Origin of the sequence: Donghicola eburneus (assembly GCF_900115865.1) — a bacterium.
GTDB classification, from domain to species: Bacteria; Pseudomonadota; Alphaproteobacteria; order Rhodobacterales; family Rhodobacteraceae; genus Donghicola; species Donghicola eburneus.
Map to the genome: position 1 here is coordinate 109,362 of NZ_FOXY01000008.1, position 56,580 is coordinate 165,941.

Annotated in this window: 55 protein-coding genes, 1 tRNA gene and 1 other RNA gene (1 of these 57 cut by a window edge); 39 read left to right on the forward strand and 18 right to left on the reverse strand. The window is 58.7% G+C overall.

Annotated features, from left to right (window positions below):
* Positions 1–276: 276 nt before the first annotated feature.
* The 7 genes from BM225_RS14770 (at position 277) to BM225_RS14800 (ending at position 5,674) form a co-directional block, all read left to right on the forward strand.
* On the forward strand, positions 277–978 hold the full coding sequence (locus BM225_RS14770) for a response regulator transcription factor (protein WP_072709750.1): 702 nt from the start codon (positions 277–279) through the stop codon (positions 976–978).
* Positions 978–2,696, forward strand: a complete 1,719-nt coding sequence (locus BM225_RS14775; RefSeq protein WP_072709761.1) for a sensor histidine kinase — start codon at positions 978–980, stop codon at positions 2,694–2,696. The genes BM225_RS14770 and BM225_RS14775 overlap by 1 nt, the downstream gene beginning before the upstream one ends.
* Before the next feature lie 3 nt (positions 2,697–2,699).
* Entirely contained in the window at positions 2,700–3,158 is a 459-nt protein-coding gene (locus tag BM225_RS14780; protein ID WP_245780505.1) for an HPr kinase/phosphorylase, read from the forward strand.
* A gap of 7 nt (positions 3,159–3,165) precedes the next feature.
* The gene (gene rapZ, locus BM225_RS14785; protein ID WP_072709765.1) at positions 3,166–4,056 is read left to right on the forward strand and encodes an RNase adapter RapZ; all 891 of its coding nucleotides are present in this window, start codon (positions 3,166–3,168) and stop codon (positions 4,054–4,056) included.
* Between the two features lie 8 nt (positions 4,057–4,064).
* On the forward strand, positions 4,065–4,457 hold the full coding sequence (locus BM225_RS14790) for a PTS sugar transporter subunit IIA (RefSeq protein WP_072709767.1): 393 nt from the start codon (positions 4,065–4,067) through the stop codon (positions 4,455–4,457).
* Positions 4,458–4,465: 8 nt separating this feature from the next.
* Positions 4,466–4,744: an HPr family phosphocarrier protein gene (locus BM225_RS14795; RefSeq protein WP_072709769.1), complete on the forward strand. Its 279-nt coding sequence runs from the start codon at positions 4,466–4,468 to the stop codon at positions 4,742–4,744.
* 69 nt (positions 4,745–4,813) lie between these two features.
* Positions 4,814–5,674, forward strand: coding sequence for a lysophospholipid acyltransferase family protein (locus BM225_RS14800; protein WP_072709998.1), 861 nt, complete (start codon positions 4,814–4,816; stop codon positions 5,672–5,674).
* A 118-nt stretch (positions 5,675–5,792) separates the two neighbouring features.
* Here the strand turns inward: BM225_RS14800 and rpsU are convergent, their stop codons facing one another.
* The gene (gene rpsU / locus BM225_RS14805; RefSeq protein WP_072709771.1) at positions 5,793–5,996 is read right to left on the reverse strand and encodes a 30S ribosomal protein S21; all 204 of its coding nucleotides are present in this window, start codon (positions 5,994–5,996) and stop codon (positions 5,793–5,795) included.
* Positions 5,997–6,107: 111 nt separating this feature from the next.
* On the opposite strand from rpsU, the gene BM225_RS14810 reads away from it, so the two are divergent.
* Both BM225_RS14810 and BM225_RS14815 read left to right on the forward strand, forming a co-directional pair.
* Positions 6,108–6,800, forward strand: coding sequence for a COQ9 family protein (locus BM225_RS14810; protein WP_072709773.1), 693 nt, complete (start codon positions 6,108–6,110; stop codon positions 6,798–6,800).
* 12 nt (positions 6,801–6,812) lie between these two features.
* Positions 6,813–7,796, forward strand: coding sequence for an NAD(P)H-quinone oxidoreductase (locus tag BM225_RS14815; RefSeq protein ID WP_072709775.1), 984 nt, complete (start codon positions 6,813–6,815; stop codon positions 7,794–7,796).
* Positions 7,797–7,808: 12 nt separating this feature from the next.
* On the opposite strand, the gene BM225_RS14820 is transcribed toward BM225_RS14815, so the two are convergent.
* Positions 7,809–8,432: a ribonuclease T2 family protein gene (locus BM225_RS14820; protein ID WP_072709777.1), complete on the reverse strand. Its 624-nt coding sequence runs from the start codon at positions 8,430–8,432 to the stop codon at positions 7,809–7,811.
* Between the two features lie 129 nt (positions 8,433–8,561).
* Between BM225_RS14820 and BM225_RS14825 the strand changes: the two genes are divergently transcribed.
* Positions 8,562–9,323: a DUF1013 domain-containing protein gene (locus tag BM225_RS14825; RefSeq protein ID WP_072709778.1), complete on the forward strand. Its 762-nt coding sequence runs from the start codon at positions 8,562–8,564 to the stop codon at positions 9,321–9,323.
* 62 nt (positions 9,324–9,385) lie between these two features.
* Here the strand turns inward: BM225_RS14825 and BM225_RS14830 are convergent, their stop codons facing one another.
* From BM225_RS14830 to BM225_RS14860, 7 genes are all read right to left on the reverse strand, one after another.
* On the reverse strand, positions 9,386–9,727 hold the full coding sequence (locus tag BM225_RS14830) for a hypothetical protein (protein ID WP_072709780.1): 342 nt from the start codon (positions 9,725–9,727) through the stop codon (positions 9,386–9,388).
* A gap of 67 nt (positions 9,728–9,794) precedes the next feature.
* Positions 9,795–10,388, reverse strand: a complete 594-nt coding sequence (gene recR, locus BM225_RS14835) for a recombination mediator RecR (protein WP_072709797.1) — start codon at positions 10,386–10,388, stop codon at positions 9,795–9,797.
* Positions 10,389–10,394: 6 nt separating this feature from the next.
* Complete coding sequence (locus tag BM225_RS14840) at positions 10,395–10,739, reverse strand: YbaB/EbfC family nucleoid-associated protein (protein ID WP_072709799.1); 345 nt, start codon at positions 10,737–10,739, stop codon at positions 10,395–10,397.
* A gap of 23 nt (positions 10,740–10,762) precedes the next feature.
* Positions 10,763–12,514 carry a DNA polymerase III subunit gamma/tau gene (locus BM225_RS14845; protein WP_072709801.1) on the reverse strand — a complete coding sequence of 584 codons (1,752 nt, stop codon included), beginning with the start codon at positions 12,512–12,514 and terminating at the stop codon, positions 10,763–10,765.
* A 167-nt stretch (positions 12,515–12,681) separates the two neighbouring features.
* Positions 12,682–12,778: signal recognition particle sRNA small type (gene ffs, locus BM225_RS14850), an RNA gene on the reverse strand.
* Positions 12,779–12,823: 45 nt separating this feature from the next.
* Positions 12,824–13,468 (reverse strand): HAD family hydrolase, encoded by a 645-nt coding sequence (locus BM225_RS14855; protein WP_072709804.1) that lies wholly within the window; start codon positions 13,466–13,468, stop codon positions 12,824–12,826.
* Positions 13,469–13,536: 68 nt separating this feature from the next.
* Positions 13,537–15,447: a bifunctional 2',3'-cyclic-nucleotide 2'-phosphodiesterase/3'-nucleotidase gene (locus tag BM225_RS14860; RefSeq protein WP_420809856.1), complete on the reverse strand. Its 1,911-nt coding sequence runs from the start codon at positions 15,445–15,447 to the stop codon at positions 13,537–13,539.
* A gap of 209 nt (positions 15,448–15,656) precedes the next feature.
* On the opposite strand from BM225_RS14860, the gene nudC reads away from it, so the two are divergent.
* Together nudC and BM225_RS14870 are read left to right on the forward strand one after the other, a co-directional pair.
* Complete coding sequence (gene nudC, locus BM225_RS14865; RefSeq protein WP_072709808.1) at positions 15,657–16,625, forward strand: NAD(+) diphosphatase; 969 nt, start codon at positions 15,657–15,659, stop codon at positions 16,623–16,625.
* Between the two features lie 43 nt (positions 16,626–16,668).
* Positions 16,669–17,130, forward strand: a complete 462-nt coding sequence (locus BM225_RS14870) for an SRPBCC family protein (RefSeq protein WP_072709810.1) — start codon at positions 16,669–16,671, stop codon at positions 17,128–17,130.
* Between the two features lie 16 nt (positions 17,131–17,146).
* Here the strand turns inward: BM225_RS14870 and BM225_RS14875 are convergent, their stop codons facing one another.
* Positions 17,147–17,983, reverse strand: a complete 837-nt coding sequence (locus BM225_RS14875; protein ID WP_072709812.1) for a prephenate dehydratase — start codon at positions 17,981–17,983, stop codon at positions 17,147–17,149.
* A 113-nt stretch (positions 17,984–18,096) separates the two neighbouring features.
* Between BM225_RS14875 and BM225_RS14880 the strand changes: the two genes are divergently transcribed.
* The 5 genes from BM225_RS14880 to BM225_RS14900 all read left to right on the forward strand — a co-directional run bounded on the left by BM225_RS14880 (position 18,097) and on the right by BM225_RS14900 (position 24,583).
* The gene (locus BM225_RS14880; RefSeq protein WP_072709814.1) at positions 18,097–18,612 is read left to right on the forward strand and encodes a c-type cytochrome; all 516 of its coding nucleotides are present in this window, start codon (positions 18,097–18,099) and stop codon (positions 18,610–18,612) included.
* Positions 18,613–18,783: 171 nt separating this feature from the next.
* A complete protein-coding gene (locus BM225_RS14885; protein ID WP_092464825.1) occupies positions 18,784–20,709 on the forward strand; it encodes an extracellular solute-binding protein in 1,926 nt (641 codons plus the stop codon).
* 24 nt (positions 20,710–20,733) lie between these two features.
* Positions 20,734–21,885, forward strand: a complete 1,152-nt coding sequence (locus tag BM225_RS14890; protein ID WP_092464826.1) for a microcin C ABC transporter permease YejB — start codon at positions 20,734–20,736, stop codon at positions 21,883–21,885.
* Positions 21,885–22,994, forward strand: coding sequence for an ABC transporter permease (locus BM225_RS14895; protein WP_072709819.1), 1,110 nt, complete (start codon positions 21,885–21,887; stop codon positions 22,992–22,994). Before BM225_RS14890 ends, BM225_RS14895 begins: the two co-directional genes overlap by 1 nt.
* A complete protein-coding gene (locus tag BM225_RS14900) occupies positions 22,991–24,583 on the forward strand; it encodes an ABC transporter ATP-binding protein (RefSeq protein WP_072709821.1) in 1,593 nt (530 codons plus the stop codon). The genes BM225_RS14895 and BM225_RS14900 overlap by 4 nt, the downstream gene beginning before the upstream one ends.
* A 24-nt stretch (positions 24,584–24,607) precedes the next feature.
* Here the strand turns inward: BM225_RS14900 and BM225_RS14905 are convergent, their stop codons facing one another.
* Positions 24,608–26,023, reverse strand: a complete 1,416-nt coding sequence (locus tag BM225_RS14905) for an FAD-binding oxidoreductase (protein ID WP_072710000.1) — start codon at positions 26,021–26,023, stop codon at positions 24,608–24,610.
* A 72-nt stretch (positions 26,024–26,095) separates the two neighbouring features.
* On the opposite strand from BM225_RS14905, the gene BM225_RS14910 reads away from it, so the two are divergent.
* A tRNA-Met gene (locus BM225_RS14910) sits at positions 26,096–26,172 on the forward strand.
* A gap of 60 nt (positions 26,173–26,232) precedes the next feature.
* Here the strand turns inward: BM225_RS14910 and BM225_RS14915 are convergent.
* Complete coding sequence (locus BM225_RS14915) at positions 26,233–26,997, reverse strand: DeoR/GlpR family DNA-binding transcription regulator (RefSeq protein ID WP_072709823.1); 765 nt, start codon at positions 26,995–26,997, stop codon at positions 26,233–26,235.
* A 269-nt stretch (positions 26,998–27,266) separates the two neighbouring features.
* On the opposite strand from BM225_RS14915, the gene glpD reads away from it, so the two are divergent.
* From glpD to BM225_RS14970, 11 genes are all read left to right on the forward strand, one after another.
* Complete coding sequence (gene glpD, locus BM225_RS14920) at positions 27,267–28,871, forward strand: glycerol-3-phosphate dehydrogenase (RefSeq protein ID WP_072709825.1); 1,605 nt, start codon at positions 27,267–27,269, stop codon at positions 28,869–28,871.
* Positions 28,872–28,899: 28 nt separating this feature from the next.
* A complete protein-coding gene (locus tag BM225_RS14925; protein WP_072709837.1) occupies positions 28,900–29,988 on the forward strand; it encodes an ABC transporter ATP-binding protein in 1,089 nt (362 codons plus the stop codon).
* Positions 29,989–29,999: 11 nt separating this feature from the next.
* On the forward strand, positions 30,000–31,076 hold the full coding sequence (locus BM225_RS14930) for an ABC transporter ATP-binding protein (protein ID WP_072709839.1): 1,077 nt from the start codon (positions 30,000–30,002) through the stop codon (positions 31,074–31,076).
* On the forward strand, positions 31,076–31,945 hold the full coding sequence (locus BM225_RS14935) for a carbohydrate ABC transporter permease (RefSeq protein WP_072709841.1): 870 nt from the start codon (positions 31,076–31,078) through the stop codon (positions 31,943–31,945). The genes BM225_RS14930 and BM225_RS14935 overlap by 1 nt, the downstream gene beginning before the upstream one ends.
* Before the next feature lie 3 nt (positions 31,946–31,948).
* Positions 31,949–32,800, forward strand: coding sequence for a carbohydrate ABC transporter permease (locus BM225_RS14940; RefSeq protein WP_072709843.1), 852 nt, complete (start codon positions 31,949–31,951; stop codon positions 32,798–32,800).
* Positions 32,801–32,824: 24 nt separating this feature from the next.
* Positions 32,825–33,097, forward strand: coding sequence for a DUF2160 domain-containing protein (locus BM225_RS14945; RefSeq protein WP_072709845.1), 273 nt, complete (start codon positions 32,825–32,827; stop codon positions 33,095–33,097).
* Positions 33,098–33,165: 68 nt separating this feature from the next.
* The gene (locus tag BM225_RS14950; RefSeq protein WP_072709847.1) at positions 33,166–34,890 is read left to right on the forward strand and encodes an ABC transporter substrate-binding protein; all 1,725 of its coding nucleotides are present in this window, start codon (positions 33,166–33,168) and stop codon (positions 34,888–34,890) included.
* 112 nt (positions 34,891–35,002) lie between these two features.
* On the forward strand, positions 35,003–36,490 hold the full coding sequence (gene glpK, locus BM225_RS14955; RefSeq protein WP_072709849.1) for a glycerol kinase GlpK: 1,488 nt from the start codon (positions 35,003–35,005) through the stop codon (positions 36,488–36,490).
* On the forward strand, positions 36,490–37,635 hold the full coding sequence (locus tag BM225_RS14960; RefSeq protein ID WP_072709851.1) for an iron-containing alcohol dehydrogenase: 1,146 nt from the start codon (positions 36,490–36,492) through the stop codon (positions 37,633–37,635). The genes glpK and BM225_RS14960 overlap by 1 nt, the downstream gene beginning before the upstream one ends.
* 168 nt (positions 37,636–37,803) lie before the next feature.
* Positions 37,804–39,519, forward strand: coding sequence for a methyl-accepting chemotaxis protein (locus BM225_RS14965; RefSeq protein ID WP_072709853.1), 1,716 nt, complete (start codon positions 37,804–37,806; stop codon positions 39,517–39,519).
* A 268-nt stretch (positions 39,520–39,787) separates the two neighbouring features.
* Positions 39,788–40,645 carry a LysR family transcriptional regulator gene (locus BM225_RS14970; protein ID WP_072709855.1) on the forward strand — a complete coding sequence of 286 codons (858 nt, stop codon included), beginning with the start codon at positions 39,788–39,790 and terminating at the stop codon, positions 40,643–40,645.
* On the opposite strand, the gene BM225_RS14975 is transcribed toward BM225_RS14970, so the two are convergent.
* Both BM225_RS14975 and pcaQ read right to left on the reverse strand, forming a co-directional pair.
* Entirely contained in the window at positions 40,638–41,051 is a 414-nt protein-coding gene (locus tag BM225_RS14975) for a response regulator transcription factor (protein WP_072709857.1), read from the reverse strand. The two genes, BM225_RS14970 and BM225_RS14975, sit on opposite strands and share 8 nt — an antisense overlap.
* A 100-nt stretch (positions 41,052–41,151) precedes the next feature.
* Entirely contained in the window at positions 41,152–42,093 is a 942-nt protein-coding gene (pcaQ, locus tag BM225_RS14980) for a pca operon transcription factor PcaQ (RefSeq protein WP_072710003.1), read from the reverse strand.
* An 88-nt stretch (positions 42,094–42,181) separates the two neighbouring features.
* Here pcaQ and pcaD point away from each other — a divergent pair, with 88 nt between their 5' ends.
* The 8 genes from pcaD to BM225_RS15020 are packed head-to-tail and all read left to right on the forward strand — an operon-like array spanning position 42,182 to position 48,232.
* A complete protein-coding gene (gene pcaD, locus BM225_RS14985) occupies positions 42,182–42,967 on the forward strand; it encodes a 3-oxoadipate enol-lactonase (protein WP_072709859.1) in 786 nt (261 codons plus the stop codon).
* Entirely contained in the window at positions 42,967–43,353 is a 387-nt protein-coding gene (gene pcaC / locus BM225_RS14990) for a 4-carboxymuconolactone decarboxylase (protein WP_072709861.1), read from the forward strand. The genes pcaD and pcaC overlap by 1 nt, the downstream gene beginning before the upstream one ends.
* Entirely contained in the window at positions 43,346–44,074 is a 729-nt protein-coding gene (pcaH, locus tag BM225_RS14995; RefSeq protein WP_072709863.1) for a protocatechuate 3,4-dioxygenase subunit beta, read from the forward strand. Before pcaC ends, pcaH begins: the two co-directional genes overlap by 8 nt.
* A gap of 1 nt (position 44,075) precedes the next feature.
* Positions 44,076–44,675, forward strand: coding sequence for a protocatechuate 3,4-dioxygenase subunit alpha (gene pcaG / locus BM225_RS15000; protein WP_072709865.1), 600 nt, complete (start codon positions 44,076–44,078; stop codon positions 44,673–44,675).
* Between the two features lie 51 nt (positions 44,676–44,726).
* Positions 44,727–45,569: a 3-oxoadipate:acetyl-CoA acetyltransferase gene (locus BM225_RS15005; RefSeq protein ID WP_072709867.1), complete on the forward strand. Its 843-nt coding sequence runs from the start codon at positions 44,727–44,729 to the stop codon at positions 45,567–45,569.
* A complete protein-coding gene (locus tag BM225_RS15010; protein WP_072709869.1) occupies positions 45,566–46,903 on the forward strand; it encodes a lyase family protein in 1,338 nt (445 codons plus the stop codon). The genes BM225_RS15005 and BM225_RS15010 overlap by 4 nt, the downstream gene beginning before the upstream one ends.
* Positions 46,900–47,601 carry a CoA transferase subunit A gene (locus BM225_RS15015; RefSeq protein ID WP_072709871.1) on the forward strand — a complete coding sequence of 234 codons (702 nt, stop codon included), beginning with the start codon at positions 46,900–46,902 and terminating at the stop codon, positions 47,599–47,601. Before BM225_RS15010 ends, BM225_RS15015 begins: the two co-directional genes overlap by 4 nt.
* 1 nt (position 47,602) lies before the next feature.
* Positions 47,603–48,232 (forward strand): 3-oxoacid CoA-transferase subunit B, encoded by a 630-nt coding sequence (locus BM225_RS15020; protein ID WP_072709873.1) that lies wholly within the window; start codon positions 47,603–47,605, stop codon positions 48,230–48,232.
* Between the two features lie 53 nt (positions 48,233–48,285).
* Here the strand turns inward: BM225_RS15020 and BM225_RS15025 are convergent, their stop codons facing one another.
* Complete coding sequence (locus BM225_RS15025; RefSeq protein ID WP_072709875.1) at positions 48,286–49,182, reverse strand: DeoR/GlpR family DNA-binding transcription regulator; 897 nt, start codon at positions 49,180–49,182, stop codon at positions 48,286–48,288.
* A 274-nt stretch (positions 49,183–49,456) separates the two neighbouring features.
* On the opposite strand from BM225_RS15025, the gene BM225_RS15030 reads away from it, so the two are divergent.
* A complete protein-coding gene (locus BM225_RS15030) occupies positions 49,457–50,641 on the forward strand; it encodes an efflux RND transporter periplasmic adaptor subunit (RefSeq protein WP_245780506.1) in 1,185 nt (394 codons plus the stop codon).
* Positions 50,642–50,646: 5 nt separating this feature from the next.
* Positions 50,647–53,745, forward strand: coding sequence for an efflux RND transporter permease subunit (locus tag BM225_RS15035; RefSeq protein WP_072709877.1), 3,099 nt, complete (start codon positions 50,647–50,649; stop codon positions 53,743–53,745).
* A 55-nt stretch (positions 53,746–53,800) separates the two neighbouring features.
* Here BM225_RS15035 and BM225_RS15040 read toward each other — a convergent pair whose 3' ends face one another.
* The 3 genes from BM225_RS15040 to BM225_RS15050 form a co-directional block, all read right to left on the reverse strand.
* Positions 53,801–54,589, reverse strand: a complete 789-nt coding sequence (locus tag BM225_RS15040) for an inositol monophosphatase family protein (protein WP_072709879.1) — start codon at positions 54,587–54,589, stop codon at positions 53,801–53,803.
* Between the two features lie 177 nt (positions 54,590–54,766).
* Complete coding sequence (locus tag BM225_RS15045) at positions 54,767–55,543, reverse strand: ATP-binding cassette domain-containing protein (RefSeq protein ID WP_072710006.1); 777 nt, start codon at positions 55,541–55,543, stop codon at positions 54,767–54,769.
* On the reverse strand, positions 55,543–56,580 hold the 3' portion of the coding sequence (locus BM225_RS15050; protein ID WP_072709881.1) for an ABC transporter permease. 45 nt of this gene lie beyond the right edge of the window; only the last 1,038 of its 1,083 coding nucleotides appear in the window; its start codon lies off the right edge, out of view; it ends in the stop codon at positions 55,543–55,545. Before BM225_RS15050 ends, BM225_RS15045 begins: the two co-directional genes overlap by 1 nt.

Sequence of the window (56,580 nt, forward strand, 5' to 3'; positions counted from 1 at the left end):
CTTCATTGCAACGTGTCGGTAAAGGGGTCCTTAGCATGACGGAAAAGGAAATGAATAGGATGCTAAGCTGCTGTTAGCGCAACCAAATTCAGTTTATCGCAAACATGACTGCGAAGAGGGACTTTGGTCTGCGACACTCTGTCAGAATTGGACCGCTAACATAATTACCACGTTAGCATAGTACCAAATCCGCGAATCGCAAAAAGGATTGCGGAGAGATACGAAATCCCTGCATAACTGTAAGAAAAAATAATCGTGCAGTACAAGGAATGAGTTATGTCCAGAATTGCTCTGGTGGATGATGATCGCAACATCCTGACATCGGTTGCCATGACCCTTGAAGCAGAAGGGTTCGAAGTCGAGACCTACAATGACGGCCAAGCAGCGTTAGAGGCTTTTGAGAAAAAGCTTCCCGATATGGCTGTGCTGGACATCAAGATGCCGCGTATGGACGGCATGGATCTGCTACAGCGTCTGCGCAAGAAAACCACGATGCCTGTCATCTTCCTCACGTCCAAGGACGACGAGATTGACGAGGTTCTGGGCTTGCGAATGGGCGCCGACGATTATGTCAAAAAGCCATTTTCTCAGCGTCTGCTGGTCGAGCGTATTCGCGCGCTGCTGCGCCGTCAGGAAGCTCTGAACGGGGACAGCGAGGGCGAGGTTGAGGACAGCAAAGTTCTGGCCCGTGGACAGTTGTCAATGGACCCGCTGCGCCACGCCGTGACGTGGAAGGGGCAGGATGTGTCACTCACGGTAACGGAATTCCTTCTCCTTCAGGCACTGGCACAACGCCCTGGTTTCGTCAAAAGCCGTGATCAGTTGATGGACGTGGCCTATGATGATCAGGTTTATGTCGACGACCGGACAATCGATAGCCATATCAAGCGTTTGCGTAAGAAAATGCGGATGGTCGATTCGGAGTTTTCGGCGATCGAAACCCTGTATGGCGTCGGATACCGGTACAACGAAGAGTGATGACTGACATCGGAGATACCTCAGCAGCGCAGAAGCGGGCCGTTCGGTCTGCCGATATCGTGCTGGGTGATGATTACGTTTCTCCGGACGCCCTGCACGAGACCGTTGAGCGCGAAACTGCAGCCAAGCGCGGTGTGTTGACGCTGAACACATCGCCGCTGGCGCGCAAGATCATCACCTTTAACTTGCTGGGTCTGATCGTCCTGCTCGCGGGCATCCTCTACCTGAACCCGTCGCGGGAATCTTTGGCGTTGCAGCGTGCGACCTCTTTGGCCGCAGAAGCCGAACTTGTGGCTGACGTGTTTGAGGCCCGCTTGAGCGCGCAGGCCGAGGCGGGTGTTGAGAACATCGCTGGGGTCGGAGCCGAGGATACCCTGCGGGGGATGTCGTTGTATCGCGGGACCGAGGTCTACGTTTTCGACGGCAACGGTAATTTGCTGACCGTCGCAGAAGGCAGCCGCAGCCGCGCCGAACTGGCGGATGTCGGCGAGAATGACACCTACATCACGGACGCTCTGGAAACTGTGTGGCAGTGGATGGTGCAATTCTTTGCGCCTGCTGATTCGCTGCCTGCGGGTGTCGAAAACGAGGAGATCGTGCGCGACATGATCGGCGGCGCGCGCATCAACGAGACGCGCATGGCCACGGGCGTGGGTGCATTTGGCGACACAGTGTTCACTGTTGCGACCCCAATCATGGTGGGCGACCTGCCTGTCGGCGCGATCGCCATGGCGAGCTCCACGACCGAAATCGACCGCCTTGTGAGCGTTGAGCGCGAGCGTGTGCTTCGTATGTTCATCGTCGCACTCTTTGTGTCGGTCGGTCTTAGCCTGCTCTTGGCCTCGACCATCGCGAACCCGCTGTCCGATCTAGCCGCAGCTGCCGAGATTGGCCGCGACCGCAATCGCACGCGGTATAGCCCTGGCCGTGTTCGTATTCCTGACCTGTCCGCCCGTCCCGACGAGATTGGCCGCCTGTCCGAAGCCCTGCGCGGGATGGTCGGTGCGCTGTACGAGCGGATCGACAGCAACGAGCAGTTCGCCGCCGATGTGGCTCACGAGATCAAGAACCCTCTGGCGTCCTTGCGCTCGGCGGTCGGCACCCTGCGGTTCGCCAAGAAGCAAGAGCAACAGGATAAGCTGCTCGAGGTGATTGAACATGATGTGCGGCGTCTGGACCGCTTGGTCAGTGATATCTCGAATGCGTCGCGGCTGGACAGCGAGCTGGTCCGCGAAGAGGAAGAGACGTTTGATCTGCTGACGATGCTCGGCAATCTGATCCAATACTTGGGCGAGGATGCAAAGGCCAAAGGCATCGACTTTATCTCCGATCTGCCGGACGACTCGATCGAACTGACAGGCCTAGAGGCGCGTCTGGCGCAGGTCTTTGTAAACCTGATCACGAATGCGATTTCTTTTTGCGAAGAGGGCGACGCGATCCGCGTTTGGGCCCGACAGCGGGACAATCGCGTTCTGGTGGTGGTCGAGGATACAGGGCCCGGCATCCCGGAGCAGTCGTTGACAAAAATCTTCAAACGTTTCTACTCGCACCGCCCCGAAGGTCAGTTTGGAAATAACTCGGGTCTGGGACTCGCGATCTCAAAGCAGATCGTCGAAGCCCACGGCGGAGTTGTCTGGGCCGAGAATATCCGCGCCAGCCACGCTGACCCGACTTCGGATCCGCTGGGCGCCCGCTTCGTAGTGGGGCTACCGCTCTAACCCATGCGGACTGTAGCACTGACCGACATCACAAGGGGGCATGGACCAGCAATGGTTCATGCCTCTACTGTTATGGTGCACGGCCAAGCCGTGGTATTGTTTGGTGCATCAGGTAGCGGCAAATCCTCGACGGCACTGATGCTGATGTCTCTGGGCGGTACGCTCGTGGCGGATGATCGCACAGTGCTGACACGCGAGGGAGCACAGATTATCGCGCGCTGCCCCGAAACGATCTGTGGACGGATCGAAGCGCGGGGCGTCGGTATTTTGCGGGCGGCTGCGACTGGGTCTGCGCCTGTCTCCCTGTTCGTTGATATGGACCAGGCCGAGACAAAGCGCTTGCCGCAGCCGCGGGATCTGACTGTGTTCGGCTTGCAAAGGCCGCTTCTTCATAAAGTCGAGAGGGGTTATTTCCCTGCAGCGCTTATGCAATATCTTACCCACGGGATAGATGGGGAATGACAGACACATGTCAGAACAATCACCGCGCGTTGTCTGGGTAACGGGGCCTTCGGGCGCCGGACGGAAAACCGCGATAAACGCGCTCGAGGATTTAGGTTTCGAAGTTATCGACAACCTCCCACTGCGCCTGCTGCCAGCCGTGATGAAGGATGCTGTAGCTGGCGACCGGCTCGCGCTGGGGCTTGACGTGCGCAACCGTGATTTCAGTATGAACGCGATGCTGGATGCAATGGAGGATTTGGCGCGTAACCCCAACAGTGGCGTGCAGCTCCTGTATCTAGACTCTTCGCCCGAGGTGCTGCTGCGCCGATATAGCGAAACTCGTCGCCGCCACCCGCTGTCGCCTGCCGAAACCGCCGAGGTCGGCATCGACCGCGAATTAGATTTGCTGGCACCGATCCGTGCACGGGCAGATATTTTGCTAGACACCTCGGAGATGACTCCACACGACCTGAAGGCCGAGATCGAGCGCCAATTCGCGATTGGGCAAGAGGGTAATCTGGCCGTTTCAATTCAGTCCTTTTCGTTCAAGCGGGGCACCCCGCGCGGCATCGACATGATCTTCGATGCGCGGTTTCTGCGTAATCCCTACTGGGAACCTGCGTTGCGAAAGATGAATGGTCAGGACGAAGCGGTCAGCGACTACATCAGCCAAGACCCGCGCTTTGCCGAGTTTTTCGATCGCGTAAAAGGTCTGGTTGAATTCCTGTTGCCACAATATGCCACAGAGGGAAAATCCTATTTGTCGATAGGGTTTGGTTGTACCGGAGGACAACACCGTTCGGTTGCACTCGCAGAAAAGCTGGCCAAAGCCCTTGCAACTGCGGGATGGCAGGTGTCAATTAGACATCGTGAATTGGAAAGACAGGCCCCCTCGGGTTCTGCAAAAGGTAAGTAAGGCAAGGCGTGATCGGGATCGTAATCGTCGCGCATGGTGGGTTGGCCAAAGAATATCTGGCCGCGGTTGAACATGTGGTAGGCCCGCAGAGCGGGATCAGCGCCATTTCGATCGAACCGGATCATGACCGTGCACAGAAGCAGCGCGAAATTTCCGCAGCAGCGGATGCTGTCGACAGCGGCGACGGAGTGATTGTCGTGACCGATATGTTTGGCGGCTCTCCGTCGAACCTGAGCCTTCGGGCCTGCAGCCCCAAAAACCGACGAATTCTATATGGCGCGAACCTGCCCATGCTGATCAAGCTGGCCAAGAGCCGCCATTTGAACGTCCCCGAAGCAGCCCAGTGTGCGCTGACGGCAGGACGGAAATATATTGACAGTTGCGACGTCAGTGAGGACTAAGAGCCCTTATGTCACATTCTGTTTGCCGCACATTCCCGATCATCAACGTCAAAGGGCTTCATGCCCGCGCTTCGGCAAAATTTGTCGAAGTTGTCGAGCAATTCGATGCCCGTGCCGAGGTTGCCCATAACGGCATGTCCACCTCTGGTGACAGCATTATGGGATTGCTGATGCTTGCGGCCGCGCATGGCACATCGATTGATGTTGAGACGACGGGACCCCAGTCGACCGAACTGGCCGATGCGCTCGAAGCTCTGGTCGCGGACCGCTTTGGCGAAGACATGTGATCGCGGGCAGGGGGAACGATTGTGACGGATACATCCGAGTCCCACTCTGGCCGTCTTCACTCAGCGTCGCTGAGTGGCCAAGGGGACGGCGGAAACCTATCGGACCAGTCCTACGATCGCCGCCGCCTCTCTTATGCGACTACGTTTGATAATGCTTTTCAACGCCGTACCATTCAGACGATGGAGTTCCTGACCGGCAAGCTACGTCTCCTGCGTCTGATCCGTCGCTTCGAAGCGATGGGCGTGCCCTTTGGTCAACCTTTCTGGAAACAGGCGCTCGAAGTGATGGGGATTCCGCTCGAGACCCCACAGGAACAGATCAATCGTATCCCCGAGACGGGCCCGCTTATCGTGGTCGCAAACCACCCACACGGGCTGGTCGACGGTATGGTGCTGGCGGAACTCATGGGCCGCCGCCGTACAGACTACAAAATCCTGACGCGCTCTTTGCTGACGGGCGTGGGCGAGATCGACGAATTCATGATCCCAGTTCCCTTCGCCCACGAAAAAGACGCCCTGCAGAAGAACCTGCTTATGCGCAAACGGGCGATGGATCACCTTTCAGATGGCGGGGCCATTGTGTTGTTTCCGTCAGGTGTGGTCGCCTCATCCGACACCATGTTCGGCCCCGCAATTGAGCGGGAATGGAACCCCTTTACTGCGAAAATGATCCAGCGCTCCAAAGCGGACGTTCTGCCGATCTTCTTCCCTGGTTCAAACTCGCGCTGGTACCAGATGGCAAACCGCACTTCAGCAACCCTGCGTCAGGGGCTGCTGCTGCATGAAGTCGTGCATGCTCTGAACAAGCCGCAGGCGCCCGTGGTTGGCAACGTCTTCGACCGGGACGAGATCGCGAAATGGTCCACCAACCCCCGCGGTTTCATGGGCTGGTTGCGCGAGCAAACGCTCGCATTGGGCACCACCGCCTAACCTTCAACTTGGTAAAAATACCCATTGGCAGCAGGCCTGCGCCGATAGGCGCACAAAGCAAAACCCCCGCGGCCGGGCCTCGGGGGTCTCAATTCTTTTTCAGTGCGACTGAATGTCTTTATAGACCTTCGCGCTGGGCCTTTTTACGTGCCAGCTTGCGAGCGCGGCGAATCGCTTCTGCCTTCTCGCGTGCCTTCTTCTCAGAGGGCTTCTCGAAGTGCTGTTTAAGCTTCATTTCACGGAAAACGCCTTCACGTTGAAGCTTTTTCTTCAGGGCGCGGAGCGCCTGATCGACATTGTTGTCACGAACACTGACCTGCATACCGGTGTCACCACCTTTCTAGTTTAGAGTTTCAATCAATAGCAGGAGGTGGCCCTATAGCATCGGCGCCCTAGTTTGTCTAGCATCCGGAGAAACAGACGGAGCAGACATATGACCGACTCGCCCAAAGCACAGCTTCTCGACGCGATCAAGATGCACGTCCCCTTTGATGGATGGACCCGCCCTGCCTATCAGGCGGCTGTTGCCGACACTGGGATCGACCCCGTTTTGGCCAGCGCCGTGTGCCCTCGTGGGGCCGTCGACCTAGCTATTGCGTTTCATCAGGAAGGCGACGCGCAAATGGTGATGCGGATGGCCGAACCCGATGTTGCGGAAATGAAGATCCGTGAAAAGATCACCTTTGCCGTGCGCACGCGACTGGAACTGGTCGAGGACAAAGAGCTGGTCCGCCGCGGCATGACCCTGTTTTCGCTACCCCAGAACGCCGCTGACGGCACCAAGCTGGTCTGGCAGACTTGTGACGCGATCTGGAACTCGATTGGCGACACATCGGACGATGTGAACTGGTACACCAAGCGCGCGACACTGGCCGGCGTTTATTCTTCGACCGTGCTCTACTGGCTTGGGGACGAAAGCGCAGGGCACGAGGCGACGTGGGCCTTCCTCGACCGCCGGATCGAGAACGTCATGCAGATCGAAAAGATGAAGGCGACCGTGCGCAAAAGCCCGTTCCTGTCCAAACTGATGGCGGGGCCGAATGCGGTACTTTCGCACATCAAGGCCCCTTCGCGCTTGAACGATCAGGGATTGCCGGGTCACATGGCCCCGAAATCCCAAAGCTGACCCGAGGACGAAATGACCCAAGACATGCGCGTGATCGAAATCGCTCAATCGGGCGGCCCCGAAGTGCTGACCTCAGCGCAGCGTGACATTCCGGCGCCAAAGGCAGGCGAAGTTGTGATCCGCGTGGCCTATGCCGGTGTGAATCGCCCCGATGCTCTGCAGCGCGCAGGACTCTATAACCCGCCCCCGGGAGCAAGCGACCTTCCGGGCCTTGAGGCTTCGGGCGAGGTTAGTGCTGTGGGCGAAGGCGTGTCAGAGTGGAAGGTCGGCGATCAAGTCTGCGCCCTGCTGCCTGGTGGAGGCTACGCAGAGTATGTGGCAACGCCAGCAGCGCACTGCTTGCCCATCCCTGATGGCATGTCGATGGATCAGGCGGCCTGCCTGCCCGAGACCTTCTTCACCGTGTGGTCGAACGTTTTTCAGCGGGGCGGCTTGCAGGCCGGCGAGCGGTTCCTGATCCACGGTGGATCGTCTGGGATCGGCACCACGGCGATCCAGCTGGCCCGCCATTTCGGCGCGCGCGTGTTCGTCACCGCCGGATCGGCCGAGAAATGCGCCGCCTGTGTGGAGTTGGGGGCCGAGCGCGCCATCAACTACCGCGAAGAGGATTACGTGGACGTTCTGCGCGCCGAAGGTGGCGCGAACCTGATCCTTGATATGGTCGGTGGGGATTACCTGCCACGCAACGTCAAAGGCTTGGCCGATGACGGACGCTTGGTGCAGATCGCCTTTCTGCAGGGGCCCAAGGTTGAATTGAACTTTGCCCAAGTCATGATGCGCCGTCTGACGATCACCGGCAGCACCCTGCGCCCCCAGAGTGATCTGGCCAAAGCGCGCATTGCGGCTGAATTGCGCGAAAAGGTCTGGCCACTCCTGAGCGCTGGTCAGATCAAACCCGTGATGGATAGCGAATTTGCTTTGGACGCAGCGAGCCAAGCGCATGCCCGCATGGAAAGCAGCGGGCACATTGGCAAGATTGTCCTGAAAGTCAGCTAAAGGGCATCGCCCCTAGCGAATAGGGGCGAACAGCGCATCCTTTTGCGTGCAATCGCGCACCACGTCCTGCCCGCAGGGCACGGGGTCCAAATCCTTGGACAGGCAGATGCGGACTTCTTGGATGCGGCGGTCGCGGCAGGTGACCGTCAGCATATCTGGCTCAAGCTGGGGATTCGCTTTGATAAAAGCTTCTTCGACCAAAGATGCGGGCAGGCGGACCTCTTCCTCCAACCGGCGAAAGACGTCAGGACGGGTGATCGATTCATAGGCCTGACGGGACAGATCGAAATAGGTGTTTGAACTTAGGCCAGTGCAGACGCCATGCTTTTTCCACTGATGCCACGCCAGCCCTCCAGAGCCCATGATATCGGCCATCTCGCTGGTTTCGCGGCGAGATGGCGCACGCTCTACCGTGTTGCAATAACTGGGATATCCGCGGTGAAACTGGGGCCAAAGGCCGTGCAGGCTCCATCCCAGATCGGTGTCGCACTGCTCGGCGTCCCGCGCATCCCCTTCGACTGCGCACCACGTCGGGCTCCAGCTCAGGGCCATGACGTAGTAGTCGAACTCACCGGCTGTGTCGCCCTCGGCATGTGCCACAGCGGTCGAAAGTAGCAGTCCTATCACCCAACGCATTTGCCCTTTTCCTTTTACCCGTTTCACGCTATATCGCCGCTTAGTTCCCCGTAAATTGTGAACAGTTCTGCCAAGGCAGGACAGCCCCGAAGGCGGGCGACGGGGGAAGTCTATTCAAGGAGTGACCACATGGGCAAACCGATCATGGCGAAGGCAACGGCTGTATGGCTCGTTGACAACACCACTCTGTCGTTCAAGCAGATCGCTGATTTCGTCGGCATGCACGAGCTGGAAATTCAGGGGATCGCCGACGGCGATGTGGCCGGTTCGGTGCGTGGGTTTGATCCCGTCGCGAACAACCAGTTGGACGCCGAAGAGATCAAGCGCGCGGAAAATAATCCGATGCACAAGCTGAAGCTCAAGTTCAACAAAGCGGCTCAGGGCGAGGAAAAGCGCCGCGGCCCGCGCTACACCCCCCTGTCAAAGCGTCAGGATCGTCCGGCGTCGATCCTGTGGCTCGTCAAGTTCCACCCCGAACTGGCGGACAGCCAGATCGCCAAGCTGGTCGGCACCACCAAGCCGACCATCGCAGCGATCCGCGAGCGCACCCACTGGAACATTGCGAACATCAACCCGATCGACCCCGTCGCACTGGGCCTGTGTAAGCAGTCGGAACTGGACCTTGCCGTCCAGAAAGCAGCCGAGAAGCGTCGCGCCGAAGGCGTGATGTCGGACGACGAGCGTCGCGCGCTGGTTAGCACCGAGGCAAGCCTGTCCATGGACTCGGCCGAGCCTCGTATCCCCACCGCGATCGAAGGTCTGGAGACCTTTAGCTTCGGATCTGACACGAACGATCAGGAAGAAGAGGCGGATAAGTTCGACGACACCCGCGATGCGGACAGCTTCTTCAACTTGCCGAACTCGAGCGACGACGAAGACGACGATAAATAAGTTTGAATACCGTTCACGAAAAACCCGGCCTAGCGCCGGGTTTTTGCGTTTTGGGCTGCGTGTCAGACAGGAACCTGATTATGTGCGATCAGTTTCCAGCCTTCGTCTGCTTCGCAGTAGGTCGAGCTGCAGAGCGCGCGATAGGTGTCTTTGCCGCGCTTGGCGTGGGCCTCGTAGGCCAAAACAAAGGCCGATCCATGACGCATCGCGATTTCGTCCTCGAACTCGACCGATTCCCAGCGCGGACCTTTTTCAATCACATTGAGGATTTTCTTGCCGCAAAGAATGCCGGTTGGCTTCGGGAGTACCATGACCGCGTCTTCAGCGATTTTGTCATTGTAGAACGCAGGACCTTCGAGCCAGAACCTTTGTTCGTCCTGCCAGCGGGCTTGCTCAATATTCATTATAATAGCCTCAATAAATTCCGGACCTTAAACCCAGTGAAGCTAACTTAGTTCCAATTTATTAAAATTAAATTGATCTACGTGCCTTGAGCGCGGCAGAAATTGTGCCGTCGTCCAGATAATCCAGTTCTCCGCCGATCGGGACGCCTTGGGCAAGCGAAGTTATGCGCACGCGGCCATCCAGCTGGTCCGCGATGTAGTGAGCGGTGGTTTGCCCGTCTACAGTTGCGTTCAGCGCCAGAATAACTTCGGAGATCTGTTCGTTTTCGATACGGGCGACCAGCTGCGGAATGCGGATATCTTCTGGGCCGATATCATCAAGTGCCGATAGCGTACCGCCAAGCACATGGTACCGCCCGCCAAAAACCGCGCCGCGTTCCATTGCCCACAGATCACTGACGTCTTGGACGACGCAAATCTCGCCCGTGGCGCGCTTTTCAGACCGGCAGATGTCGCAGATGTCCTCGGTCCCGATATTTCCGCAGTTCAGGCATTCGCGTGCGGTTGCCGCGACCTTGGCCATCTGTTCGGCAAGAGGGGACAAAAGCTGCCCCCGCTTGCGGATCATTTGCAGCACAGCACGCCGCGCCGAGCGAGGCCCCAAGCCAGGCAGGCGGGCCATCATCTCGATCAGCTTGTCGATGTCGCGGGTGCTGCTCATATTCGTCTAGAACGGCAGCTTCATGTCCGCAGGCAGGCCCATTTCGGCGGCCAGCTTCTGCATCTCTTCGGCGGCCTTTTCTTGTGCCTTGTCCTGCGCGTTCGAGATCGCGGCAAGGATTAGGTCCTCGACCACTTCTTTGTCCTCGGCACTAAAGATCGAAGGGTCGATGTCCAGCGACTTTACCTTGCCCTTGGCATTGGCGGTCGCCTTGACCAGACCCGCCCCAGCTTCGCCAGTGACGGTCATGTCGTTCATTTCTTCCTGCAGATCGGTCATGCGGGTCTGCATGTCCTTAGCAGTTTTCATCATCTTGGCCATGTCGCCCATGGCGCCCAAACCTTTGAACATCGGGTCTCTCCTGTTTCGGGTGGTTACTGATCCTCGAAAGGATCCCATTCATCTTCGACTTCGGGCAGAGCCTCTGACATCGCTTCTGCTTGCTGCTCAGCCTGCGTGCGGATCTCTGTGATTTGCGCCTTGGGGAACAGGGCCCGCACAGCTGCGAACATCGGGTGTGCCTCTGCTTCCTGTCGCAGGGCCAAGGCTTCGGCGTCGCGTACTTCGGCAATCGTGTTGCCGCCGCCAGAGCCTACCACAATCACGGCCCATCGCGCACCTGTCCATGCCTGCAATCGCGACCCAAGGCGTTGCGCCAGATCACGCGGTGCTTGGTCCGTCACTTCGCACTCAATTCGACCGGGACTGTATTTCGCGAGCCGGAAGTAATTCTCGACTTCGATCAAGAGTTTTACGTCGCGATGGGTGCGGATCAGGTCCAGAACGTTTTCGAATGTCGCATAGGCCGCAAGCGGGTTCGCCTGTGCTGTCACCGGCTGTGCTCCGCCACGGGCAACGGGACCACTGGGACCAGTATGGGTTGGCGTGGGCATAGAGCCGCGGGCTGTTACGTTGCCTCCGCCGCCAGCGGGGCCCCCGTTCGGCGCGGGGCCGCGCGGCGGGTCTTGCTGCAGCTTACGTACCAACTCCTCGGGGCTTGGCAGCTCTGCCACATGGGTCAAGCGAATGATCGCCATCTCGGCGGCCATCATGGCGTTGGGCGCAGCGCTCACTTCCTCGAGTGCCTTGAGCAGCATCTGCCACATGCGGGTCATTGATCGGATCGGCAAACGGTTCGCCAGATCAATACCGCGGCGGCGCTCGTCTGGACTGATGGTCGGGTCCTCGGCGGCATCGGGCGTGATCTTCACCACGCTGATCCAATGGGTGATCTCGGCCATATCGCGCAGAACGGCCAAGGGATCGGCCCCATCCGCGTATTGCAAGCCCAGTTCGGTTAGTGCTCCGGCGGCATCGCCGGCCATGACCATCTCGAACAGGTCCATCACGCGGCTACGATCCGCCAGACCCAGCATCGCACGCACTTGATCTGCGGTGGTCTCACCCGCCCCATGGCTGATCGCCTGATCCAGCAGCGAAGTCGCATCCCGTGCTGACCCTTCGGCAGCGCGGGTGATCAACGCCAAGGCATCATCGGAAATCTCGGCACCTTCGGCGCCTGCGATCTTGCGCAAAAGCGCGATCATCACCTCGGGTTCGATCCGGCGCAGGTCGAACCGCTGACACCGCGATAGCACGGTCACGGGAACCTTGCGAATCTCGGTCGTGGCAAAGATGAACTTCACATGGGCCGGAGGCTCTTCCAGCGTCTTGAGCAGCGCGTTGAACGCGCTGTTCGACAGCATGTGAACTTCGTCGATGATGTAGATTTTGTACCGCGCCGAAGCTGCCCGATAATGCACAGAATCGATGATTTCACGAATATCGCCCACACCGGTGCGCGAGGCCGCGTCCATCTCCATGACGTCGACATGACGCCCTTCCATGATCGCGGTGCAGTGCTCGCACTGACCACAAGGCTCGGTCGTCGGCCCGCCATTTCCGTCCGGCCCGATGCAGTTCATGCCCTTGGCGATGATCCGCGCGGTGGTCGTCTTACCTGTCCCACGAATGCCGGTCATGATGAAGGCCTGCGCAATCCGGTCCGCAGCAAAGGCGTTCTTCAGCGTGCGCACCATCGCGTCCTGACCGACCAGATCGGCAAAGGTTTCGGGGCGGTATTTCCGCGCCAATACCTGATAGGCAGTCTGTCCAGTCTCGCTCATGGGGCCTCTCAATTCTTCCGTGGCAAACCTAAGGCTCACCCTGTCAAAGGTCCAGCGCCGCTGCTTTCACTTTGGCAAAAATACTCTGGGGGAGACGCGCACCAGCGCGGCGGGGGCAAAGCCCCCACTGGCGTGGGTTCCACGAAATCAAGATGTCGGGGAATAAAGGTGAGAGGTTGAACAGCGACCCAAGCGGGGCTCGTTGCGGCTGCTTCCTTCCGGACCTGACCGGGTTGGCGAGGCGCTCGCCCGCGCCAACCTCTCAAGGCGTCATTTAGGGCGTTCGAAAACAGAATGCAAGGGGGCGGATTATCCGATGATCCCCGCCCATTTCAGTCCCGCCATCAGGTCGTCGGCTACGAAATGTGCAAATCGGCGCGACGATGGGATGACGTCCGGCACTTGAACCACCGTCAAACCTGCGGCGAACGCCGCTTGCGCACCGGTCTCTGAATCTTCGAATGCAAGCGCACGGCCGGGCGCAACTCCCAGCTGTTGCGCGGCCAGCAAATAGGGCTCGGGCGCGGGCTTTGCGTTTTCCACGTGGGCGACGGTCACAACCACATCGAAATGGGAGTGCAGTCCGGTCGCGGTCATCTTGAGTTCCGCCTCACCTTGCTGGGACGAGGTGCAGATCGCTTTGGGCAGGCCCGCCGCATCGACCGCCGCGAGCGCGTCCAAGAGGCCCGGCTTATGAGGGATGCCGTCTGTCGCATACAGCTCTCCGACAATCTCGGCCCAGCGTCGTTCGATCTGCGCCATATCCACATCGTCATATCGCGCGCGAATGATGGCGCCACCGGTTTGCTTGTCGCGGCCGACAAGTTGGTGGAACAGGTCTTCTTCCAGATCAATGCCTTGCTCGGCAAAGGCCCGACGTCCAGCTTGCCAGCCCAGAGCCTCTGTGTCGATCAGCGTCCCGTCCAGATCAAAAATAACCGCGTCAAACTTCATCGCGCTCTCCTGACAACCGAAAGGGCGACCCGCGAAGGCCGCCCCTCATTCGGGTTATCGCTATCAGCTTAGAGAACGATGCGGAAGAGCGCGAAGCCTTCGTCGCCTTCGCCCGCCTCAGTGATGTCCAAGGCTGCGATGTCCGCTAGATGTGCTTTGGCTTTGGGGCCGGTTTCGAACAGCACAGTCGTGTCGGGCACCGGTGCAAATGACCAGTTGTTGTCAGCAGTTGGATTGATCGTACCCTGATCGACGATATAGCGGACAAGGATATCGCGGTTGGTGTCCGGCCCTTCGAAGATGATCGTATTGCCCTTGGCTCCGGGGAAGTCACCACCGCCGCTGGCGCGGTAGTTGTTTGTCGCGACGATAAATTCCTGATCAGGATCAACAGGTGCGCCGTCGTATGAGAGGTTCACTATACGGTTCGCTTCTGGGTTCAGGTCTTCGCCCTTGGGTCCGAACTTCGAGGGCTGGGTTAGGTCGATCTGATAGGTTACCCCGTCAATGACGTCGAAGTTGTAGCTGGGGAAGTCGGGGTTCAGCAGGGTCTGGTCCTGTTCACCTGCGGTGATCTGGTTGAACATACCGGCAGAGCGTTCCAACCAGTCTTTTAGCTGCGCACCAGTAATTTTCACCGCCCGAATCGTGTTGGGGTAGAGATACAGGTCCGCGACGTTCTTGATCGCCACATCGCCGACTGGCACGTCGGTGTAGTAGTCAGGGCCGCCGCGGCCCCCCGCCTTGAACGGCGCGGCCGCAGAGAGCAATGGCAGCCCCGCGTACTCGGTGTCTGCGAGCATCTGTTCAATGTACCACATCTGCGCATTCGACACGATTTGGACGGACGGATCGTCGGCAACCAAAGCGAAATAGCTGTAGAGCGGCGCGCTGGTCTTGCCCACGGCGCGGCGCACATAGTCCAGCGTTTCGTTATGCTCCTGTCGGACAGATGCGAGCACGGCGTCGTCGCTTTCGACCAGCGGGGTGATGCTGCGGTCGTCGCCGCGTTCATAGATTGGGCGCACGGTGGCTGAGTGGGTTACGACGCGCCATTCGCCGCCTTCGCGTTCCAGCATCAAGTCTATCAGGCCCATGTGGCTGCCCCAGAACCCGCCCATGACGGCGGGCTTGCCGTGGATTGTGCCAGCCTCGGCGTCCACACCAGCATATTCTGCGTAGGTCGGGCTGGGGAATACGAGGTGGCTGTGGCCGGTCATCAGAGCGTCAATGCCATCGATTTCGGCCAGCGGGACCGAGGCGTTCTCCATCCCGTCAGTTCGCTGGGCTGATCCGATGCCCGAGTGGGACAGGGCGATCACAATATCCGCGCCTTGTTCTTTCATCTCGGGGACGTAGGCTTCTGCTGTTTCCAGAATGTCGCGAGCTTCGACATTGCCGACCAGATGCTTCGAATCCCAGTTCATGATCTGCGGCGGGACAAACCCGATCAGGCCGATCTTGATCTTGTGCGACTCGCCCGCTCCGTCGGTGATCGTCCGGTCCAGCAGCACATACGGCTTCACCAGTGCTTCGTCCTGAGTCGGGGAGGCACCTAATTTCGTCGCCACATTGGCCGAGACGACAGGAAAACTGGCGCCAGCCAGTGATTTCATCAGGAAGTTAAGGCCATAATTGAATTCGTGGTTACCCAAGGTCGAAGCATCGAAGCCCAGCGTGTTCATCGCTGTGATGACGGGGTGCATGTCCCCATCTTTCATGCCCCGTTCGTAGGCGATGTAATCGCCCATAGGGTTGCCTTGTAGAAAATCCCCGTTGTCAACGAGCAAGCTGTTCGTCGCCTCGGAACGGATGTCTTTTATGTAAGAGGCCGTGCGGGCGAGGCCGACCGTATCAATGGGTCTGTCCGCGTAGTAATCATAGGGAAACACATGCACGTGCAGATCCGTTGTCTCCATGATCCGTAGGTGCGCCTGATTGGTAGCGGCGCGTGCGGAAAAGGGGTGTAGAACGATCATCGTTCCGCCCGCTGCAGTACTTGCCAGAAAGTTGCGACGTGTAATTCTGTATTTGGAAACGACCATTTCATCATACTCCCATCCATTCCCGGTATTCAGGTAGAGTGCAACTATGACGCGTGCATGACGATAAGCATTTCTGCAGAGAGGCCGTTGCTGCGCGTGCATCCGCGTGGCATGAAGCTGGAAGATTAAGATAGGAACCGGCAATGCGCGACGCAGAGACAGTAACATTCGGAGGCTCTGATCTAGATCGCGCGGCCCATTTGCGTAGCGATGTCAGTGCTCTGGCAGAGTTGCGGCGGGACCCGACCGGGACGCACATCGTTTTGTGGCAAGGCAAGCCCTTGGTCGAGGGCGATGAAATGGACAGTCTGGTTCGCCTGTCGCACGATCACCCGATTTTAGCGGAATGCGACGCCGACGCCCTTTTTCTGGGCATGGAAAAGGGTGGGCCTGTGTTTGGTCACTGGCTCAAAGATTACTGGCCCGAGGGGCTGGATGGCTCTGAACTGGGTGGATTCGTCGACACCACACAACAAAGCCACCCAACGCTGCGCAGCGATCAGGTCTTTGCCGAGTTGAGAATGATTATGACCCGCTTGACCGCGCGGGACGCCGAATTGGCGGCGACCTTGCGGGCGATGGTCGAGTGGCACCGCCGTCACGGGTTCTGCGCCTGCTGCGGCGAAAAAAGCGAGGTTGGGCAGGGCGGTTGGCAGCGCAGCTGTGACGCCTGCAAGTCCCAGCATTTCCCGCGAACCGACCCTGTTGTGATCATGTTGATTACCCATGGCAATTCTGTGCTTCTGGGTCGATCGCCGGGCTGGCCCGAGGGGATGTATTCGCTGCTCGCAGGGTTTGTTGAGCCCGGCGAAACGCTCGAGGCCGCCGTCCGCCGCGAGGTGATGGAAGAGGCGGGCATTAAAGTCGGGCGCGTCGAATATCTGGCAAGTCAGCCTTGGGCCTTTCCTGCCAGCTTGATGACTGGGTTCCGCGGCGAAGCTCTGACCAAGGAGATCAAGCTTGATCCCGCAGAGCTGGAGGACGCGGTTTGGTTCACCCGCGAAGAGGTTGCCAAAGCCTTTGTCGGACAGCACCCGACGTTGAAGCCGGCGCGCAAGGGGGCGATTGCCCAGTTCCTGTTACAGAAGTGGCTTTCTGACCAGTTAGATTGAAAGATAGATTGAGTTTCTTTGAAATTACGGAATTGATGGAAGCATGAAGTTCAGCACACGAGAAGACATCGATCTGCCCCTCGACAAGGTATTCGAGGAGGTCAGCGACCTCGATCAATTCGAGCGTGCGGCCCTGCGCCGTGGGGTCAAGATTCGTCGTCTCGATAACCATGCTGATGCCCGTGCGGGTATGCAGTGGGAAATGGATTTTGTGCTGCGGGGCAAGGAGCGTCATCTGGACGCGCAGATGATCAGCTACGATCCCCCTAACGGCATGATGTTCGAAGGAAAATCTGGCGGCATGCTACACCATCTCACCGTGGACCTCACGCCCCTGTCAAAGAAGCGGACGCGGCTACAATTGGAGTTGGAACTCAAGCCGCGCAGTCTGCCAGCACGTTTGTTGATCCAGTCGTTCAAGCTGGGGAAGCAGAAGCTTAACAAGAGGTTCAAGCAGCGGGTGACTGACTTTGCTCGCGAGATGGAGAAATCGGCCGCGCGCTAAGGCGCGGCGTGCTCTCTTAGCCGTCGCGGCGCGGCGATGCGGGGTAGACCCCCAGAATTTTCAGATGATCGGTGAAGTAGCTCAGCTCTTCGAGCGCGAGACGTACGTTGTCGTCTTCGGGGTGACCCTCGATATCCGCATAGAACTGCGTCGCGGTGAAGTGGCCACCGACCATATAGCTCTCCAGCTTGGTCATGTTAACGCCATTGGTCGCGAATCCGCCCATCGCTTTGTATAGAGCGGCGGGGATGTTGCGAACGCGGAAAACAAAGGTGGTCATCATCTTCCCCGACCCGCGACGGGTCAGGTCAATCGCGGGCCGCATGAGCAGGAAGCGCGTGGTATTGGTGCCCTCGTCCTCAATGTCCTTGGCCAAAACATCCAGACCGTAGATCTCACCAGCAAGCTCGCTCGCCAGCGCTGCCTGTTCGGGGTCATTGCGCTCGGCGATCTCGCGGGCTGATCCCGCAGTGTCGGCGCCGGTGATACGCTGAATACCATGCTCTGTCAGAAATGACCGGCATTGCCCCAGCAGCATCGAGTGGGACATCGCGGATTTCACCTGCGACAACTGGGTGCCCTTGATTCCGAGCAAGGTGATTCGGACACGCACGAAGGCTTCGTCGACGATATGCAGGCCGGATTCGGGCAGAAGGTAGTGAATATCGGCGACTCGGCCGTAGGTCGAATTTTCGACGGGCAGCATGGCGAGGTCAGCTTCGCCCGATTTTACGGCAGTGATGGCATCTTCAAACGTTGCGCAGGGCATTACTTCATCATTTGGGCGCGCTTCACGGCATGCCTGATGCGAATAAGCGCCAAGTTCCCCCTGGAAAGCGATACGTTTTGCCATGTTTTTCGTCCATTTCTGCCAAATCGGGCGTTTGGTCGCGGTAACTACACCTTGCGTCCATTGGGGGGAAGCGCATATGAAGCCGCAACAGCTAACGAAGTGAGACGCGAGCCATGCTTGATACGATGACCTTCACCAAGGTTCTGGGCGGATTTTGTGGCGCCTTTCTGATTTTCCTTCTCGGCAAATGGGTTGCTGAAGAAGTTTACGCGATGGGCGGAGGCCACGGTGACGAGCACGCACAGGGCTATGTCATCGAAGTCGCGGATGCAGGCGGTGCAGCAGAGGAAGAAGAAGGCCCTGACTTTGCAACCCTGCTTGCCAGCGCAGACGCGGGCAAAGGCGAACGCGTTTTCAAGAAATGCGCAGCTTGCCACAAAGTTGACGGTTCGAACGCAACCGGTCCGCACCTTGACGGTGTTGTTGGCCGCGAGATCGACGCAGTGGCTGGTTTCAGCTACTCCGGCGCACTCGAAGCAGTTGGTGAGACTTGGACCGCCGAGAACCTGAACCACTTCCTCGAGAACCCCAAAGGTGCGGCACCCGGTACCGCGATGGGCTTTGCTGGTCTGAAGAAAGTTGAAGACCGCGCTGACCTGATTGCCTACCTGCAGAGCATCAGCGGTTAATCCTCCGCTAAGCGTATTGATTATTCGAAAGGGCCGTCCTCTGTGACGGCCTTTTTGCTTTTTAAGCTCCTGTTCACGCTTGCTCACACATCCTCGACTTGCACTTTTGTCGCTTCACGCTTTAGCGTTGCGAACTATATGATCGTAGTAGCGATATTTCAGGAGGTTTTCATGCGCCAACCCCTTCGCCCCCGTCAGGCCGCCGTCCGCAGCGCCGTGCGCCCTGACCCGCGTCCGATGATGCGTCAGATGCTTTGGGGAGGTTTGGTTGGTCTGGCCGTTCTGGCCGGAGCCTCGATGGCCAAAGCCCAAGAGGGCGAAGGCGAGATTATCTCGACATATGGCTATTCGTTTTTTGGCGAGCTGAATTACCCCGCAGACTTCCAGCATCTGGATTACGTGAACCCTGATGCGCCCCGTGGCGGCGAGATTGCCATTTCCGCAGACGGCACGTTTGACAGCATGAATCCCTATTCGCGCAAGGGGCGGGCGGCGTCGCTGTCGTCTATCCCCTTCGAATCGCTGTTGATCGGGGTGTCTGACGCAGAAGAGGTCTACTATGGCCTACTTGCTGAGAGCCTGGAGTATCCCGAAGACAAATCGTGGGTGATCTTCAATATGTGTCCCGAAGCGAAGTTTTCGGATGGCAGCCCCGTGACCGCTCATGACGTGGTGTTCAGCCACAACCTGATGATGGAGCAATCCCTGCAAAGTTACCGCGAAGCCGTGGGTAAGCGCGTGTTGGGGGCTGAAGTCATTGATGACTACACCGTGAAATTCACCTTTGCCCCAGACATCCCGCGCCGATCGCTGATTGATCAGGTTGGTGGTCAGCCGGTTTTTTCGAAAAAATGGTACGAGGAAACGGGCGCACGTTTGGATGAAAGCCGCATGGAAACCGGGCTTGGGTCTGGTCCCTACATGCTAGAAAGCTACGACATCAACCGCCGCGTCGTATACAAGCGCCGCGATGATTACTGGGGTGATCACCTGCCGATCAATCAGGGGCGCAACAACTTCGACCGAATCCGTGTCGAATATTTTGCCGACTCCAACGCCGCGATGGAGGGGTTCAAGGCAGGCGCTTACACCTTCCGCCAAGAGAACAGTTCGCGGTCTTGGGCCACGGCCTATGATTTTCCGAATCTGAATGATGGCTACGTCGTCAAAGAGGAGTTGCCCAACGGCAACGTGCCGGCAGCGGCTGGTTTCGTCTTTAATCTGGACAAAGAAAAGCTGCAGGACATCCGCGTCCGCGAGGCGATTGGGCTGGCCTACAATTTCGAATGGACCAACAAACAGGTGCAGTTTGGCCTATTCCAGCAGCGCACCTCGTTCTGGGAAAATAGCCCTGTTGCAGCCAAGGGTTTGCCCGAAGGCAACGAGCTCGCGTTGCTTGAAAAATACGCTGACGTTCTGCCCGAAGGTATCCAAACATCTGAGCCGGTCATGCCCCACACCTCGGGCGACAGCCAGCTGGATCGTCGCAACCTGCGCAAGGCGTCACGCTTGCTAGAAGATGCTGGATGGGTTGCTGGAGACGACGGGATGCGCCGCAAAGATGGTCAGGTCCTTAGCCTTGAGATCATTGAAGACAGCCCAACCTTTGACCGCATTGTGCTGCCCTTCATCGAAAATCTGAAAGCTCTAGGCATCGACGCCACCTACAACCGTATTGATCCGGCGCAGTTCACCAATCGCCGTCGCGATCGCGACTACGACATGATCTACACCGCTTATGGCATGTATGAGCATCCCTCGACCGGCCTGATGCAGCAGTTCGGCTCGGCTGATGCGGCTTACAGCCTGTTCAACCCCGCGGGCCTCGCCGATCCGGGTGTGGACGCACTGATCGACGAGATTGTTGCGGCCACCACGCTGGACGAGATTGAACCCGCCACCCGCGCGTTGGATCGTGTCTTCCGCGCGAAGCGGTTCCTGATCCCGACGTGGTACAACGATGTTTACTGGGTCGCGTATTACGACATGTATGGCCACCCAGATGAGTTGCCTCGTTTTGATCTGGGGTATCTGGATTTCTGGTGGTACGACGCTGAAAAAGCAGAAAAACTCAAAGACGCAGGCGTGCTGCGCTAAGGACGACGTTAGGGGACTTGCCGTATGGGCGCCTATATTCTGAGGCGATTGCTTCTCGTGATCCCGACACTCATCGGGATCATGATCATCAACTTCGCACTGGTGCAGTTCGTCCCGGGCGGTCCGGTTGAGCAGGCCATCGCGCGCTTCCAAGGCGAAGGCGACGTGTTCGAAGGCATCGCGGGCGGTGGCAACGATGCCAATGTCGGCGGTGATACCGATAGCGGCTATCTTGGCGCGCGCGGACTTCCGCCAGAGTTCATTGCCCGTCTTGAGGTTGAGTACGGATTTGCCCGCATCGTCTGTGAAGATGGCTTCGAAGGCACGCCCTCCACCGAGGCCGAGGAGTGCACCAAAGAGAATATCCCGATCATTGAGCGCTTTGGCATCATGATGTGGAATTACATGCACCTTGATTTCGGAGAGAGCTTTTTCCGAGACTCGCCCGTCTTTGCGATCGTGCTGGAGAAGATGCCGGTGTCGATCTCACTGGGGCTGTGGTCGACTTTGATCGCCTACATCGTGTCGATCCCGCTGGGTATCGCCAAGGCGGTGCGCGATGGCACCAGTTTCGACGTCTGGACCAGCAGCGCCATTATCGTGGGCTATGCGATCCCCGGTTTCTTGTTCGCGATCCTGCTGATCGTTTTGTTCGCGGGCGGCTCCTACTGGCAGATCTTCCCCTTGCGCGGCTTGACCAGCGACAATTGGGATAGCCTGAGTCTGGGGGGCAAGATCATCGACTACTTCTGGCACATCGCGCTACCAGTGCTGGCGAGCACGATTTCGGCCTTCGCAACGCTGACATTGCTGACCAAGAATAGCTTCCTCGACGAGATTAAAAAGCAGTACGTCATGACCGCCCGCGCCAAAGGCCTGTCAGAGAAGGCAGTGCTCTATGGTCACGTCTTCCGAAACGCGATGCTGATTGTGATCGCGGGCTTCCCCGCAGTGTTTATCGGCGTGTTCTTCGGCGGTAGCCTGATTATCGAAACGCTGTTTTCGCTGGATGGCTTGGGCCGTCTAGGCTTCGAAGCAGCGGTAGCGCGCGATTATCCGGTGATCTTCGGCACCCTTTTCGTGTTTGGCTTGATCGGTTTGGTCGTCGGCATCCTGTCGGACCTGATGTACGTGGTCGTGGACCCACGGATTGACTTCGAACGGAGGGAAGGCTGATGGCTCTATCTCCTCTGAACCAGCGCCGTTGGCGGAACTTCCGTGCGAACGGGCGCGCGTTCTGGTCGCTAATTCTGTTCTGCGTTCTGTTCGGGCTGTCGCTCTTTGCCGAGTTTCTGGCGAACGACAAACCGATCCTCGTGAGCTACCGCGGTGAATTCTACACGCCGGTCTTTAACTTCTACCCAGAAACAGCCTTTGGTGGCGACTTCAAAACCGAAGCCATCTACCGCGATGTCGAGGTAAAGTGCCTGATCGCGACGGGCGGGTCCGAGTTCTGCTGGGATGACCCCGAAGGCTACATGGAAGAGGCGCGGACAAACGGCACCGTTGAAGGCGAACCCGTCGAGACCGGCTGGATGCTCTGGCCGCCAATCCCTTACAACTACGACACGCCGAATGACATTGGACGCGCGGCCCCGAGCCCGCCCGATAGTGATCACTGGCTTGGAACCGATGACACCACGCGCGATGTGCTGGCGCGTGTGATCTATGGCTTCCGTCTGTCGATTATCTTTACCCTGATCGTAACCACGTGTGCGTCGATCATCGGGATCATCGCGGGGGCGCTTCAGGGCTTCTTTGGCGGTTGGCTTGACCTGATCTTCCAGCGTGTGATCGAAATTTGGGGTGCGACCCCGTCTTTGTACATCATCATCATCATGTTCGCGATCTTGGGGCGCAGTTTCTGGCTCCTTGTGTTGCTTACCGTGCTGTTCAGTTGGACCTCGCTTGTGGGCGTGGTTCGGGCCGAATTCCTGCGGGCGCGCAATCTGGAATATGTCCGTGCGGCCAAGGCGCTGGGGGTCAGCAACTGGACCATCATGTTCCGCCACATGCTTCCGAACGCGATGGTCGCGACGTTGACCATGATGCCCTTCATTATTACTGGCACAATCAGCACACTGGCGGGGCTGGATTTTCTGGGCTTTGGTCTGCCGTCGTCCGCGCCGTCGTTGGGCGAGCTGACGTTGCAAGCCAAGCAGAACCTTCACGCGCCTTGGTTGGGCTTCACCGCCTTCTTCACCTTTGCGATCATGCTGTCGCTGCTGGTCTTTATCTTCGAAGGCATACGCGATGCCTTTGACCCGAGGAAAACCTTCAAATGACGAATGTTCTCGAGGTCGATAACCTCAAAGTAAGCTTCCGGCAGGACGGTCAATCAGTTCAGGCAGTCAAAGGTGTGTCCTTTGCAGTGTCCAAGGGTGAGACTGTCGCGCTGGTGGGCGAGTCCGGTTCTGGCAAGTCAGTGACCGCGCTGTCGACGGTGCAGCTGCTTGGGGATGCGGCAGAGGTTTCGGGTGCAGTCCGGTATCAGGGGCAGGACATGGTCACGGCGTCGGATGCGCAATTGCGCAAAGTCCGCGGCAACGACATCAGTTTTATCTTCCAAGAGCCGATGACCTCTTTGAACCCGCTGCACACGCTGGAAAAACAGCTTGGGGAGAGTCTGGCCCTGCACCAAGGGATTGCAGGCAATCAGGCGCGGGATCGGATCATTGACCTGCTGGACCGCGTGGGCATTCGTGACCCTGAAAAGCGGCTCGGCTCTTATCCGCACCAGCTCTCGGGGGGGCAGCGGCAGCGTGTTATGATCGCGATGGCCCTGGCCAACAAACCGGAGCTGCTGATCGCAGACGAGCCGACCACTGCGCTTGACGTCACCATTCAGGCGCAAATTTTGGAACTTCTGGCAGAGTTGAAGCGAGCAGAAGGCCTGAGCCTGCTGTTCATCACCCACGATCTGGGTATCGTGCGCCGGATTGCCGATCGCGTCTGCGTAATGAAGGATGGGCAAATCGTGGAAACTGGACCCACAGCCGAGATTTTCGCCAATCCGCAACACCCCTACACCCAAAAGCTTCTGGCGGCAGAGCCTACCGGCACAGCCTTGCCCCTAGCGCCCGATGCGCCCGAGGTTTTGCGGACCGAAGGGCTCAGAGTTTGGTTTCCGATCCAGCAGGGGTTGTTGAAGCGCACCGTCGGCCACGTGAAGGCTGTCAATGATGCCACCCTGTCCCTGCATGCCGGAGAGACCTTGGGCATTGTGGGCGAGTCCGGGTCGGGCAAAACCACGGCCGCACTGGCGATCATGCGCCTGATCGAAAGCCAAGGCGGGATCTGGCTACATGGCCAAGATGTGCGAAAGTACAAAACCAAAGAGTTGCGCAAACTGCGCCGTGACATGCAGATCGTGTTTCAGGATCCGTATGGTAGCCTCAGCCCGCGGATGACCTGCGAGCAGGTGATCAGCGAAGGGCTTGGTGTGCACGGAGTTGATCCGGGCAAGAACCCGCGTGATCTGGTGGCAGAGATGATGTCTGAGGTCGGGCTGAACCCTGACTTCATGCATCGCTATCCACACGAGTTCTCGGGCGGCCAGCGTCAGCGGATTGCGATAGCTCGGGCTATGATTCTGCGGCCCAAGCTACTGGTACTGGACGAGCCGACGTCTGCCTTGGACATGACGGTGCAGGTGCAGATCGTCGATATCCTGCGGAACCTGCAGCAGAAATATGGGCTGGCCTATCTGTTTATCAGTCACGATCTACGGGTTGTGCGCGCGCTGTCGCACAAAGTGATGGTCATGCGGAATGGTGATGTGATCGAGGCAGGTGCTGCCGAAGACGTTTTCACCAACCCGCAGACCCCTTATACGCGCGATCTGCTGGCGGCGGCGTTTTCCGAAGTTGTTTGAAGCTGTCAGCTAGGCCAGTCTCCCTTAGCTTTCCAGCGGTGGGATCACTTTGCCCGCGTTCAGGATGCCTGTCGGATCAATTGCATTCTTGATGGCCTGCATGGTGGCCAAGGCTGCGGCGGGCTTGTGGCGTGCCATGCTGTTCAGTTTTGACAGGCCTACACCGTGTTCTGCCGAGAACGAGCCACCAAGGTCACGGACCTCTGCTTCGACCATAGCCATGATTGCGTCCTTCAAATCGGGCGACGTCGGACGCACGGTGTAATGGATGTTCCCGTCCCCCAAGTGCGCGACCGTCATGTCCGTCGCGCCAGCGTCGACCTTTGGCAGGGCCACGGCCATGCGATCGAAAAACGTGGGGATCTCGTCGAGGGGTAAAGCAATGTCGTTGATGATCGCAGCGCGCGGCCCATGGAGCGAAAGTTCGGCGGCGCTTTCGCGGATTTTCCAGAAGGCGGCACGTTGCGTGTCGTTCGACGCGATCACGGCGTCAGTGACGAGCCCATCCTCCATCAGTGCGGCGAGGCTGGCTTCGAACGTGTCTTGTAGAATTGGAACGCCCTCAGGGCTGAGCGCTGCATCGCGCGGCGCGGTGGAGGCAAGTTCGACCAGAATGTTCACCGGGTAAGGCGCCTCAAAGGGCGCACGTTCGGTTGGGTGCAGGTCGCTATAGGCCGCCATGTAGTTTGCGGGCATAAACTCGAACGCCTCTACTGCGTCCGAACTCGCCTCTTGCAGTTGGTTCAGGGTGGTTAAGGCGTCGGCTAGCGAAGCGCAGGCCAGAAACCCGGTCGTTCGGATGCGCGGCGTTGGGTAGAGCTTTAGCGTGGCGGCAGTGATGATCCCAAGTGTGCCTTCGGCCCCGATGAGCAGATGTTTCAGCGCGTAGCCTGTGTTGTCTTTGTGCAGCGCGGACATCAGATCCAGAACGGTGCCGTCGGGCAGGACAGCCTCTATCCCAAGACAGAGGTCCCGCGTGTTCCCGTATTTCAGGACATTCGAGCCGCCCGCGTTTGTGGAGAGGATCCCGCCAATGGTCGCTGATCCTTGGGCGCCAAAGGTCATGGGGAACTGCAGGCCCTGTTCAGCCGCAGCTTCGCGAAGAGTGTGCAAGATGGTGCCGGCCTGCGCCACTGCCACCCGGGTCACAGGGTCGATCTTGTGGATATGAGCCATGCGGTCGACCGAGAGGACCAGTGCATCCGGCGCGTGTGTGCCGCCGACCAAACCGCTCAGACCGCCTGCGGGAACCACGGGGACGCCATGGGCGTGCGCGAGCTGCATGATCCGCGACACTTCTTCTGTCGAGCTGGGTCGGATCACAGCCATGGGCTCGCCTGTCCACGCGCCTGTCCAGTCCTTGACCCATGGTGCGCAATCCGCGCCGGTCAAAAGGGGAGTCTGCGGCAGGGCTTCGGCAAGGCTGGCGAGAAAATTCATTAAAAATTCCATTTCAGGGCTTTTGGCGCTTGACGGTCCTTTACCGTGGCCTTAAGTCAGCGTCCACCAGATGGCGGAGTAGCTCAGTTGGTTAGAGCAGCGGAATCATAATCCGCGTGTCGGGGGTTCAAGTCCCTCCTCCGCTACCAGGTTTCCCAGTCAGTTTTGATAAAAGAAACATTTGGTTCTGCCTGATGGCAGCGCGCCGTTTATGGCTGCGCAATGACCACTTCAGTTCCCCAACGTTCGCATTTCTGTTGGAGATCTCGGGGCAGGGGGCGGTCAGTGAAGAATGCATCCAGATCAGCGAGCGATCCGATTCTGGCAGGGGCGTTCCGCTGGAATTTAGAGCCATCCGAAACGAGGAACGTTTTGCGTGACTGCCGCAGGATGGCCTGACTTACCCCAACCTCTTGGACGTCGAAATCCAGAATGTCCCCATCTTCGTCAAGCGCAGAGCAGCCTATCACCGCCAGATCGAATTTGAACTGGGCAATGGCCTGCACTGTCAGATTCCCTATCAAGCCTCCATCAGATCGCCGCAGGGTGCCGCCTGCCACAATCACCTGACAATCCGAGTTTTGCCCCAAGATATGTGCGACGTTCAGATTGTTCGTCACCACCATCATGTCGCGGTGACGCAGGAGTTCAGAGGCCACGGCCTCCGTGCTGGTGCCGATGTTCAGGAAAATCGAGGCATTCTCTGGAATTCGCGCGGCGCAAGCTTGGGCAATCGCAATTTTAGCGTCGGACTGCAGCAGACGACGTTCTTCGTATTCGATGTTCGTGGTGCCAGAGGGCAGGATGGCCCCGCCATGCACACGTTCCAGATGGCCGCCGTCGGCAAGATCGGTCAGATCGCGGCGGATTGTTTGCAGTGTCACGCCGAAATGGGCGGCCAATCCCTCGACGGTGACTTTGCCCTCGCGGCGGGCAATCTCCAGAATCTCTGGATGACGTAGTGTCTGGGACATGGCTCTCCTCCAAGCGTCGCTCGATTATGCGCGTTTTTGTTCGTTATTCAAGAATCAGCGAACGAATCACTCTCGAATCGCAAATATGAGCGGTTTTTGGCGCAATAATCTTGCGCTGCACTGCGGAAATTAGATCATGTCATACAGATTTCACAATACTTTTCAGTCGGATACCTGAAAGCGAACGTAAACGAATATTTTGGGTTTCCTTTTTCTGCGTTCAGGCGTAGCTTTTCCTTCGAACCGAAGCGCGGTTGAGGGAGGACCCTGTGTCGGCATCTGGCGAAACGCAGCAGATTTATGACCTGTTCATCATCGGCGGGGGCATCAATGGGTGCGGCATTGCGCGCGACGCGTCAGGCCGTGGTCTGAGTGTCGCCTTGGCCGAGATGAATGATTTGGCCTCTGCAACATCTTCATCTTCGACAAAGCTGTTTCACGGTGGCCTGCGCTATCTGGAATATTTCGAGATTCGTCTGGTGCGCGAAGCGCTGATCGAACGCGAAGTGTTGCTCAAGGCGATGCCGCATATCAGCTGGCCCATGCGTTTTGTGCTGCCCTACCACAAAGACATGCGTTTCGAGAATTCGACTCCGACCTCGCGCATTCTGAATACTGTGATGCCATGGATGAAGGGGCGCCGCCCCGCGTGGCTGATCCGTCTGGGCCTGTTCATGTACGACAATCTGGGTGGGCGCGAAATTTTGCCCGGCACATCGACTGTCGACCTGACCCAAGGCCCCGAAGGCGCACCGCTGCAGGAGCGCTTTGAAAAGGCCTATGAGTATTCCGATTGCTGGGTCGAAGACTCCCGTCTGGTTGTCCTGAACGCGCGTGACGCCGAGGCGCGCGGCGCCGAGATCATGACCCGTACCAAAGTCATGTCCTGCGTGCGTGTCGATGACATGTGGGAAGTGATCGTGCAGGACACGAACACAGGGGTTCAGCGCCGTTTCCGCGCCAAGATGCTGGTGAATGCGGGCGGCCCTTGGGTCGGCGATATCATTCACGGCAAGATACGCTCGAACAGCACCGAAGGCGTTCGTCTGGTCCGTGGCAGCCACATCGTGACCCGCAAGCTCTACGATCACGACAAGTGCTATTTCTTCCAAGGGACCGATGGCCGGATCATTTTCGCCATCCCCTACGAGCAGGACTTTACCCTGATCGGAACCACAGACGCCGAACATACCGATCCTTCGATCAAGCCCGAATGCACCGATGAAGAGCGCGATTACCTGCTGTCCTTTGCCTCGGACTATTTCAAGCAGCCGGTGACCCGCGACGATATCGTCTGGAGCTATTCTGGCGTGCGTCCGCTTTATGATGACGGTGCAAGCAGTGCGACGGCTGCGACCCGCGACTACACGCTGAAGGTTGATGCCGTTGGCGGTGCGCCCGTACTGAACGTCTTTGGCGGCAAGATCACAACCTATCGCCGACTGGCCGAGAGCGCGCTGGAGCATATCCAAGAATATTTCCCACAAGCGCCAGGCACTTGGACCGCCGGTGTTGCCTTGCCGGGGGGTAACTTTGCGGTTAGCGACACCGAAAAGCTGATCGCTGATCTGCAACAGAAATATCCGTTCCTGACGCCCTTTTGGGCACGTCGCCTGATCCGTGCGTATGGGGCCGAGGCCTCGGAAGTGCTGGGAGACGTTCGGGAAGCGGAGCAACTTGGGCGTGACTTCGGGGCAACCTTGACCGAGGCTGAGGTCCGCTGGCTGATGGAACGCGAATACGCGCAAACAGCCGAAGACGTCGTGTGGCGGCGTAGCAAATTGGGTCTGCGTTTGACGGCTGAACAGGTCGCGGCGCTGGACCAGTGGATGAGTGACGCTCGGAGCATCGGGGCCGCGCAAGCGGCGCAATGATGCGATCGAACGACTGGGAGGAGGAACAATGACTCTCGCTCTTGAGCGGGTCACAAAGGTCGTGAGCGGCCAGACCCATATTTATGAGACCGATCTGGTCTTGCAGCCTGGCACAATGAATGTGCTGCTTGGACCGACCTTGTCGGGCAAGACGTCTCTGATGCGCTTGATGGCGGGTCTGGATGTTCCGACATCGGGCCGGATCATGTGGAACGGTCAGGACGTGACTGGAATGCGTGTTCAGGACCGTCAGGTCGCGATGGTCTACCAGCAGTTCATCAACTACCCCTCGATGACCGTCTACGACAACATCGCCTCTCCGCTAAAGCTGATGGGCAAGACCTCGGCCGAGATCGACGCCGCGGTGAACCAAGCCGCCGACCTGATGAAGCTGACCCCCATGCTTCAGCGCAAGCCGCTGGAACTGTCGGGCGGTCAGCAGCAGCGCTGCGCACTGGCGCGGGCTCTGGTCAAAAACGCGGGTCTGGTGCTGTTGGATGAACCTCTGGCAAACCTAGACTACAAACTGCGCGAAGAGCTTCGGATCGAGATTCCCAAGATTTTCGAAGAGTCGGGCAGCATTTTCGTCTACGCGACCACCGAACCCGAAGAAGCCCTGCTGCTCGGGGGCAACTGCGCCACCCTGTGGGAAGGCCGCGTGACCCAGTTCGGCCTGACCCCCTCGGTCTATCGTCAGCCCGTGGATGCGACAACCGCGCGTGTGTTCAGTGATCCGCCCATGAACTTCTTGCAGATCAGCAAAACTGGTCACGTTCTGATGTTCGGCAAGGGCCAGAAAACCCCTGCGACCGGCGCTTTGGCGAACCTGCCTGATGGTCGTTACATCGCGGGTTTCCGTCCCAACCACGTCGAGATCGGTAAGCACACCGCAGATGCGATGAAGTTTACCACGAACCTCGTTGTGACAGAGCTGACCGGCTCGGAAACCTTTGTTCACCTTGATCACCACGGCGAGCGCTGGGTCGGTCTGGTGCATGGGGTGCACAATCTGACGCTTGGCGCGCCGCTCGATGTCTATCTGGACCCGAGCCACGTCTACATCTTTGGCGAGGACGGCAAGCTGGTTGCCCCTGCCGCCTACGCAGCCGCCGCTTAAGGGAGAGGACCATGGCCAAGATTACCCTTGATAACCTCGCCCATTCGTACCTGCCGAACCCCACGTCCGAGGATGATTTCGCGCTGAAGCAGCTGGATCACGACTGGGTCGATGGCGAAGCCTATGCTCTGCTGGGTTCGTCCGGTTGCGGCAAGTCTACGCTCTTGAACATCATCTCGGGTCTGCTGACGCCCTCGCAGGGACGCATCCTGTTCGATGGTCAGGACGTAACGCACGCCCCCACCGCCGAGCGCAACATCGCGCAGGTGTTCCAGTTCCCCGTGGTCTACGACACCATGACCGTCCGCGAAAACCTGGCGTTTCCGCTGAAAAACCGTGGTGCGGACCCCAAATACGTCGCCGAGCGAGTCCAACAGATCGGCAACATGATCGGCATGGAAGCGGAACTCGACCGTAAGGCACGTGGCCTGACTGCGGATGCCAAGCAGAAGATCAGCCTTGGTCGCGGGATGGTCCGCGAGGACGTGAACGCGCTGCTCTTTGACGAGCCGCTGACCGTGATCGACCCCCACATGAAGTGGGAGCTGCGCACCCAGCTGAAAAAGCTGCACCATGAATTCGGTCACACGATGATCTACGTGACCCATGACCAGACCGAGGCGCTGACCTTTGCGGATAAGGTTGTGGTGATGTACGACGGCCGCGTCGTCCAGATCGGCACCCCAGAAGAGCTGTTCGAAACACCCGAGCATACATTTGTTGGGTACTTCATCGGCTCGCCCGGCATGAATGTAATCCCCGCCAAAGTGGACGGTGACCGCGCTTATGTGAACGGTAGCTATGTCCAGCTGGGTCGTGGTTACGCGCCGATGGACGGCAAGGTCGAGATCGGTGTGCGTCCCGAGTTCGCGACCCTGTCCGAGACAGAGGGTCTGCCGGTGAAAATCCGCCGCGTCGAAGATGTGGGCCGTCACAAAATTATTCGCGCCGAGTTCTTTGGCAGCGACATCAACATTATCGCGAACGAGGGCACCCCGATCAGCGCGGACATGAACCGCGTCAGCTTCGACCCCGCCCACGTCAACGTCTACGCCAACGACTGGCGCGTTAAGGGGGAGGTCGCCTGATGGAAAAGACAGTCAACCAAAAGGCATGGTTTCTGGTCCTGCCTGTTCTGATCCTTGTGGCGTTTTCGGCGGTGATCCCGCTGATGACCGTAGTGAACTACGCGTTTCAGGACACTTTCGGGAACAACCAGTTCTTCTGGGCCGGTCTCGATTGGTTCGATGAACTGCTACACTCGGACCGGATGTGGGACGCGCTGGGTCGTCAGATCGTGTTCTCTGCGATCATTCTGGCGATCGAGATCCCGCTGGGCATCTTCGTCGCGCTGAACATGCCGAAAAAAGGCTTCTGGGCCAGCTTCTGTCTGGTTCTGATGTCCCTGCCTCTGCTGATCCCTTGGAACGTGGTGGGCACCATCTGGCAGATCTTTGGCCGCGTGGACATTGGCCTTCTGGGCTACACGCTGGATAAATTGGGCATCAGCTACAACTACACTCAGGACTTCTACGCCGCGTGGATCACTGTGATCGTGATGGACGTATGGCACTGGACCTCGTTGGTGGCGCTGCTCGCCTATGCCGGTCTGCAGTCGATCCCCGACGCCTATTATCAGGCAGCCAAGATCGACCAAGCCAGCCGCTGGAAAGTCTTCCGCTACATCGAACTGCCCAAGATGATGGGTGTTCTGATGATCGCGATCCTGCTGCGCTTTATGGACAGCTTCATGATCTACACCGAGCCGTTCGTTGTCACCGGCGGTGGCCCCGGCAACGCAACCACCTTCTTGTCGATCGACCTCGTGAAGATGGCGCTTGGGCAATTCGATCTGGGACCGGCAGCAGCCTTCTCTCTGATGTACTTCCTAGTGATCCTCTTGATTTCGTGGGTGTTCTACACCGTCATGACCAACCTTGATAAGCGGGAGAGCTGATCCATGGCCGATATGACCGTCAATCAATCCGCTGCCCGCAGCAAGCCCGCGGTAAAAGTGAATACCCGCGCCATCGTCATGGGCCTATACCTGTTGTTCCTACTGCTGCCGATCTATTGGCTGCTGAACATGAGCCTGAAAACCAATGCGGAAATCCTTGGTGATTTCTCGCTTTGGCCCCGCGATCTGACATTTCAGAACTATGCGACGATCCTGACCGATCCCAGTTGGTACATGGGGTACGTGAACTCGCTGATCTACGTTGTGATGAACACCTTCATCAGCATCGTGGTGGCATTGCCCGCAGCCTATGCGTTCAGCCGCTACAGCTTCATGGGTGACAAGCATCTGTTCTTTTGGCTGCTGACCAACCGCATGGCACCGCCCGCCGTGTTCGCGCTGCCCTTCTTCCAGCTCTATAGCTCGGTCGGGCTCTTCGATACGCACATCGCGGTTGCCCTTGCGCACTGCTTGTTCAACGTGCCGCTCGCCGTTTGGATTTTGGAAGGCTTCATGCGCGGCGTTCCCAAAGAGATCGACGAAACCGCCTATATCGACGGCTACAGCTTTGGACGGTTCTTCATCAAGATCTTCATGCCTCTGATTGCCAGCGGCGTGGGTGTGGCAGCATTCTTCTGCTTCATGTTCTCTTGGGTGGAATTGCTACTTTCCCGCACCCTGACCTCGGTCGAGGCCAAGCCGATCGCCGCCACAATGACCCGTACGGTTTCGGCCTCTGGCATGGACTGGGGCGTGTTGGCTGCCGCGGGTGTCCTGACTATCGTGCCTGGTGCGCTCGTGATCTACTTTGTCCGCAACTACATCGCCAAGGGCTTTGCCCTGGGTCGTGTGTAACCCCGAAGAATAGGAGATCGATCAATGGCTTGGATGGCATGGACTTGGCCGACTGCAATCTTCTTTGGTGTGATTGCGATGCTGCTGCTCACCTTTACGGTGCTGGCTATCAAATTCCCCGAGACGCCCCGCACGGGCGTCCTGCGGATCGAAACGACGCGCGGTGATCGTCTGTTCATCACGCTTCTGGGCTCTGCTTTCATCAACCTCGCATGGCTGGGGTTGGTGGGGGACAACCAGCCCTACGCTCTGGGGGTTTGCCTTGTTTACGCTCTGGCGGTGTTCCGCTGGGTCTAAAGGCTGACCTCTGCCGGCGGCAACGACCGCCGGCCAATATGTGAACGGTTCAATATAGGGAGGAAACTATGAACCCGTTTTTCAAATCAACTACGGCACTGGGCATCGCGCTGACCCTGCTGTCCGGCCCCGCGTTCGCGGATATGGAGGCTGCCAAGCAGTTCCTCGACGAGGAAATCGGTGAGCTGTCCGCGCTGAGCCGGGCCGAGCAGGAAGCCGAAATGCAGTGGTTCGTGGATGCCGCGCAGCCGTTTGCGGGCATGGAAATCAAGGTGGTTTCTGAAACCATCACCACCCACGAATACGAATCCAAAGTGCTGGCGCCTGCCTTCACCGCGATCACCGGCATCCAGGTCACCCACGACCTGATCGGCGAAGGCGACGTGGTCGAAAAGCTGCAGACACAGATGCAGTCGGGCCAGAACATCTACGACGGCTATATCAACGACTCCGACCTGATCGGCACCCACTGGCGCTACCAGCAGGCCCGCAACCTGACCGACTGGATGGCAGGCGAAGGCGCTGACGTCACCAACCCGAACCTCGACATCGACGATTTTGTCGGCGTCTCGTTCACCACCGGCCCCGATGGCAAGCTGTATCAGCTGCCCGACCAGCAGTTCGCGAACCTCTATTGGTTCCGCTACGACTGGTTCAACGATCCCAAGACCCAAGAGGACTTCAAAGCCAAGTACGGCTACGATCTAGGTGTTCCGGTCAACTGGTCGGCCTATGAGGACATCGCAGAGTTCTTTACCGGTCGTGATATGTCCTATGCGGGCGGTCCGTCCGAAGGCGTCTATGGCAACATGGACTACGGCAAGAAAGACCCGAGCCTTGGCTGGCGTTACACCGACGCGTGGCTGTCCATGGCTGGTGCCGGCGACAAGGGTGAGCCCAACGGTCTGCCTGTCGACGAATGGGGTATTCGCGTCAACGAAAACAGCCAGCCTGTCGGTTCGTGCGTGGCCCGTGGCGGCGCAACCAACGGCCCCGCAGCGGTTTACGCGATCTCCAAGTCGATCGAGTGGCTGGAAAAGTACACACCCCCCGCAGCAGCCGGTATGACCTTCTCCGAAGCAGGTCCGGTGCCCGCACAGGGTAGCATCGCGCAGCAGATGTTCTGGTACACCGCCTTCACCGCCGACATGGTCAAAGAAGGCCTGCCGGTCATGAACGAAGACGGAACCCCCAAGTGGCGCATGGCTCCCAGCCCGCACGGCGCTTACTGGGAAGAAGGCACCAAGATTGGCTATCAGGACGCCGGTTCGTGGACGCTGATGGAGTCGACCCCCGTCGATAACGCCAAAGCGGCTTGGCTCTACGCGCAGTTCGTCACCTCCAAGACTGTGGACGTGAAGAAATCGCACGTGGGTCTGACCTTTATCCGCGAGTCCACCATCCAGCACGACTCGTTCACCGAACGCGCACCGCAACTGGGTGGTCTGGTCGAATTCTATCGTTCGCCCGCCCGCGTTCAGTGGTCGCCGACCGGCACCAACGTGCCTGACTACCCCAAGCTGGCTCAGCTGTGGTGGCAGAACATCGGCGACGCAATGTCGGGTGCCAAGACTCCGCAAGAGGCAATGGACTCGCTCTGTGCCGATCAGGAAAAGGTTCTGGAGCGTCTTGAGCGCGCAGGCGTTCAGGGTGACGTCGGTCCCAAGCTGAACGAGGAGCAGGACCCCGAGTACTGGCTGTCGCAGCCCGGCTCGCCCAAGGCCAAGCTCGACAACGAGCGCGAAGAGCCCCAGACCGTGTCCTATGACGAGCTGATCGCCAGCTGGAAGTAAGCGGTTTTGAAACAGGGGCGGGGCCAGTTATGGCCTCGCCCTTTGTTGTTTGCATATTCCCGTTAAATTAGAAAAAGTTCCCACGTTGCACCGAGGCAGAGGAGGCCCCCTGATGACGTATATTCTGGCAATCGATCAGGGCACCACATCCAGCCGCGCGATCCTGTTTGACAGCGAGATGAAGCTGCGCGCGACCGCTCAGGAGGAGTTCACGCAGCATTTCCCAAAGTCGGGCTGGGTCGAGCATGATCCGGCGGATATCTGGTCCACCACCGCTGGCACGGCCCGCGAAGTGATCGAACGTTGCGGCATCAGTGCCAACGACATTGCCGCGATTGGCATCACCAACCAGCGCGAAACCACGCTGGTCTGGGAGAAAGATACCGGCAAGCCGATCTACAACGCGATTGTCTGGCAGGATCGCCGCACGTCAGACTATTGCAAAGAGCTGAAGGCCGCTGGCCACGAAGAGATGTTCACCGACCGCACCGGCCTGCTGCTGGACCCCTATTTCTCGGGGACCAAGCTGAAGTGGATCTTGGATCACGTGGACGGTGCCCGCGAACGCGCCCGCAATGGCGATCTTCTGTTCGGGACTGTCGATACGTTCCTCATCTGGAAGATGACGGGCGGGAAATCCCATGTGACCGACGCCACGAACGCCGCGCGCACGCTGCTCTATGATATCCGCAAAGGGCGCTGGTCGCAGACGATCTGCGATCTGCTAGACATCCCGATGGAGATGCTGCCGACCGTTCAGGATTGCGCCAGCGAGTTCGGCGTGACGCGCGCGGATCTCTTCAGCAAAGAGATCCCGATCCTTGGCGTCGCGGGCGACCAACAGGCCGCGACCGTGGGGCAGGCGTGTTTTCAGCCCGGGATGCTGAAGTCGACCTATGGTACGGGCTGCTTTGCTTTGCTGAACACGGGCGACACGCCGGTGCGGTCAAACAACCGCCTGCTGACGACCATCGCCTACCAGCTGGATGGCAAGCCGACCTATGCGCTCGAAGGCTCGATCTTTATCGCAGGCGCAGTGGTTCAGTGGTTGCGGGACGGTCTGCAGATCATTCGCAGCGCATCAGAAACCTTGCCGCTCGCAAAGCAAGCGGATGGCGGTCAGGACCTGATCCTCGTTCCCGCGTTCACCGGCCTGGGTGCGCCCTATTGGGACGCCGAATGTCGTGGAGCGGTCTATGGCCTGACCCGTAACTCTGGCCCTGCCGAGTTCGCCAAAGCCGCGCTAGAGAGTGTCGGCTACCAAACCCGTGACCTGCTTGAGGCGATGACCGCCGATTGGCAGAACGAGGGAGGCGAAGCGACCCTGCGCGTGGATGGCGGGATGAGCGCCAACGACTGGGCCATGCAGTTTCTGTCAGATATAATCGGTGCCCCTGTGGACCGCCCGACTGTGCTGGAAACCACCGCGCTGGGGGCCGCTTGGCTCGCTGGCATGAAGGCTGGCGTCTACCCGCTCATGGAAGAGTTTGCCAAGACTTGGGCGATTGAACAGCACTTCGACCCCGCAATGGACGACGAAACCCGCGCGACCAAGTACGACGCATGGAAGCGCGCTGTTCAGGCCACGATGAGCGTCTGATGCAGTTCGCTCTGGCCGCTCCCGCCCGCATCGAATTTGGCCGTGGCAAGTCTGGCATGGTCGCTCCTGCGGTGACCGCACTCGGCCTGCGCGTGCTCTTGGTACGGGGCCGGTCGGTCGCGTGGGCGGACACGCTAGAGCGCGACCTGAAGTCCGGCGGCGCGGCGGTCACGGTGGTCTATGGTTCTGGCGAGCCGGACTTGCCGTTACTACTTGATTTGGTCGAAGAGGCCAGAGAAGCGCAGATCGACGTGGTTGTCGGAGTGGGTGGCGGATCGGTTATCGACTTGGCCAAGGCTTTGACCGCGCTGGTACCCGCCCCCGCAGGGCCGATGCGCTATCTCGAGGTGGTAGGCGAAGGCAAACCCCTAGAGGCGGCACCTCTGCCGTTCGTGGCTGTCCCCACCACATCAGGCACAGGCGCAGAGGTCACCAAGAATGCTGTGATCGGCATTCCCGAAGCGTCCCGCAAAGTCAGCCTGCGCGACGATCGCATGCTCGCGGATCTGGCGGTGATCGACCCTGCTTTGACGGATGCTTGCCCGACCTCGGTCACTTTGGCCTCGGGGTTGGACGCGATCGTACAGGTCATCGAACCCTACCTGTCGTCCCGCGCGACAGTGCTGACCGATGCCTTGTGCCGCGACGCAATCCCGATGGGGCTTTCCGCTCTTGTCCGGCTGATGAAGGCCGAGGATGCCGAGGCGCGCGAGGCAATGGCCTTGACCAGTGTTTATGGTGGCCTGGCGCTCGCGAATGCGGGCCTTGGGGCGGTGCACGGCGTAGCGGGTGTGCTTGGGGGAACGACGGGTATCGCGCACGGCGTTTTGTGCGGGCGTTTCTTGTGCCCGGTGCTTCGGGACCACGAAGCCGCGCCCGATTTGCCAGAGGATACGCGGGTGAGGCTGCAACGCGTCAAGGAATGGATCGCGACAGCGCTAGGGACCGACCCTGAGCAAGCAATTGATGCGCTAGATCGTTGGATAGACAGCGCTGGCCTACCGAAATTGAGCGCTCTTGTAGATACTTTGATTGATGCTGAAAGGATCGCCGAAGCTTCCGCGATGTCGTCGTCAATGAAGGGGAATCCCGTGACGATCCCGCAGGACCGCTTGACCAAAATGATCGCCAAGACATTTATGTAGCGGCTTCGCGCAATATCAAAATTGCGCAAATGTAATACCTTTCCTCTAATCTAAGGATAGTTTTGGGCGTTTGTTTGTATGAGACGGACGTCCTGTAGATCCGTAAGATTTGATTTTTTTCCTTCGAACGTCCGGCCCCGCTGCAACATTTTCGATGGAAAAACGCCTATGGTACAAATGACTGCCCGCCCCGCCGCAAGTGAACTTGTTCATGGAGAATGGGAGAATGTTGATGCCTTAGAAGCACTTAACGTCCTGTCAAATCCCGTGATGATAGCTGACAACGAAATGGTCATCCGTTTTGTCAACGATGCGGCCTACAAAATGTTCGAGGCGATCGAACCCGACATTCAACAGGATCTGCCCAAGTTCCAAGCCCGCGGTGTGCTGAATAAATCGATCGATCAGTTCCACAAAAATCCCGCATATCAACGCCGTCTTGTCTCTGGCATGCTGAAGCCCCATGACGGGAAGTTCACCATCGGCGGGAAACATTTGGAATTCCGCGCGACGCCGAAGTTCGACATGGACGGCAACCTCGTGTCGATTTTTGTCGAATGGAAGGACCAGACCGAGCTCAAGGATGCTCAAACCCAGGTTGAGCGGCTGATCTCGGGTGTTCTGGACATGGCCGCTGCGCATCAGGATGGCATGATCACTAGCGTTATCTCGCCCGATGGGTTGGATGCGAAATATGCGTCGATTGCGACCAAAGTGAACGAGATGGTCAATGGCCACATCACCACCAAGAAGAAGATCATTGGTGCCATGCAGGCTTTTGCCAAAGGCGATCTTGATTTCGAGATCGAGCAGTTCAGCGGCGAGCGCAAATTCATCAACGATGCGATTGAGGACGTGCGCCACGCCTTCAAGACTGTTGTGAACGACATTCAAGGGCTGTCGCAAGCCATCGTAGACGGCAATCTGGATCAGGTGATTACCCCCGAGAATTACGATGGTGCCTATCGTGATATCATCGAAGCATTCGAGCTGGCCTATGCCTCGCTGAACAACACGATTCACGAAATCAATGAGCAGATTAACCAAATCTCGGTGACGATCACGCAGATCAGTTCCTCGGCGCAGTCTTTGTCGGGTGATGCCCAGATGCAGTCCACAGCCGTTGAGCAAATCTCGGCGACCACCGAAGAGACTGACCAAATGGTGCGCAGCAACGCAGACTCTAGTGCTTCGATCAGCAAGGTTGTGACCGCGGCCCGTGGGGTGACCACTGACGGGCAAGCGAAGATGGCGGAAATGGTCGCGGCCATGCATGACATCCGCGGCGCATCGACGGATATTGGCAAAATTATCAAGGTGATTGACGAAATCGCGTTCCAGACGAACCTGTTGGCGCTGAACGCAGCAGTTGAGGCAGCCCGAGCAGGCGAACACGGACGCGGCTTTGCCGTCGTAGCCCAAGAAGTGCGCAATCTGGCAGGACGTTCGGCCCAAGCGGCCAAGGAAACTTCGGACCTGATCGAAAGCTCTGGCAACAAGGTGAAGGCAGGCGTGGCGCTGGCCGATGAAACGCAGTCGTCCTTTGTAAGCATCACTTCGGATATCGAGAAGATCGACGGTCTGATGGCGAACATCGCAAGCAGCAGCGCCGAGCAATCCCGCGGGATCACGCAGATCAGTCAGGCGGTGAACGAGATAACCAAAAGCAGTATGTCAGTGACCAGCCAATCGGACGAATTGGCCGCAGCCGCTGCCGAGATGGAAGCAGCAACGCAATCGGTCAAAGGTCAAATGCAAAGGTTCAAACTGCGCCCGCGCAGGAAAGCTACTGCAACAGCCAACACTGCTCAGGATATGATGCAGGGTGTTTCGCCTGAGATGATGAAGCAAATACAGGCATTTATCGCAAGCCAAGCGCGATAACGCTAAGTGATAATGTCGCAGTGCGAAGGTGCCGAGCGTGGCGCCTTCGCGTATTTACATCTCATCTTGCGATATTATGTCGGTGAGATCGAACATCTTTCCGTTGCGTCAGTTTTAATTATATGCAAAAAAATTAATGCAATTTTGTCGTGCGCGCCCTAATTCGAACACACATTCGAAGTACAACTTTCAGAGATAGCTTTTGAGCAGGATGCAGCGCGCTGCGTCTGGCGTCTTTGAAATATTTTATTTTGGATAACGATTTGCCATGGAAAACTGGAACGATCTACGCATCTGCCTAGCGCTACACCGGTTCGGGACCATGTCGGCAGCGGCCTCTTACATCGGGGCAAATGTCGCGACCGTGTCACGCCGTATCCACAAACTTAGCGAAGAAATGGGCCAACCGCTGTTCACCAAGAAGGGTGTGATCTGGACGGCGACGCCCTTTGCCATGCATTTTATTTCTTGGGCCGAGCAGACAGAATGGCGGCTCGCGGATCTATCAGAAAAGCAAAACGCGGACATCACGAGCGTGACAGTTCGACTTGACGAGACCACGCGCGGGTCAGTGGCGATGTCAGGTATCAGCGCCTTGGCCGCGGAACGACCGGATCTGAACGTGACGTTTACCACCTTAGACGGAGCCTCGCGGGGCGGCGACATCCAATGTGCGCTTAGCTGCAATGCGCTTGAGGATATGGACCTGATGCAGGTGCCGGTGGGTCACGTGCGCCGCGCGGTTTGGTGTGGGGCTAATTTTCAGAAGGACTTGCGGGGGTGGGTCAAAGTCGGCTCTGCGAAACGGGATGAACGACTACATGCGGCGTTGCATCAGGCCTTTGGTGCGCCCACGGTCGTGACCGAGGATGTGTCAGGCGTGATGGATATTGTTCGTAAAAACCCGCTCGTGGTCGTTCTACCTGTTGATCTTGCGCTTAGTCAGAGGGGGCTTCGGCTCGTCGACAGTTTCCCGGTGATCGAGGATGAAGTTTATCTCTATCTGCCGACGATCCGCGAAAATGAGCAGCTCGGGCAGGACTTGATCGCCGCAACGCGCAAATCCCTTTGCACTGAAGACAACGCGCTGGTGTTGCCGCGCTTGGCCCTGGCAGCGGTTAGCTGATCGGCGTCGCAGCCAGTTGACGCAGGGCACCCGCCCGCGCGGCAAGGGTCGCGGCAATTTCTAGCGCGCTTTCGCTTAGCATGTCCTTGTCGACAAAGACATCGACGTCGTGGGCTGCGACGAATGCCTGCCCGTGGATCTCTGGCAGGCTGGAAGTCAGTATAATCCCCGCGCAGGCAGTTTTCGAATTCAGGGCGCGCACAGAACGAATGAGTTCCCCGCTCAGCGCCCCATCAATATAAGCATCCAAGATGATGACGCAGCCCGCGCTTCTTGATGCGTGGCAAAAATTCAGAAACTCATTTGGCTTTTCAAACACCTCAACAGAGTGCTGTCCGCATCGGGACAGCCAGCGCATCATGAGTTGAGCATGTAGGGAGTCGTCCTCGAGAATTGCGATCTGCATCAGGGCCGACCCATTTTGACTGTTTTATCTCTGCTTTTGCATATTGGTCGATTCACCCTTGGGCTGAAAGGTGTGGAATTGCATCGGGGTAAATGCGTTGTTAACCAGAATGGTCGTTACGGTACATCCGCGTAGGGTGCGCCTTGGTGGTTTCGAGCAAAACTGACACGAAATCCCGTTGCTCTGCGCTGGACAGAGTTTGATCGCGCATTGACACGCCCACAGGCCCGCCAAGCAGATCGCCTTCGAGTTCAAGCACCGCAAGGGTGCCATTCTCAAGTTCCGCACCGACGACCCCGTGCGAGATGAACCAAATCACGTCAGAGCGCTGTACCACCCTCCGGCCAAAGGCGAGCGACACGTTTTCGAACGCGGGGCTGACATTATTCAGGCCAATGGAGTGTAGATAGGAGCGTACCGAGGATGCGATAACCGCCCCGGATGGTGGAAGCATCAGCGGATAGTTCCCGATCTCCTCCAATTGCCAAGAGCGCGACAAGAGAGGGTGATTTGGCCTGACCACGGGCACGACCTTTTCCGAATAGAGTTGTCGGAAGCTCAGACCTTCGACTGCACCGGCAGGGGGCATGCGCCCGACGACCATATCCAACGCCCCCTCGCGCAGCTGCGACAACAGCATCCAGTTCGGTCCGGTCGTCACGCGCAGCAGGCAATCGGGGTGCATATCGCGGAATTTGAGTGCCGCCTCGGGCAGCAGGAACGTGGCCGCAGTGGGCAAAGCGCCGACAGAGAGTCGGGAAGGGGCACGTGGGGCCTCGCGCACCAAATCTTGCGCGCGCTGAAGGTCGATCATCGCAGATCCGGCGTGCTGCTGGAACAGTTTGCCTGCCATGGTCAGCGCAAGTCGCCTGCCAGAGCGGTCGAACAGTGGCACGCCAAGGATATCCTCAAGCTCTTTGATGGTTTTGGATGCGGCGGGTTGGCTGACGTTTAGGGCGTTCGCGGCCGCGCTCAGACTGCCAAGGCGGGCTGTTTCCAGAAAGCACCGGATGTGTCGCATGCGAATGTGGGGGTCGATCATGTCATAACTCATGGGTTATGTGATTTTTCTCTATTTATAATTTTCATAGAGGTCTGCTCATGTCAAACACCAGCGAAGGGAGATTCACATGCAGACTGTTTTGTTCGATCAGATGATGGTTCATTTCCGTGACGAAGGTCCTCGGGATGGCCGCGTGGTGATGTTTGGCAACTCGCTCGGGACCGATCTGCGGGTCTGGGACGTCTTGCTGCCTTTGCTGCCCGAAGGTCTGCGCATCGTTCGGTTCGACAAGCCCGGTCACGGGCTGAGTGATTGCCCCGAGGCGCCTTATGCGATGGACGAATTGGTCCGTGATGCAGAGAACCTTGCCGAGCATCTGGGTTTGAAAGACATCACTTTTGTCGGGCTGTCGATTGGCGGTCTGATCGGACAGGGCTTTGCGGCCAAGCGTCCCGATCTGGTCAAAGCCTTGGTCCTGATGGACACCGCAGCCCAGATCGGCACCGACGAGATGTGGAACACCCGCGTAAACGCAGTCCGCAAGGGCGGCATTGAGTCGCTGGCCGACCCCATTTTGGAACGCTGGTTTGCGCCGACCTATCGAAACGGTCAGTCGTCTCAGATGGCCGCATGGCGCAACATGCTGTGCCGCACCCCCGCCGAGGGCTACATCGGTTGTTGTCAGGCCATCGCTGCGGCGGACCTGACCGAAAGCACCCGCGCGCTGACTCTGCCTGTGATGGCGATGGCGGGCGATCAGGACGGTAGCACACCCCCCGCGCTGGTTCAGGCTACGGCGGAACTCTGCAACGCTCCGTTCCACATCATCGAAGACGCGGGCCACTTGCCCTGCGTCGAGCAGCCCGAAGTGGTTGCGAAACTTATCAACGAATTCCTGGAGGCCACAGCCTGATGTCCGACCGTTTTGACACCGGCATGAAAACCCGTCGCGAAGTTCTGGGCGATGCCCACGTAGACCGCGCCGAGGCCAACAAAACCGATTTTGATCTCGCCTTTCAAACCCTGATCACCGAGGGCGCTTGGGGGACTGTTTGGTCCTCTGATGGCATCAGCCGTCGCGAACGTTCGATGATCACGCTGGCGCTCTTGGCAGCCACCGGCAACTTTGACGAGATCCCCATGCATATCCGGGCCACTGCTCGTACCGGCGCAAGCAAGCGCGACGTTCTGGAGGCTTTCCAGCATGTTGCCATCTACGCCGGGGTCCCACGCGCGAACCATGCCTTGAAATTGGCGAAAGCCACCTATGCCGAAATGGAGGCGGCATCTGATGACTGATTTAGGCCCGCTTATTCCGCGGAATCGCGAAGCGCACCCAGACGCATACGATCCTGCATATAAAACTTCTGTTGCCCGTTCCCCTTACCTGCCTTTGTTGTCGATGGAATCCGGCCTCTCCGAGGAAACCGGTCCCACCTTTGGCCACAGCAAGCTCGGGGTACTCGACAACAACCTGATCCTGAACTGGACCAAGGGCGCGGCCCCCGCTGTGGGCGAACGCATCCTGATGCACGGCCGTGTGGTTGATGAAAACAACCGCGCTGTGCCGAACACGCTGGTAGAAATCTGGCAGGCGAACGCCGGTGGTCGCTACCGCCACAAGAAAGACACCTACCTGGCGCCTCTGGACCCGAACTTTGGTGGCTGCGGTCGCACCCTGACCGACGAAAACGGCTACTACCAGTTCCTGACCATTCGCCCCGGTGCCTATCCTTGGCCGAACCGCGGAAATGACTGGCGCCCGATGCACATCCACATCTCGGTCTACGGTCACAGCTTTGGCCAGCGCCTGATCACCCAGATGTATTTTGAGGGTGATCCGCTGATCAACCACTGCCCGATTGCTGCGACCATCAAGAACCGCAGCCAGCTGGACCGTCTGGTCGCTCCGTTGGATCTGGCAAGCTCGCGTCCGCTGGATTTCCTTGCGTACAAGTTTGACATCGTTCTGCGCGGCCGCCGCCAGACCATGTTCGAAAACAAGCTGGAGGGGATGTAAGATGGTACAGAAACTGGACACTCTGGTAGAGACCCCGTCGCAGACCGCTGGACCCTACGTCCACATCGGTTTGATGCCCACCTATGCGGGCAACGCGGGCTACTACGACGAAGAGATCGGCACCAGCCCCATCGCCGACGGCGCCAAGGGCGAAGTGATCGAGATCGTGGGTTCTGTCTTTGACGGCACGGGTTGGGCGATGCGCGACGCGCTGCTGGAAAGCTGGCAGCCCGACGCGGCTGGCAAGTTCCCCGGCCAAGAGGGTGCAGACCCCGCCGTGACCGGCCTGTGCCGCTTTGCGGCTGATGCCGACACTGGCGAGTTCACCCTGCGCACCGTCAAGCCGGGCAAGGTTGCTCAGCGCGGGGGCGGCTTCGCGGCACCCCACATCTCGGTGTGGATTTGCGCACGCGGCATCAACATCGGCCTGCAAACCCGCATCTACTTCGAGGATGAGGACAACAGCACCGACCCGCTGCTGGCACGCATCGAGCAGCGTCCCCGTGTGGACACTCTGATCGCCAAGAAAATCGGCGAGGGCAAATACCGCTTCGACGTCCGCCTGCAAGGCGAAGGCGAGACGGTTTTCCTCGACATCTAAGTCATTCGGGGCGTCCATTCGTGGGCGCCCCTCTGCATGAAAGACGCGAACATGACCAAACCCTGCATCATCTGTGTGGCCATCACAGGCTCGCTGCCGACCAAAGAGAACAACCCCGCAGTGCCGATCACTGTGGCAGAGCAGATCGAAAGCACTCAGGAAGCTTTCGAGGCTGGCGCAACCATCGCCCACTGCCACGTGCGTGACGACGAAGGCAAACCGACCTCGGACCCCGAGCGTTTTGGCCGCCTGAAAGAGGGTCTGGAAAAGCATTGTCCCGGCATGATCGTGCAGCTGTCGACCGGTGGCCGTTCCGGCGCGGGCCAGACCCGTGGCGGTATGCTGCCCCTGTCGCCCGACATGGCGTCGCTGTCGGTTGGCTCGAACAACTTCCCCACCCGCGTCTACGAAAACCCGCCGGAACTGGTCGATTGGCTGGCCTCCGAGATGGTGAAATACGGCGTGAAGCCCGAGATCGAGGCGTTCGACCTGAGCCACATCCTCAAGGCCGCCGACATGTTCAAGAAGGGCCAGATTGCAGAAACCCCCTACGTTCAGTTCGTGATGGGCGTGAAAAACGCGATGCCCGTGGACCGCGATGTCTTTGAATACTACATCAAAACGGTGCATCGCCTGTTTGGCGAAGACGCCAACTGGTGTGCCGCTGGGATCGGCGCCCATCAGATCACGCTGAACGACTGGGCCGTGTCGTCGGGTGGTCACGCCCGCACCGGTCTGGAAGACAACGTCCGCATCGACCGCGACACACTGGCGCCCTCGAACGCGGCACTGGTGCAGCGCGTGGTAGATCTGTGCGACAAGTACGAGCGCCCCGTTGCCACCTGGCAGCAGGCTCGTGAAATGCTGAACCTGAAAGTACCCGCAGTCGCATGACCCCGACCCCTTTGACTGGCGCCGTGATGGCGCCGCTCTATGGCGATATGCAGGCCACCGCCCTTCTGTCAGAAGAGGCGGTCGCCGCGCATATGGTCGCCTTTGAGATCGCCTTGGCCCGCGCGACCGAGGCGGCTGGCCTGACCGAAACCGGCAGTGCTGACGCGATCGCTGCTGCGCTGGACGGGTTCGACGCAGACTTGGCTGTACTGGGGCAGGGGACCGCTTCGGCGGGTGTTCCCGTGCCAGCTCTGGTTGCCCAACTGCGCGCGGCGTGCGGCGAGGCAGGGCAGGCATTGCACTGGGGCGCGACCTCGCAAGACGTGGTGGACACCTCGACCGTGATGGCCGTGCGTGATGTGCTGGAGCTGTACGCGGATCGCGTGTCTGCGCTGATTGGCGCCTTGGAACAGCAGTCCGAGGCATTCGGGGACGTGGTAATGGGCGGGCGCACGCGTTCGCAAGTGGCCACTCCAATCACCTTTGGCATGCGGATCGCCACTTGGGCGGCACCGCTGATCGCATTGGAAGCAGAATTGCCCGCGCTGAAGGACCGGATCGCTCGGGTCCAGTTCGGCGGAGCGGCAGGCAACAATCTGGCGGTGGCGCCCCATGGTGCAGACATCGCAGAGACGTTGGCGTCTGAATTGGGCCTAGGCGCGACAGTCCAATGGCACGGCGACCGAAGCGCGGTCATGGCAGTGGGTGCTTGGGTGGGCCGCGTGACCGCAGCCTTGGCCAAGATGGCAGGCGACCTGATCCTGATGGGCCGGTCCGAAGCTGCCGAGGGCAAGGCAGGCAAGGGCGGCGGATCGTCGACCATGCCCCAGAAGTCCAACCCGGTAGCGTCCGAGGCGATCGTCACGCTGAATGCCTATGTCACCGCGCTGACCCCCATGCTCGCCATAGCGGCCAGCCCCGCAGAAGAGCGGGACGGGGGCCGTTGGGCGATGGAATGGTTCGCCCTGCCGCAAATCCTGATCGCAGGCGCAGCTGCCTTGCGTCACGGGGCGGATCTGGCCGCGACCCTTCAAGCCTTCCCCGAGAATATGGCACGGATGCTGGACGCAAACGGAGGCGCGATCATGTCCGAGGCTGCCAGCTTTGCACTTGCCGCGCATATGCCGCGAGCAGAAGCGCAGACGCTGGTGAAGGATGCTCTGAAACTGGTGAATGGGCAGGGCAAAACCCTGACTGAAGCCTTGTCCGAAATCGGGCCCGACGGGATCGACTGGATGCAAATCCTTGATCCACGTCAGGCCATCGCGCCGTCGCAGGCGCAGGCAAAGGCGATCTTTGCCAATCGAACCAACTCTTTGGAGGAGACAAAATGAACAAAGTGTATGGCAGCGCGTCGGAGGCCTTGGATGGCCTGCTGCGCGACGACATGCTGATCGCGGCAGGGGGCTTTGGCCTGTGCGGGATTCCCGAACTCTTGATCGATGCGATTGTGGAAAACGGCGTCAAGAACCTGACCGTGGCCTCGAACAACGCAGGCGTTGACGGGTTCGGTTTGGGCAAACTGCTGGATACCCGCCAGATCAAGAAGATGATGAGCTCTTACGTGGGCGAAAACGCGGAATTCATGCGCCAGTACCTGTCCGGTGAGCTGGAGCTGGAATTCAACCCGCAGGGCACCTTGGCCGAGCGGATGCGCGCTGGTGGCTGCGGCATTCCCGGTTTCTACACCAAAACTGGCGTGGGTACCGTGATCGCCGAAGGCAAAGACGTGAAGATCTTCAATGGTGAAGAATACATCATGGAAGAAGGCATTTTCGCCGACATTTCCATCGTCAAAGCGTGGAAAGCGGACGAAACCGGCAACGCGATTTTCCGCAAGACCGCCCGTAACTTCAATCCGCCCGCCGCGATGTGCGGCAAGATTTGCGTGATGGAGGTCGAGGAAATCGTCCCCGCAGGCAGCCTTGACCCCGATCACATCCACCTGCCCGGCATCTACGTACACCGCCTGATTCAAGGTGAACACGAGAAGCGGATCGAACAGCGCACCGTGCGCAAGAAGGAGGCCTGATATGCCCTGGGATCGCAATCAAATGGCCGCCCGCGCGGCGCTGGAACTGGAAAACGGCACCTATGTGAACCTTGGTATCGGGATTCCGACGCTGGTTCCGAACTTCATCCCCGAAGGCGTGCAGGTCGTGCTGCAGTCCGAAAACGGGATGCTCGGCATGGGCCCGTTCCCGTATGAGGGGGACGAAGACCCCGATCTGATCAACGCAGGCAAGCAGACCATCACCGAACTGCCCGAGACCAGCTACTTCGATTCGGCCACCAGCTTTGGCATGATCCGCGGCGGCAAGATCGCAGCGGCGATCCTTGGCGCGATGGAAGTGGCTGAAAACGGCGATCTGGCGAACTGGATGATCCCCGGCAAGCTAGTCAAAGGCATGGGCGGCGCGATGGATTTGGTGGCCGGCGTGGGCCGCGTGGTCGTGGTCATGGACCACACCAACAAGCATGGCGAGTCGAAGCTGCTGAAATCCTGCACCCTGCCCCTAACCGGAAAGGGCGTGGTGGACCGCGTGATCACCAACCTAGGTGTTCTGGACGTGGTTGAAGGTGGCCTGAAGATCGTGGAATGCGCAGACGGCGTCACCGAGGACGAACTGCGTGCTGCCACCGAAGCGACGATTGTGGATTAACGAGTTTCCGCACAGGTTTCCGTGCACTCAGGGGGCCGACGGGCCCCCTCTTTTTATTCTTCTTCGTCAGAAGATTCCAAAGTGCGGACGGTCTTGGGCTTGGCTTTGCCCACCTCCGCGATGGCGACGTTGATACCCTTGTCTTGCATGCGGCGCAGGTCCTCGGGGGCGATGTTGTCGTCCACGATCACTGCATCAAATTCGGTCAGCGACGCAAAGCTGTGTAGCGCGCGATGGTTGAATTTGGTATGGTCCGCCAAGAGGATGCGCTTGTCCGCGCATTCCAGCATCGCACGCTTGGTTTCGACCATCTCGGGCGACTGGTGGTAGACCACGTCATTCGCAATCGCAGACATAGACACGAACACCGTATCCGCGCGGACCTGCGCGATCTGGCTGCGGGTCATCCGGCCCATAAAGGCGTTGCACCAGTTGTAAAACTGCCCGCCCAAAGCGATCAGGGCAATATCGCGAACCTCTTTCAACTCGTTGATCATCAAAAGCGAGTTGGTCAGGACCGTGAGCGGGCCCTTGCTCTCCAACAGTTCGACCATCTGCCAAACCGTCGTTGAGTCATCGAGAAAGATCGCCTGCCCCGGCTCAATGAATTCCATTGCCTTGGCTGCGATGGCGCGCTTTTCGGCGACCTGACGGGACGAGCGGTAGATATCGCTGGACTCGATCAAGTTGGTTGGCGCAGCAGAGACGATCCCGCGGGTTTTGCGCAGCAGGCCCAGGCTGACCAGTTCGTCCAGATCACGGTGCACGGTCATCAGGCTGATGCCGAACCGCTCGGTCAAATCTTCGATCCGCATTGTACCTTCGGCCATCACGGCTTCGGTAATCATCTTGCGGCGCGCCAACTGCCGCGCCTGACGGCTGTCGGCGGGGGTCTTTTCAGCCATCAAACGGTCAAAGGCGGTTTCAGTGCTTGGCGGGATCTTGGTCATAGTCGTGCTTCTCTTGGTCTCTACCCATTAGAGCGAAAGTGCAGCTAAGGCAAAGACTGCGGGCGGGTTCCCTGCTGAAATGCGCAGAAAACCCTGCGCAAATACAGCATTCAGCCCGAAAAGATCGCTTTGAGTGCGTGTTTGCGCTGACATTTCCGTGAATTTCGCAACTGCAGCATCGGATGGCGACAGAAAACGTCATAACTAAACGTTTATTGTCCAAGCGCGATTTTCCGTCGCCTTTTCATACCACAACCGAGATCGAGCCCTTTCTATGACCACACTCCCCTCCTGTTTTCGAGCTCGTAAGCTGGCCTTTGGCGCTGCAGCGCTGTTGACCTGTGCGACGCCTATGTTTGCCCAACAGGGTCCGGGCGGCGCGCCGTCCGCCACCCAAGTGGGCGTGATCGAAATGTCGCTGGAAAAGGTGCCCTATCAGGTCACTTTGCCCGGCCGCGCCGTTGCTTATGAACAAACCGATATCCGGCCTCGCGTCGAAGGCGTGATCGAAGAGATCGTCTATGCCCCCGGCCAGCAACTGGAGGTCGGTGATCTGATGTACCGGATCGAGGCTGCATCCTACGACGCTGAACTGGCTGCCGCCGAAGCTGCGCTCGCGGGTGCCAAGGCGAGCGTGCAGTCTGCCCAAGCGACCGTGGACCGCTATCGGCAACTCGACGGGGTGGGAGTGACCCGCGAGAGTGTCGAGACTGCGGAAGTGGCCTTGATGCAGGCAGAGGCGGACGAGCGCGCCGCAGAGGCATCGCTGCAAACTGCGCAATTGAACAAGGACCGTACAGAAATCCGTGCCCCCATTCAGGGCGTGCCAGAGGTGTCCGAATTCTCGGTCGGAGCGTTGGTGACGGCAAATCAGGCTGACGCGCTAACGACCCTGACACGCTTGGACCCAATCTACGTGGACCTGACCGAATCCAGCGCGCGTCTGCTACGCACGCGCGAACGGATCGCAGACGGGCAGTTGACCATGGGCGACGAATTGGATGTGTCCCTGACATTGGAAAACGGCCAGTCCTATGACAGCAAAGGGTCTCTGGTCAGCCCCGGCACACTAGTGTCGTCGACCACCGGTGGCGTGGAATTTCGCATCCAATTTGATAACCCTGATCGCTTGATCATGCCTGGCATGTTCCTGCGGGCTCATGTGACCGTCGGCGAAACCGAGGCTGTTTTGGTACCCCAAGGCGCCACCGATCGCGCGGCCACCGGCGAGCTGACAGCCTTTGTCGCGGTGGATGGCAAGGCCGAGCAGGTCACACTAACATCCCAAGGCACCTATCAGAACGCGTGGGTCGTCACCGATGGGATCGAAGACGGTGATATGCTGATCGTGGACGGTCTGCGGAACCTGCGGAACGGTGCCGACGTCGAGACTGTAGCTGTGACCATCGACGAAAACGGTGTGGTCTCTGACGCGGTTGAAACCGCCGACGCGGAGTAAGCGCCTTGGTCGATTTCTTTATACACCGCCCTGTTTTTGCGTGGGTTCTGGCGATTGTAACAATGCTCGCTGGGGCGTTCTCGCTGACCCAGCTGCCTGTTTCCCAGTATCCTGACATTGCCCCGACCACCGTCCGCGTTTCTGCCAACTACACCGGTGCAACCGCAGAGGCTGTGCAGAACTCTGTAACCTCGACCATCGAGGATGCCATGACTGGTCTGGACGGCCTGCTCTACATGGTCTCGGATTCGAGCGAAGGCTCCAGTAGGATCACTCTGACCTTTGACGAAAGTGTCGAAGGGATTGATGCTCAGAACGAAGTGCAAACCAAGGTCCGGCAAGTAGAGACGCAACTGCCGGAGCGGGTGCAGCAAGCTGGCGTGAGTGTACAACGCTCCACCAGCTCTATCCTGATGGTGGGGGCGCTCGTCTCGACTGATGGGTCCTACAATCAGGTGCAGCTTGGCGACATGTTGGACCAAACCATCGAAGGACCTGTTCAGCGAACCGAGGGCGTTGGCGGCATCAATACCTTTGGCTCTGGCTATGCGATGCGCATCTGGCTTGATCCTCTGAAACTGGCGCAGTTCCAATTGACCCCCGCCGATATCACCAGCGCGGTTCAGGCGCAGAACACCACGGTATCTGTCGGCAGTCTGGGCAACCAGCCTACGGTTCAGGGCCAGCAGTTTACAGCGACCATCACCGCCCAAAGCCAGCTGACCAGTGTAGAAGAGTTCGAGAGCATCCTGCTCAAGAGTGAACTGGACGGCAGTGCTGTATATTTGGGTGACGTGGCCGAGGTTGAAGTAGGGCAGGAAAGCTATGGCGGGGACAGCCGCTTTAGCGGTCTGAACGCTGCAGGTTTCGGTGTGAACCTCGCCACTGGTGCGAATGCGGTCGATACCGCCGAAGCTGTGCGCGAAGTGCTAGAGGGTCTGGAGCCCGCGCTGCCCGAGGGCGTAGAAATCCGCTATGCCTACGACACATCACCCTTTGTCGAGCTGTCGATCGAAAAGGTTTACCACACCCTGATCGAAGCCGTTGTGCTCGTATTCCTCGTGATTTTGATCTTCCTGCAGAACTGGCGCGCCACCATCATTCCGATCATTGCCGTCCCTGTGGTTTTGCTTGGGACCTTCGCAATGCTCGCGGCGCTGGGGTATTCGATCAATACTCTGACCATGTTCGCAATGGTGCTGGCGATTGGCCTTCTGGTGGATGATGCCATCGTGGTCGTGGAGAACGTCGAACGCGTGATGGACGAAGACAATCTCGAACCGATGCCGGCAACCGAACGTAGCATGGGCCAGATCACGGGCGCTCTGATCGGTATTGCCTTGGTCCTGTCGGCCGTGTTCCTGCCGATGGCGTTCTTTGGCGGCTCGACAGGCGTGATCTACCGACAGTTCTCGGTCACGATTATCACCGCGATGGTACTGTCCGCGATCGTGGCGCTGGTTCTGACACCTGCTCTGTGTGCCAGCATCCTGAAGCGCAGCCATGGGACAGGCATTGCGCCCGCCCGTTGGTTCAACCGGAACTTCGACCGCGTGAACCGTGGATATGAACGCACGGTGGGCCGCATCCTGCGCAAGCCGATCATCATGTTGCTCGTGCTCGCAGGCGTTGGCGTTGGTGCGTGGCAAATCTACGAGCGTCTGTCTTCGTCGTTCCTGCCGACCGAAGACCAAGGCATGTTGATGACCATGGTGCAGTTGACCGAAGGCTCGACCTCGCAGCAGACTTTGGCCGTCGTTGAGGAGATCGAGGATTATCTGCTGAACGAAGAGTCCGAGACTGTGGACAGTGTCTTTGCGGCGCTGGGCTTTAGCTTCTCGGGAACTGGCCAGAACAACGCGATGCTGTTCATCAAACTGCATGATTTCGATGATCGCGAGGCCGCAGATCGGGCAGCAAGCGCCTTGTCCGGCCGTGCGAACATGCGGTTCATGAGCCACCGCGCGGGGCAGATATTCTTTATGCAGCCGCCGGCCATCCCCGGGATGGGCAACACCAACGGCTTCTCCATGTACCTCGTGGATAATGGCAGCAATGGTTATGAAAGCCTGATCGAAGCGGCCAATGAATTGGTGCAGAAGGCAAACGAGGACCCCAACCTGACCAACGTGCGCGTGTCTGGAATCGACGCCGAAAGCGCCCTGCGGGTCAATATCGACCAGCAGAAAATCGATGCCTTTGGGGTGTCGTTGTCTGACGTGAACTCGATGCTGTCTGTGGTCTTTAGCGGGTCCGAAGTGAATGACTTCGTTCTCGAAGGGAACTTGCGCCCTGTGATCGTGCAAGCGGCGCCGGAACACCGGATGCAGCCCGAAGACATCGAAAGCTGGTACGTTCGTAACGACTCTGGCGAAATGGTGCCTTTCTCCAGCTTTGTCACGACTGAGTGGGTGTCCGTGCAGCCAAAGCTATCTCGCCACTCGGGCGCAGATGCGATCGAGATTTCGGGTAGCAACAGCGACACCGCGTCATCGGGTGCGGCCATGGACGCGATTGAGGCGTTGGCGACCTCGATTGACGGCGGTTACGGCGTCGAGTGGACCGGCATCAGCTATCAGGAGCGTCAGTCCGGCGATCAAGCACCCTACCTCTATGCGCTTGCCATTCTGGTGGTCTTCCTGTGTCTCGCCGCACTGTACGAAAGCTGGACTGTGCCGTTCTCGGTGATGCTCGCGGTGCCGGTAGGTGTCCTTGGCGCGCTGGCTGCGGCCTACCTGTTTGGCCAGTCGAACGATGTCTACTTTAAGGTGGGCATTCTGACGACCATCGGTCTGGCGGCCAAGAACGCCATTCTGATTGTCGAGTTTGCCAAAGATCTGGAAGAGCAGGGCAAAGAGTTGATCGAAGCCACGATGGAGGCCGCGCGCCTGCGCCTTCGTCCGATCTTGATGACCTCGCTCGCGTTCATGCTGGGGGTTGTGCCCCTTGCGACTGCGAGCGGTGCGGGCGCTGCGGCCCAGAACGCCATCGGCATCGGTGTGCTGGGGGGTATGGCCACGGCGACGTTTATCGGCGTGTTCATGGTGCCCGCGTTCTACGTGATCGTGCGCCAAGCAACGGATCGCAAGAAAAAGACTGCATGATCCTGAGCAAGTCCTGAAATTGGAAACGCCGCCCTGCGTTAGGGCGGCGTTTTTGTTATTCGGCTGCTTGAGAGTGGGGCGGGTCCATGATGCGGGCGATGTTTGGGATGCGGCCGTTATGGGCCAAGACGCGTACAGGCTCTTTGACAAAGGTCTGGATGGGCCCGTGCTCGATCACGCCGCCCGCCGCGTTGATCATGGCGAGACCCGCTGCCGCGTCCCAAATGTTCAGGGCGCGCTCGTAGTAGGCGTCGAACCATCCTGACAGAATGCCGATGAAGCCTATTGTCGCCGCCCCATGACGACGGTGATCCATGCCCGCCTCGCGGATGCGGGCGATGCGGTCTGTATATTCGTGCATCGGCTGACGGTCGGAATACCCTAGCGACACCAAGCGTACCTGATCAGGGTGCACCATGCCAAAGTCCACAGGCTTGCCCTTTACAAAGGATCCGCGTCCGGCTTGACCGCTGGCCATCAGGTTTTTGTCGGGGGCATAGATCACCCCCAATTCAAAGCTTGTGCCGTTGAAGTAGCCGATGGAAATACCCCAATCGTCCATGCCGCGGCTGAAGTTGGTGGTGCCGTCAATGGGGTCCACGATCCAGCAGCCGTCCACGCGGCCTTGCAGCCCCTCTTCTTCGCCAAGTACGCCGTCTTCGGGATAGGTCTCTGCGATGCGCTGGCGGATCAGAGCCTCGACCGCGTAATCGGCGTCGGTTGCGTAGTCTTCGGGGGCCTTGATCGTGTAATCCAACCCTTCGGCCTGATCGCGCATAGACTGGGCCAAGGCGCCAGCTTTGCGGGCGAGAGAGACGGCAAAGCCGAGACGGTCAGCGGTCATGAATGCTCTCCGATATCTGAGGGGGCGTCATCGAAAGTCCCTATCGGGGTAACGCGGCCCCGTTGATGCTGCAAGCGCGGCACAGACGTAGGGCACAAAAAAGCGCGGGCTGGTTCGGACCAACCCGCGCATTAAGCAAAGGACAAAAGGGGGAGGCGTGCCCTTTGCTGGGAGAGATTAGGCCGCTTCGGCGGGCGGCTCTGCTGCGCCGGTCATGAAGGCCACCGCGTCGGACATGGTGTAGTCCTTGGGGTTGATGGTGCAGAGGCGACGGCCCAAGCGGTGCACGTGGATGCGGTCTGCAACCTCGAACACGTGGGGCATGTTGTGGCTGATCAGGACAATCGGGATGCCGCGCGAGCGGACGTCTTGGATCAGTTCCAGAACCTTGCGGCTTTCCTTGACCCCCAGCGCAGCGGTCGGTTCGTCAAGGATGATCACCTTGGAGCCGAACGCAGCGGCGCGGGCCACGGCAACACCTTGGCGCTGACCACCGGACAGAGTTTCGACGGCCTGGTTGATGTTCTGAATGGTCATCAGACCCAGCTCGTTCAGCTTCTCGCGGGCAAAGGCTTCCATCGCCTTGTGGTCTAGCATCCGTAGGACGTTGCCAGCGAAGCCGGGCTTGCGCAGTTCACGGCCCACGAACATGTTGTCGGTGATCGACAGGGCAGGGGACAGTGCCAGCGTCTGGTACACGGTCTCGATGCCAGATTCCCGCGCTTCGAGCGGCGATTGGAACTGGATCTTTTTGCCTTCGAGAGTGATCTCGCCTTCGTCGGGGATTACGGCGCCCGAGATGGCTTTGATCAAGCTGGACTTGCCCGCGCCGTTGTCGCCAATCACAGCGAGGATCTCGCCGGGATACAGATCGAAATCGGCTTGGTTCAGGGCGGTGACTTTACCGTAGCGCTTTACCAGACCACGGGCTTTGAGAATGGGTTCTTGGGTCATCATGCCGACACCTTCCGGATCCATTGGTCAATCGAAACAGCGAGGATAATCAGCCAACCCACTGCAAACACCTGCCAGAGCACGTCCACACCGGCCAGCTTCAGGCCCGACTGGAACACACCCACAATCAGCGCGCCAAACAGAGCACCAAGGATCGAACCGCGACCACCGAACAGAGAGATGCCACCGATCACAACCGCGGTAATAGACTGCAGGTTGCCCTCGTAGAACGCTTGGGGGCTGATCGAGCCGATGCGGCCCACGCTGCTCCATGCAGCGATCGCGCAGACGACGCCTGCCAGCATGTAGACTTGGGTCAGAGTGCGGTCGGTGCGGATGCCAGCCAGTTCGGCGGCCTCTTTGTCATCCCCGATGGCGTAGACGTGGCGGCCCCAGGCGGTTTTGTTCAGTAGGAACCAAAGCGCAAAGAAGACGACGATCATCAGGATCGACCCAAAGGTGATCCGCGCCGAGCCGATGTTGAACGCCTCGCCAAAGAACTTCAGCGCGCCCGCGTTTGCATCGATGTCCTGACTGCGGATCGACTGCGCGCCGGACAGCCACAGGTTCAGCGCGTAGAAGATGTTCCAAGTGCCCAATGTCACGATGAACGGGGGCAGCTTTAGACGGGTGACCATCAGACCGTTCAAGAAACCGGCCGCGCCGCCACCAGCAAAGCCGATGATCAGAGCAAAGAAGGTCGGCACGCCGAACGAGACGGCTAGATTACCCATCACAACACTCATCAGCACCATGATCGCCGCGACCGACAGGTCGATGCCTGCGGTCAGAATGATCAGCGACTGCGCCGCAGCCAACAGGCCGATGATCGACACCTGCTGCATGATCAGTGTCAGGTTGAAGGCCGAGAAGAAGCGGTCACCGGCGATAAAGCCGAAGACGATGACAGACATCACCAGAACGATCACGGGGACCAGAGTCGGGTTTCCGTGCAGGGCTTTCTGGATGTGGTCCATCAGCCCTTTGCTGGTGTGCTCGAACGCGGCGACGGTTTTGTCGCTCTTGTCGAGGGATGA

What these genes read in the sequence shown, in the direction of transcription:
- BM225_RS14770 (WP_072709750.1), top strand. Translation starts at nt 277, where the DNA reads ATGTCCAGAATTGCTCTGGTGGATGATGATCGCAACATCCTGACATCG.
- BM225_RS14775 (WP_072709761.1), top strand. Translation starts at nt 978, where the DNA reads ATGACTGACATCGGAGATACCTCAGCAGCGCAGAAGCGGGCCGTTCGG.
- BM225_RS14780 (WP_245780505.1), top strand. Translation starts at nt 2,700, where the DNA reads ATGCGGACTGTAGCACTGACCGACATCACAAGGGGGCATGGACCAGCA.
- rapZ (WP_072709765.1), top strand. Translation starts at nt 3,166, where the DNA reads ATGTCAGAACAATCACCGCGCGTTGTCTGGGTAACGGGGCCTTCGGGC.
- BM225_RS14795 (WP_072709769.1), top strand. Translation starts at nt 4,466, where the DNA reads ATGTCACATTCTGTTTGCCGCACATTCCCGATCATCAACGTCAAAGGG.
- rpsU (WP_072709771.1), bottom strand. Translation starts at nt 5,996, where the DNA reads ATGCAGGTCAGTGTTCGTGACAACAATGTCGATCAGGCGCTCCGCGCC.
- BM225_RS14810 (WP_072709773.1), top strand. Translation starts at nt 6,108, where the DNA reads ATGACCGACTCGCCCAAAGCACAGCTTCTCGACGCGATCAAGATGCAC.
- BM225_RS14815 (WP_072709775.1), top strand. Translation starts at nt 6,813, where the DNA reads ATGACCCAAGACATGCGCGTGATCGAAATCGCTCAATCGGGCGGCCCC.
- BM225_RS14820 (WP_072709777.1), bottom strand. Translation starts at nt 8,432, where the DNA reads ATGCGTTGGGTGATAGGACTGCTACTTTCGACCGCTGTGGCACATGCC.
- BM225_RS14825 (WP_072709778.1), top strand. Translation starts at nt 8,562, where the DNA reads ATGGGCAAACCGATCATGGCGAAGGCAACGGCTGTATGGCTCGTTGAC.
- BM225_RS14830 (WP_072709780.1), bottom strand. Translation starts at nt 9,727, where the DNA reads ATGAATATTGAGCAAGCCCGCTGGCAGGACGAACAAAGGTTCTGGCTC.
- recR (WP_072709797.1), bottom strand. Translation starts at nt 10,388, where the DNA reads ATGAGCAGCACCCGCGACATCGACAAGCTGATCGAGATGATGGCCCGC.
- BM225_RS14840 (WP_072709799.1), bottom strand. Translation starts at nt 10,739, where the DNA reads ATGTTCAAAGGTTTGGGCGCCATGGGCGACATGGCCAAGATGATGAAA.
- BM225_RS14845 (WP_072709801.1), bottom strand. Translation starts at nt 12,514, where the DNA reads ATGAGCGAGACTGGACAGACTGCCTATCAGGTATTGGCGCGGAAATAC.
- BM225_RS14855 (WP_072709804.1), bottom strand. Translation starts at nt 13,468, where the DNA reads ATGAAGTTTGACGCGGTTATTTTTGATCTGGACGGGACGCTGATCGAC.
- BM225_RS14860 (WP_420809856.1), bottom strand. Translation starts at nt 15,447, where the DNA reads ATGATCGTTCTACACCCCTTTTCCGCACGCGCCGCTACCAATCAGGCG.
- nudC (WP_072709808.1), top strand. Translation starts at nt 15,657, where the DNA reads ATGCGCGACGCAGAGACAGTAACATTCGGAGGCTCTGATCTAGATCGC.
- BM225_RS14870 (WP_072709810.1), top strand. Translation starts at nt 16,669, where the DNA reads ATGAAGTTCAGCACACGAGAAGACATCGATCTGCCCCTCGACAAGGTA.
- BM225_RS14875 (WP_072709812.1), bottom strand. Translation starts at nt 17,983, where the DNA reads ATGGCAAAACGTATCGCTTTCCAGGGGGAACTTGGCGCTTATTCGCAT.
- BM225_RS14880 (WP_072709814.1), top strand. Translation starts at nt 18,097, where the DNA reads ATGCTTGATACGATGACCTTCACCAAGGTTCTGGGCGGATTTTGTGGC.
- BM225_RS14885 (WP_092464825.1), top strand. Translation starts at nt 18,784, where the DNA reads ATGCGCCAACCCCTTCGCCCCCGTCAGGCCGCCGTCCGCAGCGCCGTG.
- BM225_RS14890 (WP_092464826.1), top strand. Translation starts at nt 20,734, where the DNA reads ATGGGCGCCTATATTCTGAGGCGATTGCTTCTCGTGATCCCGACACTC.
- BM225_RS14895 (WP_072709819.1), top strand. Translation starts at nt 21,885, where the DNA reads ATGGCTCTATCTCCTCTGAACCAGCGCCGTTGGCGGAACTTCCGTGCG.
- BM225_RS14900 (WP_072709821.1), top strand. Translation starts at nt 22,991, where the DNA reads ATGACGAATGTTCTCGAGGTCGATAACCTCAAAGTAAGCTTCCGGCAG.
- BM225_RS14905 (WP_072710000.1), bottom strand. Translation starts at nt 26,023, where the DNA reads ATGAATTTTCTCGCCAGCCTTGCCGAAGCCCTGCCGCAGACTCCCCTT.
- BM225_RS14915 (WP_072709823.1), bottom strand. Translation starts at nt 26,997, where the DNA reads ATGTCCCAGACACTACGTCATCCAGAGATTCTGGAGATTGCCCGCCGC.
- BM225_RS14925 (WP_072709837.1), top strand. Translation starts at nt 28,900, where the DNA reads ATGACTCTCGCTCTTGAGCGGGTCACAAAGGTCGTGAGCGGCCAGACC.
- BM225_RS14930 (WP_072709839.1), top strand. Translation starts at nt 30,000, where the DNA reads ATGGCCAAGATTACCCTTGATAACCTCGCCCATTCGTACCTGCCGAAC.
- BM225_RS14935 (WP_072709841.1), top strand. Translation starts at nt 31,076, where the DNA reads ATGGAAAAGACAGTCAACCAAAAGGCATGGTTTCTGGTCCTGCCTGTT.
- BM225_RS14940 (WP_072709843.1), top strand. Translation starts at nt 31,949, where the DNA reads ATGGCCGATATGACCGTCAATCAATCCGCTGCCCGCAGCAAGCCCGCG.
- BM225_RS14945 (WP_072709845.1), top strand. Translation starts at nt 32,825, where the DNA reads ATGGCTTGGATGGCATGGACTTGGCCGACTGCAATCTTCTTTGGTGTG.
- BM225_RS14950 (WP_072709847.1), top strand. Translation starts at nt 33,166, where the DNA reads ATGAACCCGTTTTTCAAATCAACTACGGCACTGGGCATCGCGCTGACC.
- glpK (WP_072709849.1), top strand. Translation starts at nt 35,003, where the DNA reads ATGACGTATATTCTGGCAATCGATCAGGGCACCACATCCAGCCGCGCG.
- BM225_RS14960 (WP_072709851.1), top strand. Translation starts at nt 36,490, where the DNA reads ATGCAGTTCGCTCTGGCCGCTCCCGCCCGCATCGAATTTGGCCGTGGC.
- BM225_RS14965 (WP_072709853.1), top strand. Translation starts at nt 37,804, where the DNA reads ATGGTACAAATGACTGCCCGCCCCGCCGCAAGTGAACTTGTTCATGGA.
- BM225_RS14970 (WP_072709855.1), top strand. Translation starts at nt 39,788, where the DNA reads ATGGAAAACTGGAACGATCTACGCATCTGCCTAGCGCTACACCGGTTC.
- BM225_RS14975 (WP_072709857.1), bottom strand. Translation starts at nt 41,051, where the DNA reads ATGCAGATCGCAATTCTCGAGGACGACTCCCTACATGCTCAACTCATG.
- pcaQ (WP_072710003.1), bottom strand. Translation starts at nt 42,093, where the DNA reads ATGATCGACCCCCACATTCGCATGCGACACATCCGGTGCTTTCTGGAA.
- pcaD (WP_072709859.1), top strand. Translation starts at nt 42,182, where the DNA reads ATGCAGACTGTTTTGTTCGATCAGATGATGGTTCATTTCCGTGACGAA.
- pcaC (WP_072709861.1), top strand. Translation starts at nt 42,967, where the DNA reads ATGTCCGACCGTTTTGACACCGGCATGAAAACCCGTCGCGAAGTTCTG.
- pcaH (WP_072709863.1), top strand. Translation starts at nt 43,346, where the DNA reads ATGACTGATTTAGGCCCGCTTATTCCGCGGAATCGCGAAGCGCACCCA.
- pcaG (WP_072709865.1), top strand. Translation starts at nt 44,076, where the DNA reads ATGGTACAGAAACTGGACACTCTGGTAGAGACCCCGTCGCAGACCGCT.
- BM225_RS15005 (WP_072709867.1), top strand. Translation starts at nt 44,727, where the DNA reads ATGACCAAACCCTGCATCATCTGTGTGGCCATCACAGGCTCGCTGCCG.
- BM225_RS15010 (WP_072709869.1), top strand. Translation starts at nt 45,566, where the DNA reads ATGACCCCGACCCCTTTGACTGGCGCCGTGATGGCGCCGCTCTATGGC.
- BM225_RS15015 (WP_072709871.1), top strand. Translation starts at nt 46,900, where the DNA reads ATGAACAAAGTGTATGGCAGCGCGTCGGAGGCCTTGGATGGCCTGCTG.
- BM225_RS15020 (WP_072709873.1), top strand. Translation starts at nt 47,603, where the DNA reads ATGCCCTGGGATCGCAATCAAATGGCCGCCCGCGCGGCGCTGGAACTG.
- BM225_RS15025 (WP_072709875.1), bottom strand. Translation starts at nt 49,182, where the DNA reads ATGACCAAGATCCCGCCAAGCACTGAAACCGCCTTTGACCGTTTGATG.
- BM225_RS15030 (WP_245780506.1), top strand. Translation starts at nt 49,457, where the DNA reads ATGACCACACTCCCCTCCTGTTTTCGAGCTCGTAAGCTGGCCTTTGGC.
- BM225_RS15040 (WP_072709879.1), bottom strand. Translation starts at nt 54,589, where the DNA reads ATGACCGCTGACCGTCTCGGCTTTGCCGTCTCTCTCGCCCGCAAAGCT.
- BM225_RS15045 (WP_072710006.1), bottom strand. Translation starts at nt 55,543, where the DNA reads ATGACCCAAGAACCCATTCTCAAAGCCCGTGGTCTGGTAAAGCGCTAC.